At 71.1% G+C, this 54544-nt stretch carries 59 protein-coding genes and 1 pseudogene (2 of these 60 only partly in view); 40 read left to right on the forward strand and 20 right to left on the reverse strand.

Going from position 1 to position 54544, the window contains the following annotated elements; translation table 11 throughout:
- The 3 genes from ACIA73_RS18665 to ACIA73_RS18675 form a co-directional block, all read left to right on the forward strand.
- A protein-coding gene (locus tag ACIA73_RS18665) for a substrate-binding domain-containing protein (protein WP_399439640.1) crosses the window boundary here: on the forward strand, positions 1-916 show its 3' portion. The gene continues 173 nt to the left of window position 1, outside the view; 916 of the gene's 1089 nt are visible here — the last part of the coding sequence; the start codon falls outside the window, past its left edge; it ends in the stop codon at positions 914-916.
- Between the two features lie 1318 nt (positions 917-2234).
- Positions 2235-3134 carry an SIS domain-containing protein gene (locus tag ACIA73_RS18670; protein ID WP_399439642.1) on the forward strand — a complete coding sequence of 300 codons (900 nt, stop codon included), beginning with the start codon at positions 2235-2237 and terminating at the stop codon, positions 3132-3134.
- 73 nt (positions 3135-3207) lie between these two features.
- Positions 3208-3696 (forward strand): glutathione peroxidase, encoded by a 489-nt coding sequence (locus ACIA73_RS18675; RefSeq protein WP_399439643.1) that lies wholly within the window; start codon positions 3208-3210, stop codon positions 3694-3696.
- Positions 3697-3872: 176 nt separating this feature from the next.
- On the opposite strand, the gene ACIA73_RS18680 is transcribed toward ACIA73_RS18675, so the two are convergent.
- A complete protein-coding gene (locus ACIA73_RS18680; protein WP_399439645.1) occupies positions 3873-5102 on the reverse strand; it encodes an acyl-CoA dehydrogenase family protein in 1230 nt (409 codons plus the stop codon).
- Between the two features lie 145 nt (positions 5103-5247).
- On the opposite strand from ACIA73_RS18680, the gene ACIA73_RS18685 reads away from it, so the two are divergent.
- The gene (locus ACIA73_RS18685; RefSeq protein ID WP_399439646.1) at positions 5248-5934 is read left to right on the forward strand and encodes a TetR family transcriptional regulator; all 687 of its coding nucleotides are present in this window, start codon (positions 5248-5250) and stop codon (positions 5932-5934) included.
- Between the two features lie 134 nt (positions 5935-6068).
- Here the strand turns inward: ACIA73_RS18685 and def are convergent, their stop codons facing one another.
- Positions 6069-6620, reverse strand: coding sequence for a peptide deformylase (gene def, locus ACIA73_RS18690; RefSeq protein WP_399439647.1), 552 nt, complete (start codon positions 6618-6620; stop codon positions 6069-6071).
- A gap of 171 nt (positions 6621-6791) precedes the next feature.
- Here def and ACIA73_RS18695 point away from each other — a divergent pair, with 171 nt between their 5' ends.
- From ACIA73_RS18695 to ACIA73_RS18715, 5 genes are all read left to right on the forward strand, one after another.
- Positions 6792-8030 carry a MurT ligase domain-containing protein gene (locus ACIA73_RS18695; protein ID WP_399439648.1) on the forward strand — a complete coding sequence of 413 codons (1239 nt, stop codon included), beginning with the start codon at positions 6792-6794 and terminating at the stop codon, positions 8028-8030.
- 26 nt (positions 8031-8056) lie between these two features.
- Positions 8057-8785, forward strand: a complete 729-nt coding sequence (locus ACIA73_RS18700; protein WP_399439649.1) for a type 1 glutamine amidotransferase — start codon at positions 8057-8059, stop codon at positions 8783-8785.
- Positions 8786-9016: 231 nt separating this feature from the next.
- On the forward strand, positions 9017-10042 hold the full coding sequence (locus ACIA73_RS18705; protein WP_399439650.1) for a 6-phosphofructokinase: 1026 nt from the start codon (positions 9017-9019) through the stop codon (positions 10040-10042).
- 108 nt (positions 10043-10150) lie between these two features.
- Positions 10151-11116 (forward strand): cytochrome c oxidase assembly protein, encoded by a 966-nt coding sequence (locus ACIA73_RS18710; RefSeq protein WP_399439651.1) that lies wholly within the window; start codon positions 10151-10153, stop codon positions 11114-11116.
- 101 nt (positions 11117-11217) lie between these two features.
- Positions 11218-11382, forward strand: coding sequence for a hypothetical protein (locus ACIA73_RS18715; protein WP_399439652.1), 165 nt, complete (start codon positions 11218-11220; stop codon positions 11380-11382).
- 43 nt (positions 11383-11425) lie between these two features.
- Here the strand turns inward: ACIA73_RS18715 and ACIA73_RS18720 are convergent, their stop codons facing one another.
- Positions 11426-11818, reverse strand: a complete 393-nt coding sequence (locus tag ACIA73_RS18720; protein WP_399439653.1) for an SSI family serine proteinase inhibitor — start codon at positions 11816-11818, stop codon at positions 11426-11428.
- Between the two features lie 183 nt (positions 11819-12001).
- Here ACIA73_RS18720 and ACIA73_RS18725 point away from each other — a divergent pair, with 183 nt between their 5' ends.
- From ACIA73_RS18725 to ACIA73_RS18740, 4 genes are all read left to right on the forward strand, one after another.
- Entirely contained in the window at positions 12002-13000 is a 999-nt protein-coding gene (locus ACIA73_RS18725; protein WP_399439654.1) for a YdcF family protein, read from the forward strand.
- A 47-nt stretch (positions 13001-13047) separates the two neighbouring features.
- Positions 13048-13839: a maleylpyruvate isomerase family mycothiol-dependent enzyme gene (locus ACIA73_RS18730; protein ID WP_399439655.1), complete on the forward strand. Its 792-nt coding sequence runs from the start codon at positions 13048-13050 to the stop codon at positions 13837-13839.
- Between the two features lie 191 nt (positions 13840-14030).
- A complete protein-coding gene (locus tag ACIA73_RS18735; RefSeq protein WP_399439656.1) occupies positions 14031-14741 on the forward strand; it encodes a lysophospholipid acyltransferase family protein in 711 nt (236 codons plus the stop codon).
- Between the two features lie 64 nt (positions 14742-14805).
- On the forward strand, positions 14806-15864 hold the full coding sequence (locus ACIA73_RS18740; RefSeq protein WP_399439657.1) for an NAD-dependent epimerase/dehydratase family protein: 1059 nt from the start codon (positions 14806-14808) through the stop codon (positions 15862-15864).
- 128 nt (positions 15865-15992) lie between these two features.
- Here ACIA73_RS18740 and ACIA73_RS18745 read toward each other — a convergent pair whose 3' ends face one another.
- Positions 15993-17600, reverse strand: a complete 1608-nt coding sequence (locus tag ACIA73_RS18745) for an alpha/beta hydrolase (RefSeq protein WP_399439658.1) — start codon at positions 17598-17600, stop codon at positions 15993-15995.
- Positions 17601-17824: 224 nt separating this feature from the next.
- On the opposite strand from ACIA73_RS18745, the gene ACIA73_RS18750 reads away from it, so the two are divergent.
- Positions 17825-18106, forward strand: a complete 282-nt coding sequence (locus ACIA73_RS18750; protein ID WP_399439659.1) for a DUF4190 domain-containing protein — start codon at positions 17825-17827, stop codon at positions 18104-18106.
- Positions 18107-18157: 51 nt separating this feature from the next.
- Here the strand turns inward: ACIA73_RS18750 and ACIA73_RS18755 are convergent, their stop codons facing one another.
- The 7 genes from ACIA73_RS18755 to ACIA73_RS18785 all read right to left on the reverse strand — a co-directional run bounded on the left by ACIA73_RS18755 (position 18158) and on the right by ACIA73_RS18785 (position 23473).
- Positions 18158-18928, reverse strand: coding sequence for an urease accessory protein UreD (locus ACIA73_RS18755; RefSeq protein ID WP_399439660.1), 771 nt, complete (start codon positions 18926-18928; stop codon positions 18158-18160).
- Positions 18925-19605, reverse strand: coding sequence for an urease accessory protein UreG (ureG, locus tag ACIA73_RS18760; protein ID WP_399439662.1), 681 nt, complete (start codon positions 19603-19605; stop codon positions 18925-18927). The genes ACIA73_RS18755 and ureG overlap by 4 nt, the downstream gene beginning before the upstream one ends.
- Positions 19606-19705: 100 nt before the next feature.
- Entirely contained in the window at positions 19706-20356 is a 651-nt protein-coding gene (locus ACIA73_RS18765) for an urease accessory protein UreF (protein ID WP_399439800.1), read from the reverse strand.
- A 245-nt stretch (positions 20357-20601) separates the two neighbouring features.
- Entirely contained in the window at positions 20602-22365 is a 1764-nt protein-coding gene (locus ACIA73_RS18770; RefSeq protein ID WP_399439663.1) for an urease subunit alpha, read from the reverse strand.
- On the reverse strand, positions 22358-22669 hold the full coding sequence (locus ACIA73_RS18775) for an urease subunit beta (RefSeq protein WP_399439801.1): 312 nt from the start codon (positions 22667-22669) through the stop codon (positions 22358-22360). Before ACIA73_RS18775 ends, ACIA73_RS18770 begins: the two co-directional genes overlap by 8 nt.
- 17 nt (positions 22670-22686) lie before the next feature.
- The gene (locus ACIA73_RS18780) at positions 22687-22989 is read right to left on the reverse strand and encodes an urease subunit gamma (RefSeq protein WP_399439664.1); all 303 of its coding nucleotides are present in this window, start codon (positions 22987-22989) and stop codon (positions 22687-22689) included.
- 205 nt (positions 22990-23194) lie between these two features.
- The gene (locus ACIA73_RS18785; RefSeq protein WP_399439666.1) at positions 23195-23473 is read right to left on the reverse strand and encodes a type II toxin-antitoxin system Phd/YefM family antitoxin; all 279 of its coding nucleotides are present in this window, start codon (positions 23471-23473) and stop codon (positions 23195-23197) included.
- Positions 23474-23558: 85 nt separating this feature from the next.
- Between ACIA73_RS18785 and ACIA73_RS18790 the strand changes: the two genes are divergently transcribed.
- The 3 genes from ACIA73_RS18790 to ACIA73_RS18800 all read left to right on the forward strand — a co-directional run bounded on the left by ACIA73_RS18790 (position 23559) and on the right by ACIA73_RS18800 (position 25353).
- Positions 23559-24191 (forward strand): ATP-dependent Clp protease proteolytic subunit, encoded by a 633-nt coding sequence (locus tag ACIA73_RS18790; RefSeq protein WP_399439667.1) that lies wholly within the window; start codon positions 23559-23561, stop codon positions 24189-24191.
- A gap of 8 nt (positions 24192-24199) precedes the next feature.
- Complete coding sequence (locus ACIA73_RS18795) at positions 24200-24505, forward strand: hypothetical protein (protein WP_399439802.1); 306 nt, start codon at positions 24200-24202, stop codon at positions 24503-24505.
- A gap of 368 nt (positions 24506-24873) precedes the next feature.
- Positions 24874-25353, forward strand: a complete 480-nt coding sequence (locus tag ACIA73_RS18800; protein ID WP_399439668.1) for a C40 family peptidase — start codon at positions 24874-24876, stop codon at positions 25351-25353.
- Between the two features lie 22 nt (positions 25354-25375).
- Here ACIA73_RS18800 and ACIA73_RS18805 read toward each other — a convergent pair whose 3' ends face one another.
- Complete coding sequence (locus ACIA73_RS18805; protein ID WP_399439669.1) at positions 25376-25807, reverse strand: ATP-binding protein; 432 nt, start codon at positions 25805-25807, stop codon at positions 25376-25378.
- Positions 25808-26060: 253 nt separating this feature from the next.
- Between ACIA73_RS18805 and ACIA73_RS18810 the strand changes: the two genes are divergently transcribed.
- Positions 26061-26909: a helix-turn-helix domain-containing protein gene (locus ACIA73_RS18810; protein ID WP_399439670.1), complete on the forward strand. Its 849-nt coding sequence runs from the start codon at positions 26061-26063 to the stop codon at positions 26907-26909.
- Positions 26910-26996: 87 nt separating this feature from the next.
- Positions 26997-27221 (forward strand): DUF397 domain-containing protein, encoded by a 225-nt coding sequence (locus tag ACIA73_RS18815; protein WP_399439671.1) that lies wholly within the window; start codon positions 26997-26999, stop codon positions 27219-27221.
- Positions 27222-27247: 26 nt separating this feature from the next.
- On the opposite strand, the gene ACIA73_RS18820 is transcribed toward ACIA73_RS18815, so the two are convergent.
- Positions 27248-28396 (reverse strand): 8-amino-7-oxononanoate synthase, encoded by a 1149-nt coding sequence (locus ACIA73_RS18820; protein WP_399439672.1) that lies wholly within the window; start codon positions 28394-28396, stop codon positions 27248-27250.
- Between the two features lie 141 nt (positions 28397-28537).
- On the opposite strand from ACIA73_RS18820, the gene bioB reads away from it, so the two are divergent.
- The 5 genes from bioB to ACIA73_RS18845 all read left to right on the forward strand — a co-directional run bounded on the left by bioB (position 28538) and on the right by ACIA73_RS18845 (position 33017).
- The gene (bioB, locus tag ACIA73_RS18825) at positions 28538-29692 is read left to right on the forward strand and encodes a biotin synthase BioB (protein ID WP_399439673.1); all 1155 of its coding nucleotides are present in this window, start codon (positions 28538-28540) and stop codon (positions 29690-29692) included.
- Entirely contained in the window at positions 29685-30977 is a 1293-nt protein-coding gene (locus ACIA73_RS18830) for an adenosylmethionine--8-amino-7-oxononanoate transaminase (protein WP_399439674.1), read from the forward strand. Before bioB ends, ACIA73_RS18830 begins: the two co-directional genes overlap by 8 nt.
- Positions 30978-31069: 92 nt before the next feature.
- The gene (gene bioD / locus ACIA73_RS18835) at positions 31070-31786 is read left to right on the forward strand and encodes a dethiobiotin synthase (protein WP_399439675.1); all 717 of its coding nucleotides are present in this window, start codon (positions 31070-31072) and stop codon (positions 31784-31786) included.
- A gap of 58 nt (positions 31787-31844) precedes the next feature.
- A complete protein-coding gene (locus ACIA73_RS18840; RefSeq protein ID WP_399439676.1) occupies positions 31845-32189 on the forward strand; it encodes a VOC family protein in 345 nt (114 codons plus the stop codon).
- Between the two features lie 189 nt (positions 32190-32378).
- The gene (locus tag ACIA73_RS18845) at positions 32379-33017 is read left to right on the forward strand and encodes a class I SAM-dependent methyltransferase (protein ID WP_399439677.1); all 639 of its coding nucleotides are present in this window, start codon (positions 32379-32381) and stop codon (positions 33015-33017) included.
- Positions 33018-33131: 114 nt separating this feature from the next.
- On the opposite strand, the gene ACIA73_RS18850 is transcribed toward ACIA73_RS18845, so the two are convergent.
- On the reverse strand, positions 33132-33503 hold the full coding sequence (locus ACIA73_RS18850) for a fic family toxin-antitoxin system, toxin component (protein ID WP_399439678.1): 372 nt from the start codon (positions 33501-33503) through the stop codon (positions 33132-33134).
- Positions 33500-33724 (reverse strand): antitoxin, encoded by a 225-nt coding sequence (locus tag ACIA73_RS18855; RefSeq protein WP_399439679.1) that lies wholly within the window; start codon positions 33722-33724, stop codon positions 33500-33502. The genes ACIA73_RS18850 and ACIA73_RS18855 overlap by 4 nt, the downstream gene beginning before the upstream one ends.
- Before the next feature lie 193 nt (positions 33725-33917).
- On the opposite strand from ACIA73_RS18855, the gene ACIA73_RS18860 reads away from it, so the two are divergent.
- The 10 genes from ACIA73_RS18860 to ACIA73_RS18905 all read left to right on the forward strand — a co-directional run bounded on the left by ACIA73_RS18860 (position 33918) and on the right by ACIA73_RS18905 (position 43619).
- On the forward strand, positions 33918-34748 hold the full coding sequence (locus ACIA73_RS18860; protein ID WP_399439680.1) for an ABC transporter ATP-binding protein: 831 nt from the start codon (positions 33918-33920) through the stop codon (positions 34746-34748).
- 76 nt (positions 34749-34824) lie between these two features.
- Entirely contained in the window at positions 34825-35085 is a 261-nt protein-coding gene (locus tag ACIA73_RS18865; protein WP_399439681.1) for a hypothetical protein, read from the forward strand.
- Between the two features lie 204 nt (positions 35086-35289).
- Entirely contained in the window at positions 35290-36168 is an 879-nt protein-coding gene (locus ACIA73_RS18870) for a TIGR03621 family F420-dependent LLM class oxidoreductase (protein WP_399439682.1), read from the forward strand.
- Between the two features lie 77 nt (positions 36169-36245).
- A complete protein-coding gene (locus tag ACIA73_RS18875; protein WP_399439683.1) occupies positions 36246-36719 on the forward strand; it encodes a GNAT family N-acetyltransferase in 474 nt (157 codons plus the stop codon).
- A gap of 181 nt (positions 36720-36900) precedes the next feature.
- On the forward strand, positions 36901-38262 hold the full coding sequence (locus ACIA73_RS18880; RefSeq protein WP_399439684.1) for a hemolysin family protein: 1362 nt from the start codon (positions 36901-36903) through the stop codon (positions 38260-38262).
- Positions 38259-39278 (forward strand): hemolysin family protein, encoded by a 1020-nt coding sequence (locus ACIA73_RS18885; protein ID WP_399439685.1) that lies wholly within the window; start codon positions 38259-38261, stop codon positions 39276-39278. The genes ACIA73_RS18880 and ACIA73_RS18885 overlap by 4 nt, the downstream gene beginning before the upstream one ends.
- 159 nt (positions 39279-39437) lie before the next feature.
- A complete protein-coding gene (locus ACIA73_RS18890; RefSeq protein WP_399439687.1) occupies positions 39438-40217 on the forward strand; it encodes an SGNH/GDSL hydrolase family protein in 780 nt (259 codons plus the stop codon).
- Positions 40218-40324: 107 nt separating this feature from the next.
- Positions 40325-41758, forward strand: a complete 1434-nt coding sequence (purB, locus tag ACIA73_RS18895) for an adenylosuccinate lyase (RefSeq protein ID WP_399439688.1) — start codon at positions 40325-40327, stop codon at positions 41756-41758.
- 25 nt (positions 41759-41783) lie between these two features.
- Positions 41784-42323 carry a G/U mismatch-specific DNA glycosylase gene (gene mug, locus ACIA73_RS18900; protein ID WP_399439689.1) on the forward strand — a complete coding sequence of 180 codons (540 nt, stop codon included), beginning with the start codon at positions 41784-41786 and terminating at the stop codon, positions 42321-42323.
- A gap of 129 nt (positions 42324-42452) precedes the next feature.
- Positions 42453-43619: an ROK family protein gene (locus tag ACIA73_RS18905; RefSeq protein ID WP_399439690.1), complete on the forward strand. Its 1167-nt coding sequence runs from the start codon at positions 42453-42455 to the stop codon at positions 43617-43619.
- Between the two features lie 112 nt (positions 43620-43731).
- Here ACIA73_RS18905 and ACIA73_RS18910 read toward each other — a convergent pair whose 3' ends face one another.
- Positions 43732-44496 carry a GntR family transcriptional regulator gene (locus ACIA73_RS18910; protein ID WP_399439691.1) on the reverse strand — a complete coding sequence of 255 codons (765 nt, stop codon included), beginning with the start codon at positions 44494-44496 and terminating at the stop codon, positions 43732-43734.
- Positions 44497-44757: 261 nt separating this feature from the next.
- Positions 44758-45651 (reverse strand): RNA polymerase sigma-70 factor, encoded by an 894-nt coding sequence (locus ACIA73_RS18915; RefSeq protein ID WP_399439692.1) that lies wholly within the window; start codon positions 45649-45651, stop codon positions 44758-44760.
- 168 nt (positions 45652-45819) lie between these two features.
- On the opposite strand from ACIA73_RS18915, the gene ACIA73_RS18920 reads away from it, so the two are divergent.
- Complete coding sequence (locus tag ACIA73_RS18920) at positions 45820-46650, forward strand: alpha/beta fold hydrolase (protein WP_399439693.1); 831 nt, start codon at positions 45820-45822, stop codon at positions 46648-46650.
- Positions 46651-46800: 150 nt separating this feature from the next.
- Here the strand turns inward: ACIA73_RS18920 and ACIA73_RS18925 are convergent.
- Positions 46801-47604, reverse strand: a pseudogene (locus ACIA73_RS18925) (EamA family transporter); the annotation flags it as partial.
- 46 nt (positions 47605-47650) lie between these two features.
- Between ACIA73_RS18925 and ACIA73_RS18930 the strand changes: the two are divergent.
- A complete protein-coding gene (locus tag ACIA73_RS18930; protein WP_399439694.1) occupies positions 47651-47923 on the forward strand; it encodes a hypothetical protein in 273 nt (90 codons plus the stop codon).
- A 176-nt stretch (positions 47924-48099) separates the two neighbouring features.
- Positions 48100-49539 (forward strand): GNAT family N-acetyltransferase, encoded by a 1440-nt coding sequence (locus ACIA73_RS18935; protein ID WP_399439695.1) that lies wholly within the window; start codon positions 48100-48102, stop codon positions 49537-49539.
- On the opposite strand, the gene ACIA73_RS18940 is transcribed toward ACIA73_RS18935, so the two are convergent.
- Positions 49478-50824, reverse strand: a complete 1347-nt coding sequence (locus ACIA73_RS18940; protein ID WP_399439696.1) for a trans-sulfuration enzyme family protein — start codon at positions 50822-50824, stop codon at positions 49478-49480. The two genes, ACIA73_RS18935 and ACIA73_RS18940, sit on opposite strands and share 62 nt — an antisense overlap.
- Before the next feature lie 60 nt (positions 50825-50884).
- Here ACIA73_RS18940 and ACIA73_RS18945 point away from each other — a divergent pair, with 60 nt between their 5' ends.
- From ACIA73_RS18945 to ACIA73_RS18955, 3 genes are all read left to right on the forward strand, one after another.
- Positions 50885-51367 carry an Lrp/AsnC family transcriptional regulator gene (locus ACIA73_RS18945; protein ID WP_399439697.1) on the forward strand — a complete coding sequence of 161 codons (483 nt, stop codon included), beginning with the start codon at positions 50885-50887 and terminating at the stop codon, positions 51365-51367.
- 102 nt (positions 51368-51469) lie between these two features.
- Complete coding sequence (locus tag ACIA73_RS18950; RefSeq protein WP_399439698.1) at positions 51470-53152, forward strand: DUF885 domain-containing protein; 1683 nt, start codon at positions 51470-51472, stop codon at positions 53150-53152.
- A 93-nt stretch (positions 53153-53245) separates the two neighbouring features.
- The gene (locus ACIA73_RS18955) at positions 53246-54127 is read left to right on the forward strand and encodes an ATP-grasp domain-containing protein (protein ID WP_399439699.1); all 882 of its coding nucleotides are present in this window, start codon (positions 53246-53248) and stop codon (positions 54125-54127) included.
- On the opposite strand, the gene ACIA73_RS18960 is transcribed toward ACIA73_RS18955, so the two are convergent.
- Positions 54106-54544, reverse strand: partial view of a DUF1772 domain-containing protein gene (locus tag ACIA73_RS18960; protein WP_399439700.1) — the 3' portion only. 227 nt of this gene lie beyond the right edge of the window; the window shows 439 of its 666 coding nt (coding positions 228-666); the start codon falls outside the window, past its right edge; its stop codon occupies positions 54106-54108. The two genes, ACIA73_RS18955 and ACIA73_RS18960, sit on opposite strands and share 22 nt — an antisense overlap.

A 54544-nucleotide genomic window follows, 5' to 3' on the forward strand; every position in this document is an offset into this window, starting at 1 on the left:
AGTGGTCGAACGGCGGCAGGGCGCGGGCACGTTCGCCCTCGGCCGGACCCCCGGAGTGCCGAACCACCGGCGCGTCGTCGGCGTCCTCGTCCCGGACACCACGTTCTACTACCCCCGCGTCATCCAGGGCATCCAGGAGGTGCTGGCCGAGGCGGGGGCCCAGTTCGTGCTGGCCTGTTCGCACTACGACCGGCAGGCCGAGGACGCGGCGATCGCCGAACTGCTGCTGTCCGGTGTGGACGGGCTGCTCCTGGTTCCGGGCCTGCACGTGGAGGGTGATCCGGCCCGCCGTGCCGAGGAGTTGCTGGCGCTGCCCGTCCCCGCGGTCCTGGTGGAGCGCCGGCTCACCGCGGCCGGGCCGGGCGACCCCACCGAGCACGTCTGCACGGACCACGAGGGCGGGGCGTACGACGCGGTCCGTCATCTGCGCACCCTCGGCCACTCCCGCCTCGGTCTGGTCGTCCGTACGGATGCGGCGACGGCGGCCCCCATCCGTGCCGGGTTCGCCCGCGCCGTAACGGATTTCGGCCTGGCGGAGCCGGTGTACGACGCGGCCAGGATGGATGAGTGGAATCCGTCCCGGGCGGACTCCGCGGTGGCGGCGCTCGTCGCCGCAGGCGTCACCGGCGCCCTGTGCTTCGGTGACCGGGAGGCCGCCCTGGTCCAGTCGGCGGCCCGGCGGGCGGGGTTGCGGGTGCCGGACGACCTGGCGCTGGTCAGCTACGACAACGAGTTCGCGGACGTCGCGGAGATTCCGCTCACCGCCGTCTCACCGCCCAAGTTCCAGGTGGGCCGGCTGGCCGCGCAGATCCTGCTGCGGCGTCTGGCGGAGGGCGAGGCGTCACCGCTGCACCAGGTGCAGTTGCGGCCGAATCTGGTGGTGCGGGCGTCGTGCGGGGCGGGTCCCGGGAACTGAGGCGCGGTGCGGTTGCGGTGGCGGCTTCGGCGGCGGCGATTCTCCGTGCCACAGTCCGGTGGGTGACCCTTTGGCCCAGCACCCTCAGTTCCGCCTGCGCGTCCTGCCCACCGCACAGCCCCAGCGCCACCACCGCCGCCTCGGCCACTTCGGGGGCTGCCGCACGACCACTGGGCATCGGATCCAGGGACGTCCCGGTGAGGCGGGACAGGGCTGTCACCGAACTTCGCGTGGGCGCCAGCAGCGACAGCAGCCAGCAAAGCCCCCGCAGCGCCTGCGCGTTGTACGGGTCGGGGCGGTGGGCCAGGTCGATGTCCCCGTACCGGTGGCTGCGCAGCGGGACCGTGCGGGGCAGGCCGGTGAGCGCGAACCAGGCGAGGATCCGCCTGCGTACGGCTTCCGGGCCCGCTCCTTCGAGCAGCGCGCGACCGGCGGTGGCCCAGCGCTTGGAGGGGGTACGGGCGCTGAACGGAGCAGCGTGGGCGAGCAGTCGGTACCAGGGCTCGCCACCCGCCGCCGCGTCGCTGAGTGCCTGGTCGGCCCAGGGTTCACCCGGATTGAGCGGCGGGCCCGGAAAGGCGGCCGACGTCTCGCGCAGCGCGGGCTCGGCGTGGCCGGCCAGTGCGGTGCGCCGGAAAACGGCCAGGACTTCGGGGCCCGGCACCCGTCCGGCCATCAGCTCGGCGGCGGCCAGCTCCCAGTCCCGGTTGCCGGAACCGATCACGAACTGGCCCCCGATCCCGGCGAGTCGGGCCTGCCGCTCGGCAGCGAGCAGATCACCGTCGAGCCCCAGCACCACCCCACTCGCGACCACCAGCAGCTCCGCACGCAGATAACGGGGGTCGCGCCCGAACTCCTCGAAGACGTACGGCCCTTCGTCCCGAACGGTCGTCAGCCACCGCGCCCATATCCGTCCGAGCGCCAGCCGGTCCGCGTCGGGGAGGGAGCGCAGCCACGCCATGTTCTCCGCCCCCGGCCCGGTCATGGCCCCATTGCGGCAGGCGGCTCGCATCACGGAGTGCGCGAGTCCCCGCAGATCACCGCGCGCGGCCAGCACCCGGTACTCGGCGGCCTGCTCCACCAGCACCCGCGGGTCCCGCAGCCCTCTGCTCACTCCCGTCGTCTCGCTCATGATCCGAGCCTAGGAGCCACCACTGACAACGCGTCCGGCTCGCTCCGAGCGCTCTCTCCTCAGGTCACCGATTACTCCCGCATTGCTCCTGCATTGCTCATTGCGGGATGTCCCTCTCCTGGCAAGAATCGGGTCACCCCTCACCCAGCCACCGCCGCGCACCCCACCACTCCCTGGAGCCCCACCATGACCGCCGCAGCCCATGTCACCGCCGAGATCGCCTCGCAGCCCGCCTGCTGGGCCCGCGCCGCCGAACTGGCCGCCACCGTCGGACACGACCTGCCGCAGCCCGGCGAACGGGTCGCCGTCGTCGGCTGCGGGACCTCCTTCTACATGGCCCGCGCCTACGCCGCCCTGCGCGAGCGCGCGGGCCAGGGCGAGACCGACGCCTACGCCGCCTCGGAGGCGGCCCTCGGCCGCCCGTACGACCGCGTGGTCGCCCTCACCCGCTCCGGCACCACGACCGAGGTGCTGGTGCTCCTGGCGGAGGTCTCCGGCCGCATCCCGGCCCTTGTACTGACGGGGGTCCCCGGAGGGCCGGTCGCGGATCACGCGGACGCCCTGGTCGACCTGTCCTTCGCCGACGAGAGATCCGTCGTCCAGACCCGGTTCGCCACCACCGCGCTCCAACTCCTGCGGGCCGGTCTCGGGTTCGACCTCGCCGCCTCGATCGCGGACGGTGAGCTCTCGGTGGAGGAGCCGCTCCCCCGCCTGTGGCTCGACCGCAGCCAGTTCACCTTCCTCGGCCGTGGCTGGACGGTCGGCCTGGCCGACGAGGCGGCGCTCAAGCTGCGCGAGGCGGCCCGGGCGTGGACCGAGTCGTACGCCGCGATGGAGTACCGGCACGGCCCGATCAGCATCAGCGACGAGCACAGCCTGGTCTGGTCGTTCGGCGAGCCGCCGGCCGGCCTTGAGGACGAAGTGTCCTTCACCGGAGCCCTGTTCAGCGCGGATCTGCTGGACCCGGTGGCGTCCCTGGTGCGTGCCCAGCGGCTCGCCGTGGAACTGGCCGCCCGCCGGGGCATGAATCCCGACCGTCCGCGCAACCTCTCCCGCTCGGTGATCCTCACCGGGGCAGCCGCCTGATTGTCGGCGGCGCGCGTTAGCCTGCGGATTCGGGACATTCGATGCTCCCGAGGAATTGAGGAGGACACAGCGCATGAGCCTGTACGACATCCCGCTGCGCACCCTGGACGGCGACCCGACCAGCCTGGCCGCACACAAGGGCAAGGCGGTCCTGATCGTCAATGTCGCGTCCAAGTGCGGCCTGACGCCCCAGTACACCGGCCTGGAGCAGCTCCAGAAGACCTACGCGGACCGGGGCTTCACCGTGCTCGGTGTCCCGTGCAACCAGTTCGCGGGCCAGGAGCCGGGCAGCGCGGAGGAGATCGCTGAGTTCTGCTCGGCGAGCTACGGAGTGTCCTTCCCCCTCCTGGAAAAGAGCGAGGTGAACGGCGACCACCGCCACCCCCTCTACGCCGAGCTCACCCAGTTCGCGGACGCGGAGGGCGAGGCCGGCGACGTGCAGTGGAACTTCGAGAAGTTCCTCACCGACCCCCAGGGTGAGGTGGTGGCCCGCTTCCGCCCCCGCACCGAGCCGACCGACACGGTGGTCGTCGCGGCGATCGAAGCCAACCTGCCGGGCTGACCTGCCGGGGCCTGTGCGGGGCCTGTCGGGGCGTTCACCCGGCGCACGCTCGACGGAGGCGGCCCTCTCCGGGTGGGGAGGGCCGCCTCCGTGAAGTCGCCGCAGGAGCGTTACCCCGGGCGGCGGGCGGGCGGGTACGCCCGCTACTACATCTGTGTCCGCGCCCGCGCCTACGTCTAGCGGATGGGCATTCCCGACAGGGTGCGGGCGATCACCAGGCGCTGGATCTCGCTGGTGCCTTCGAAGATGGTGTAGATGGCGCTGTCGCGGTGCATCCGCTCCACGGGGTACTCGCGGGTGTAACCGTTGCCGCCGAGGATCTGGACGGCCTGGGCGGTGACCTTCTTGGAGACCTCGCTGGCGTAGAGCTTGGACATGGAGCCCTCGGCCGCGGTGAACGGCTTGCCGGAGACGGCCATCCAGGAGGCGCGCCAGACCAGGAGACGGGCGGCGTCGATCTGGGTGCGCATGTCGGCGAGCTGGAAGGCGATGCCCTGGTTGTCGATGATCGGGCGGCCGAACTGTTCGCGGGTCTTCGCATAGTCGAGGGCGACCTCGTAGGCGGCCCTGGCGGTGCCGACGGCCATCGCGCCGACTGCCGGGCGGGAGGCCTCGAAGGTGGCCATGGCGGCGTTCTTCACGCGCTCGCCGCCGCCCTTGGCCGCACGCTCGCGGGCCCTGGCGAGGCGCTCGTCGAGCTTCTCCTTGCCGCCCAGGAGGCAGGAGCCGGGGACGCGGGCGTCCTCCAGGACGACCTCCGCCGTGTGCGAGGCGCGGATGCCGTGCTTCTTGAACTTCTGGCCCTGGGAGAGGCCGGGGGTGTTCGGCGGCACGATGAAGGAGGCGTGGCCCTTGGAACCGAGGGAGGGGTCCACACAGGCGACGACGACGTGGACGTTGGCGATGCCGCCGTTGGTCGCCCAGGTCTTGGTGCCGTTGAGGACCCACTCGTCCTTGGCCTCGTCGTACACGGCCCTGGTGCGCATCGAGGCGACGTCGGAGCCGGCGTCGGGCTCGGAGGAGCAGAAGGCGGCGACCTTCACATCATTGGCGTCGCCGTACATCTGGGGTATCCAGGTGCCGATCTGCTCCTCGGTGCCGTTGGCCAGGACGCCGACGGCGGCCAGGCCGGTCCCGACGATGGACAGTCCGATACCCGCATCACCCCAGAACAGTTCCTCCATAGCCATGGGGATGCCGAGCCCCGTAGGGTCGAAGTACTGCTGCGCGTAGAAGTCGAGCGAGTAGATGCCCAGTTTGGCGGCCTCCTGGATCACCGGCCAGGGCGTTTCCTCACGCTCGTCCCATTCCGCGGCGGCCGGGCGCATCACATCCGCGGCGAAACCGTGGATCCAGTCGCGGACCTGCTTCTGGTCATCGTTGAGATCGAGCGTGAACTCGGCCATGTCCCCTCCAGCGCGTGCACGTTACTTGCGGTAACCCCGAGTGTGTTACCGATGAGTAGCCCCTGTCAACAGCTGCCTGTCAGTGGGCAGTGTTACGTTGCGCGGGCGTCACGGAACGGATTCGCTTGGGCGGGGAGTGCACACGATGGACACCACACAGCAGGTCGCGCGGCAGGCCGGACAGCCGGGTGGGCAGGGCACCGGGCAGCGCTCGACCACCGAGAACCGGCGTCGCGAACTGCTCGAAGCGGCGGACCGGGTGGTGCTCCGGGACGGCCCGCAGGCGTCCATGAACGCGATAGCGGCCGAGGCGGGCATCACCAAGCCGATCCTCTACCGCCACTTCGGCGACAAGGGCGGCCTGTACCGCGCACTCGCCAAGCGCCACACCGACGCCCTGCTCTCCGCCCTGCGCGCGGCCCTGGACGCCCCGGCCGAGCGCCGCGAGCGGGTGGAGCGCACGCTCGACACCTACCTGGCCGCGATCGAGGCCCGCCCGCAGGTCTACCGCTTCCTGATGCATCCGGCGGAGGACACCGCCGCCCCGCAGCCCGAGCAGGGCTTCGACGTCGGCCGGCATTCGGCGCCGCTGCTGCGGCGGATGGGCGAGGAGCTGGCGGAGGTCATCGCCGAGCGCGTCGACCTCGGCCCGAACAGCGAGCAGCTGGCCCGCGTCTGGGGCCACGGAATCGTCGGCATGATGCACGCGGCCGGTGACTGGTGGCTGGGTGAACGCCCGTGCTCCCGCGCCGAGTTGGTCGCCAGCCTGGCCGACCTGTTGTGGGGCCGCCTCGCCGCAGCCGGCGACCGCCCGGGCGGCCCCGGCTTCTGAGCCCCCGCGTCTACGGGGGCGGGGCACGCCGACGGAGCACGGCGGCCCGACGGAGGGGTACGCCCGGTCAGGACACCGACCCGCGACGACCACCGCGACGTACCGCGGAAGACCTGGACGTACCGCCAAAAACCCTAGGAGGCGTCCGTACGCCCCCACGCCGTCTTCCGCGCCTGGCGTCGCACCTTCGCCCTGCGCCAACCGCTGAGCCGGTCCGGGTAGAGCGTCCCGTCGAGGTGGTCGCACTCGTGCTGGAGGCAGCGGGCGAAGAAGCCGGTGCCCGCGACGCGTACCGGTTCGCCGGTCATCGTGAAGCCCTCGACCACCGCGTGGTCGAAGCGCTCGGTGCCCGCTTCCAGGCCGGGCAGCGAGAGGCAGCCCTCGGGGCCCCGGATCACCGGACCGTCTGCCTCCACCAGGCGCGGATTGACCAGGTGGCCGAGGTGGCGGACCTCGTCGTCGTCGGGGCAGTCGTAGACGAAGACCCGCAGCGACTCGCCGGCCTGGTTGGCGGCGAGGCCGACGCCCTCGGCCGCGTACATCGTCGCGAACAGGTCCTCGACGAGGCGGGCGAGGTCCGGGCCGAAGTCGGTCACGGGCTCGCAGGGGGCGTGCAGTACGGGGTCGCCGAGCAGCCTCATGGCGCGTACGGTGCCGGAACTGCCGGGAATGGGGCGGTGTCGCATGGGCGTAAGCGTACGTTCCGCGCCGTGTCACGTACCGTCGAGGCCCTCCGGGCTCTCCCCCACCGGTGCCGCGGTTCGGGCACCCGGCGGGACATCGATAGGCTGAGCCCGGACTGTTGACCGGTGGACCTGGGGCAAGTGCGGCGCCGGATGCAAGGAGGACAAGTGACGATGGCAGGCAACACGGAGCCGTTGTCGCCGCGGGCCAAGCTGGCCGTGACGGCAGGCAAGGCCGCGGCGGCGGTGTCCCGTGCCGCGGGACGCGGTAGCGGTTCGGTGATCGGTGGAAAGGTCGCGCTCAAGCTCGACCCGGATCTGCTGGGACGGCTCGCACAGCATCTGGACGTGGTGCTTGTCTCGGCGACCAACGGCAAGACGACGACGACCCGGCTGATCGCGGAGGCCCTGCGGGCCAGCGGTCCGGTCGTCTCCAACGCGCTCGGCGCCAATATGCCGGCGGGCATCACGTCCGCGCTGGCGGGCGGCTCGGACGCGAAGTACGGCGTGATCGAGGTCGACGAGAAGTACCTCGCCGGGGTGGCCCGCGATGTGACGCCCAAGGCGATCGCACTGCTCAACCTCTCCCGCGACCAGCTCGACCGGGCCGCCGAGACCCGGATGCTGGCCGAGAAGTGGCGCGAGGGCCTGGCCGGTTCCAAGGCCGTGGTGATCGCGAACGCGGACGACCCGCTGATCGTGTGGGCGGCCTCGTCCTCGCCGAACGTGGTGTGGGTGGCCGCCGGGCAGGAGTGGAAGGACGACGCCTGGTCGTGCCCCTCCTGCGGCGGTGTGATGCAGCGTCCCGGCGACGACTGGTTCTGCGGCGACTGCGGCTTCCGCCGTCCGACGCCGAGCTGGGTGCTCTCCGGCGACCACGTCCTGGACCCGCACGGCAGCGCGTGGCCGATCCACCTCCAGCTGCCGGGCCGCGCCAACAAGGCGAACGCGGCCACCTCGGCCGCCGTCGCCGCGACCTTCGGCGTACCGCCGCAGGTGGCGCTGGAGCGGATGTACCAGGTGCAGGCGGTGGCCGGACGATACGACATCGTCCAGTTCGAGAACCGTGAGCTGCGGCTGCTGCTCGCGAAGAACCCGGCCGGCTGGCTGGAGACCTTCTCGCTGATCAACCCGCCGCCGACGCCGGTGGTCCTGGCCGTCAACGCCCGTGGCGCCGACGGCACCGACACCTCCTGGCTGTGGGACGTCGACTACACCCGGCTCGCCGGTCACCCGATCTTCGTGCTCGGCGACCGCAAGCTGGACCTGGCGGTACGACTTGAGGTCGCGGGCCTGGACTTCCGGGTCTGCGAGAACCTGGACGAGGCCGTCCGGATGGCACCTCCCGGGCTGATCGAGACGATCGCCAACTACACCGCATTCCAGGACCTCCGCCGCCGCGTCGGCAACTGACGGAAATCGCAGAGGACATGACTCGAATGAACGACAGCAGTCTGCGGCTCGTCTGGATCTACCCGGACCTGCTCAGCACGTACGGCGACCAGGGCAACGCCCTCGTCGTCGAGCGCCGGGCCCGTCAGCGCGGTCTCGATGTGCAGCGCGTGGACGTACGCAGCGACCAGCCCATCCCCACCTCCGGCGACATCTATCTGATCGGCGGCGGTGAGGACCGCCCGCAGCGGCTGGCCGCCGAGCGGCTGCGCAAGGACGGCGGGCTGAGCCGGGCCGTCTCCAACGGGGCGATCGTCTTCTCCGTGTGCGCCGGCTACCAGATCCTGGGCCACGAGTTCATCAACGACCTCGGCCAGCGCGAGCAGGGTCTCGGTCTGCTCGACGTGATCTCCACCCGTGGCGAGGGCGAGCGCTGCGTGGGCGACGTACTCGCCGACATCGACGCCCCGTTGAACCTCCCGCAGCTCACCGGCTTCGAGAACCACCAGGGCATCACCCACCTCGGCCCCACCGCCCGCCCCCTCGCCCGGGTCCGCCTCGGCAAGGGCAACGGCACCGGCGACGGCACCGAGGGCGCGTACAACGACACCGTCTTCGGTACGTACATGCACGGCCCGGTCCTCGCCCGCAACCCGCTGATCGCGGACCTGCTGCTGAAGCTGGCCCTCGATGTGAACGCCCTGCCGCCCACCGACGACCGCTGGTACGAGGCGCTGCGCGCCGAGCGCATCAGCAGCGCCACACAGCCCGCCTGACCCGCGGACCGCGCGGAACGCGTGCCCCGGGCAGAACACGTGGCCCACGGCAGAGCACGCGGAAAAGGTGGCTCACATGGGCCCGGGTGAGCTCATGCGGTGAAATCGCCGCGAAAGTCCACCGGTTGGACGTCCGGTTCGGTCCCGTCATCCCTCGCTTGTAGGGTGACGGGACCCCGCCCGGACGACGTGGTCCGGTCATTCGGCCCACGTTGCAAAGGTTTTCGCGCCATGCGCATTGGTGTCCTCACCTCCGGCGGCGACTGCCCCGGCCTGAACGCCGTCATCCGTTCCGTCGTCCACCGCGCCGTCGCCGACCACGGCGACGAAGTCATCGGCTTCCACGACGGCTGGCGCGGTCTCCTCGAATGCGACTACCGCCCGCTCGAACTCGACGATGTCAACGGCATCCTGGCGCGCGGCGGCACCATCCTCGGTTCCTCCCGGGTCCAGCCCGCCCATCTGCGCGGCGGCGTCGAGACCGCCCGCGGCCATGTCGCCGACCTCGGCCTCGACGCGATCATCCCGATCGGTGGCGAAGGCACCCTCAAGGCCGCCCACCTCCTCTCCGAGGCGGGGCTGCCCATCGTCGGCGTACCCAAGACCATTGACAACGACATCGCGTCCACCGACGTCACCTTCGGTTTCGACACCGCGGTGGGCGTTGCCACCGAGGCGCTCGACCGGCTGAAGACCACCGCCGAGTCGCACCAGCGGGTGCTGATCGTGGAGGTCATGGGCCGCCACACCGGGTGGATCGCGCTGCACTCCGGCATGGCGGCCGGTGCGCACGCCATCGTCGTCCCGGAGCGGCCCTTCGACATCGGGGAGCTGACCGAGCTGGTCGGCAAGCGGTTCTCGGCGGGCAAGCGGTTCGCGATCGTGGTGGTCGCGGAGGGGGCGAAGCCGCGTGCGGGGTCGATGGAGTTCGACATCGGCAAGAAGGACCAGTACGGGCACGAGCGTTTCGCCGGGGTCGCCAACCAGCTGGCGATCGAGCTGGAGGAGCGCCTGGGCAAGGAGGCCCGCCCGGTGATCCTCGGGCACGTCCAGCGCGGCGGCACGCCGACCGCGTACGACCGCGTCCTCGCGACCCGCTTCGGCTGGCACGCGGTGGAGGCGGCGCACCGCGGTGAGTTCGGCATGATGACGGCGCTGCGCGGCACGAACATCGAGATGGTGCCGCTGACCGGTGCCGTCGAGGAGCTGAAGACGGTGCCCGCGGAGCGGTACGCGGAAGCGGAGTGCGTGCTGTAGCCCACAGGCTCCCAGAGCTGCCCCCGGTCGCCGACGCGGCCGGGGGCAGTTCTACTCTGGACCGGACAACCAGCACGAAACAGGCGGCACGAAAACAGGAGTCACCGGATGGATCACAGCGGGCACGGCATGAACATGGATCTGCCGCCGTTCACGCTGGGACGGGGTTTGGAGCTGTCCCCCGATCCCTTCTTCCTGATCGGCTGCCTGGCGGCGCTCGCCCTGTACGGGTGGGGTGTGGTGCGGCTGAAGCGACGCGGTGACGACTGGCCGATCGGCCGGACGGTCTTCTTCGTCGTCGGCGTACTGACCGTGATGCTGGTGATGTGCACCAAGCTCAACGACTACGGCATGGTCATGTTCAGCGTGCACATGGTGCAGCACATGATCGTCAGCATGCTGTCGCCGATCCTGCTGCTGCTCGGCGCACCGATCACCCTGGCGCTGCGCGCACTGCCGGTGTCGGGACGCGGACGCAAGGGCCGCAAGGGTCCGCGTGAGCTGCTGCTCGCCCTGCTGCACAGCCGGTACATGAAGATCATCACGCACCCGGCGTTCACCATCCCGCTGTTCATCGCGAGCCTGTACGGCTTCTACTTCACGCCGCTCTTCGACATGCTGATGGGCAACACGGTCGGCCACGTGGTGATGATGGTGCACTTCCTCGCCGTCGGCCTGGTCTTCTTCTGGCCGATCATGGGCGTCGACCCGGGGCCGCACCGGCCCGGTTATGTGATGCGGATGCTGGAGCTGTTCGCCGGAATGCCGTTCCACGCGTTCTTCGGCATCGCCCTGATGATGGCGACCCAGCCGATGGTCGAGGCGTACAAGAACCCGCCCGCCTCGCTGGGCATCGACGCGCTCGCCGATCAGAACGCGGCGGGCGGCATCGCCTGGGCGTTCAGCGAGATCCCCTCCGTGCTGGTACTGATCGCGCTGGTCTTCCAGTGGTACCGCTCCGAGCAGCGGGTGGCCCGTCGCTCGGACCGGGCGGCGGACCGGGACGGCGACAAGGAGCTCGCGGAGTACAACGCGTACCTGGCCTCGCTGCAGGCGCGCGGCGGTCAGTCGTAGCGGCGGAGCCGGCCGTACACCTGGATGCGGAACCGGCCGCACGCTAGCGGTGGCCGCCCCCGCCGGGTGACGATGTCCTCCACTCGAAGGAGGCGGCGCCGATGCCCGGTTCACCGAAATCGATGGGGGCACTGACCGTCGGAACGCTGGTGGTCGTCACGGCGTACACGGCGGCGATGGGCAGCAACGGCTGGCTGTGGTTCGGCTGGGTGGTGCTGTTGCTGGCGACGGTGGGAACGGCGGCGACGACGACGCGCGGGCGCTGAGGGCCTGCGGCGCGGGGCGGCCACGCGCCGTGCCGCCCACGGGTCAGAAGCGGAAGACGTCCCCGGTCGCCGCGTCGAGCATGCACGCGTTGCCGAAGGTCTTCTTCCAGTGGACGGTACGTCCGTGCCAGGTGCCGTCCGCCGTCGCGGTCACCGGGTCGTACTGCTTGGTGCAGGTCCGCGGCTCACTCCGCAGCGCGTCGAAGTCGCCGCGCGCCCAGGTCAGGTCGTTGCAGGCGGCCAGTGCCTCGGGGTGGCCGCCGCCCGCCTCCGGCGAGCAGTTCAGGTTGACGCCCCGGATCCAGGTGTGCTCGGCGCCCGAGACCGTGAGCAGCAGACTGTGCCCGGGGTCGGGGTGGCCGTCGGCGACCGCGGTGGCCGCGGGGGCGAGGGCGAGCAGGGCGGTGACCGCGAGGGCGGCGGTGCGGATGCGCATGGGACCTCCGGGGAGACAAGGGTCTGGCAGGGGAAGAGGCCAGCGCACCCGCCTCGCCCCGGCCCCGCAACCGGCCACGCCGTGCGGGCTGTGCGGCTCGCCCGTCCGGGGCGCCCGATTGCCCCACTTGGCCTTCACCCGGAGGCGGTTGGGGGGCCATCCGGAGTGACGTAACGTACCCACATGATCGTTTTTGCGCCGGCCGGAGTCTTCCTCCTGGCCCTCGTCGTCAGCATGTTGCGCGACCGCCGACGCTTCCGTAACGGCATCTATCTGGTCTTCGCGCTCTTCTTCGCCCTGATAGGGGTGATGATCAAGGCGAGCCAGACACATCACCGGCTGGCGGCGGCCCTCGCGCTCTTCCTCCTGCTGCTGGCGCTGCTGTCCGCGTTCACCCTGGCGGTGTTCCTGGTCAGGAACGGGCTGACGATGGTGCGCAGGGAGGGCCGCAGCCCGGCCAATCTGCTGTCCCTGCTGGCAGGCCTGGGCATCTTCGGTCTCGCGGCGATGCTGCTGACGACCCTCTCCACGGGCTGGCGGGCGCTGGGCACGGTGACCGTGGTGGCGACACTGGTCGTCGGGTACATCTCCTTCCTCTTCACCTGCTTCCTGCTGTACTCGCTGCTGTACGGCTGGCTCCGCCCCCGGCGCGATGTCGACTTCGTGGTGGTCCTGGGCTCCGGGCTGATCCGCAACAAGGTGCCGCCGCTGCTGGCGAGCAGGCTGGACAAGGGCCTCAAGGTGTACGGCGCCCAGGTCGCCGCGGGCCGGGAACCGCTGTTCGTCACCTCCGGCGGGCAGGGTCCGGACGAGGACCGCCCCGAGGGGCAGGCCATGGCCGAGTACCTGATCGACAAGGGCGTCGCGGCGGACCGGATCCTGATCGAGGGCGAGTCGCGCACCACCGAGGAGAACCTCACCTTCAGCGGCGCCCTGATGCGCGAGCGGGACCCCGGCTACCGCTGTGTGGTCGTCACCAACAACTTCCATGCCTTCCGCGCCGCCCTGGTGGCCCGCAGGACCCATGTCCACGGGCAGGTCGTCGGCTCCCCCACGGCGCGCTACTTCTGGCCGAGCGCGATCATCCGGGAGTTCGCCGCGATCTTCATGGAGCACAAGGTCGTCAACTTCTCCGTGTGCGCCGTCCTGGTCCTGATGGGCTCCCTCACCGGCCTGGCCTGAGCCTGCCCGGCCGCCCCCCGGCCGCCCGCTCCCCTACCGTGGGCCGCATGACGACCGCACCCGTGGACCACACCGCCGAAATCGTCACCCAGAGCACACTGCTGAGGGCCCACCTCGACGGCGCGGACCTCACGGCCCCGGTGGCCGCGTGCCCCGGCTGGGACGTGGCCAGGCTGGTGCGCCACGTGGGCAGCGCGCACCGCTGGGTCGAGGAGATCGTGAGGAGCCGGGCCACCGGTCCCGTCGAGGAGGACATCAACGACCCGGACGCCCACACCGCGCTGTCCGGATCCGCGCTCGCCGACTGGCTGGGGCAGGGGGCCGAGGCGCTCGGGGCGGCCCTGCGGGAGGCGGGGCCGGACGCCCCGGTGTGGACGGTGGCGCCCGGCGGCACCGCCCGCTTCTGGGCGCGCAGGATGACGTACGAGACGGCCGTCCACCGCTACGACGTGGCGGCGGCGCTCGGCGTCCCGTACGTCCTGGACCCGGCGGTGGCCCGCGGCGGGCTGGACGAGTGGACGGAGTTCAGCGTCCTGCCGCAGGTCTTCGACTTCCCCGGGGCTCTGCACGCCCTGCTGGGCCCCGGCCGCTCGCTCCGCCTGCGTACCGTCGAAAGAGACGCGGGGTGGGTCGTGGATCTCGGCGGTGCCCTGCCGGACCGGCGCCCGGCCGTCCCCGGTGAGCAGGCCACGGTCACGGTGAGCGGCACGGCGGCGGACCTGCTGCTGCTGATGTACGGGCGGTTGACGCCCCAGTCGCCGGAGATCGAGGCCGAAGGGGACGGGGACCTCCTCAACTCCTGGCTGCACGAGGTGAGTTCCTGGCTCCGGATCGCGTAGGGAGCCGCGGCGCACCCGCAGGTGCCCAAGTGAGCGCGAGCTCATCGGGGTATCGGTGCCGAGTCATCATCAATACGGTCCGGGGTAGTTACACGGGTCAAGGCCCGCGCATACACTGAGCGGCCCCGAATCAAGCCCTGACCAGCAGAAAGGCAGCCCACAAGGCAGTCCGTCCCCTAGGGAGCAGCCGGGTGTTCTACTACGTGCTCAAGTACGTATTCATCGGACCGTTGTTGAGAATCTTGTTCCGCCCCAGGATCGAGGGCCTGTCGTACGTCCCCGCTGACGGCGCCGCCATCGTCGCGGGCAATCACCTCTCCTTCTCCGACCATTTCCTGATGCCCGCCGTGCTGAAGCGGCGGATCACCTTCCTGGCGAAGGCCGAGTACTTCACGGGACCCGGGGTGAAGGGGCGGCTGACGGCCGCGTTCTTCCGCAGTGCCGGGCAGATCCCGGTGGACCGGTCGGGGAAGGAGGCCGGGAAGGCGGCCGTGCGGGAGGGGCTCGGGGTGCTGGGCAAGGACGAGTTGCTCGGCATCTATCCGGAGGGCACCCGCTCGCACGACGGCCGGCTGTACAAGGGGAAGGTCGGGGTCGCGGTGATGGCGATAACCGCCGGGGTGCCGGTGGTGCCGTGCGCGATGGTGGGGACGTTCGAGATCCAGCCGCCGGGACGGAAGATCCCGAAGATCAAGCGGGTGACCATCCGCTTCGGGGAGCCGCTGGACTTCTCCCGGTTCGCCGGGATGGAGAACGAGAAGGCCGCGCTCCGGGCCGTCACCGACGAGATCATGTACGCGATCCTCGGGCTGTCCGGGCAGGAGTACGTCGACCGGTACGCCGCCGAGGTGAAGGCCGAACAGGCCGCACAGGGAAGGAAGTTCCCCAGGCTGCGACGCTGAGGGCGGAATCGCTCTCGGCGAAAGAACGCCGATGGGGCGACCGTCCGCCCGTAGCGTGCTCGGTATGACGCAGACAGGCGGAGGCGGAACGTCCAGGGGCAGCGCCCTGGTCATCGGGGCGACGGGACAGATCGGCCGGGCGGCGGTGCGTGCGCTGGCCGCCGACGGCTGGGAGGTACGGGCGGGCTCGCGCGGCGGCGGCCGGGACGCGAGCTGGCCCGAGGAGGTCCACGGGGTACGGGTGGACCGGGAGGACGACGCCTCCCTCGCGGCGGCGGTCGGCGACGGGGTGGACGTACTGGTCGACATCGTCGCCTTCACCGAGGCGCACGCCCGGCAGCTGACGGCGCTGAGCGACCGGATCGGCTCGGCCGTGGTGATCTCCAGTGTCGCGGTGTACGCCGATGACGAGGGCCGCAGCTTCGACACCCAGGAGCGCCCGGACGGCTTCCCGCGCTTCCCTGTGCCGATGCCGGAGACCCAGGTGACGGTGGCCGCCGGGGACGAGACGTACGGCACCAGGAAGGTCGCGATCGAGCAGGCACTGCTGGGCGCGGAGGACCTGCCGACGACGCTGCTGCGGGCGGGGGCCGTGCACGGTCCCGGCTGCCGCACCCCGCGCGAGCTGTACTTCGTGAAGCGGGTGCTGGACGGGCGGCCGGTGCGCGTCCTCGCGTACGGCGGCGAGAGCCGTTTCCACCCCGTGCACGTCGAGAATCTCGCGGAGCTCATCCGGCTGGCGGCGGCGAAGCCCGGTGACCGGGTGCTCAACGGGGCCGACCCCGAAGCGCCGACGGTCGCGGAGATCGGTGCGGCGATCGACCGGACGATGGGCGCCGGGAGCGAGCTGGTCACGCTGGAGGGGCCGCCGCCGAAGAGCAAGGTCGGCGAGACTCCGTGGAGCGCGGGGCATCCCGTGGTGTGCGACATGGGCGCTGCGGAACGGGAGTTGGGGTACCGGCCGGTGGTCGGGTACGAGGAGTCGCTGCCGGCGACGGTGGAGTGGCTGGTGGGGCAGTTGAAGGAGAGCGGCTGGGAGGAGGCGTTCCCGAAGATGGCGGCGCGGGGGGACATTTTCGACTACGCGGCCGAGGACGCCTGGCTGGCGGCGCGCGGCGCGTAGGGCTTCGGGCGCAGGGGCCTCGGGCGGCAGGGCCTCGGACGCCAAGGCCTCGGACGCCAGGGCTTCGGCAGCAGGAAGGGGCGGCCGGTGGGAGAGCACCGGCCGCCCCTTCGTTCACTGCGCCGTGGTTACGGCTTCGGCGCGGCGTGCGGCGCGCACGTCACGTCACGGCTGTCGAGCTTGCCGCTCACCAGGTAGGACTGGACCCGGCTGTCGAGGCACGGGTTGCCCAGGTTGGTGATGCCGTGCGAACCGGCGTCGCGCTCGGTGATCAGGCGCGAGCCCTTGAGCCGCTTGTGCAGCTCCACGGCGCCCGCGTACGGGGTGGCCGCGTCGCGGGTGGACTGGGCGATCAGGACCGGCGGCAGCCCCTTGCCGGGCTTGATGTCCAGGGCGTGCTGCTGCTTGACGCCCCAGGTGGCGCAAGGCAGGTTCATCCAGGCGTTGGACCAGGTGAGGAACGGGTACTTCTCGTGGAGCTTGGAGTTGTCCCGGTTCCACTTGTTCCAGCTGGTCGGCCACTTGGCGTCCGCGCACTCCACCGCCGTGTAGACGGCGTTGCCGTTCTCCGAGGCGATGTTGCCCGCGGTGTTGGCCATATCGGGACCGGCGGCCTCCACGAGAGCCGCGGTGTCACCCGCGAGGTACTTGCTCCAGATCGAGGCGACGGGCGCCCAGCTGGAGTCGTAGTACGGAGCGCTCTGGAAGAAGACGATCAGCTCGGCCGGGCCGACGACGCCGCCGACGGGGCTCTTCTTGGCCGAGGCGCGCAGCTTCTCCCACTGCTTCTGGACCTTCTCGACGGTGTTGCCGATGTGATAGGTCGCGTCGTTCGCGGCGACCCACTTCATCCAGTCCTTCCAACGGCCCTCGAAGGCGATGTCCTGGTCGAGGTTGACCTCGTACCAGATCTTCTTCGTGGACGGGTTGACGACGCTGTCGAGCACCATCCGGCGCACATGCGTCGGGAAGAGCTCGCTGTAGACGGCACCCAGGTAGGTGCCGTACGAGACGCCCACGTAGTTGAGCTTGCGGTCACCGAGTGCGGCCCGGATGACGTCCAGGTCGCGTGCGGTGTTGGGGGTCGTCATGTGCGGCAGCATCCAGCCGCTGCGCTCCTTGCAGCCCGCCGCGTACTCGGCGGCCAGCTTGCGCTGCGCCTGCTTGTCGGCCTCGCTGTCGGGCACCGGGTCGAGCTTCGGGGCCTTGACGAACTCCTGCGGGTCGACACAGGAGATCGGCGTCGACCTGCCGACTCCCCGCGGGTCGAAGCCGACCAGGTCGTACGCCTTGGCGGCGCCCGCCCAGATCTGGTTCTTGGTGACCACCCGGCGCGGGAACTTCAGTCCCGAGCCGCCGGGGCCGCCCGGGTTGTAGACCAGGGAGCCCTGCCGGTCCTGCGGGGAGCCGGTGTTGCCGATTCTGTCGACGGCGAGGGTGATCTGCTTGCCGTACGGCTTGCTGTAGTCCAGCGGCACGGTGACATAACCGCACTTGATGGGCTTCTCCAGGCCCCAGTCCGCCGGGCAGTCCTTCCAGGAGATGCCGGTGCGAGCCGCCTTCTGCGCGGCCACCTTCACGCCGTACGCCTCTGCGCCGCCGCTCTGATGGCGGCTGCTGGCGTTTCGCTGACCCTGCGCGTCGTCGGCCGTCGCTGCGGGTGCTGCCATCGCACCTGCTATGAGCGTGCCCGCGAGCAGGGTGCCGGCCGAGCCGAGCACTGCGGTGCGTCGCAAGTGGTACCTCCCCCTGTGAGTTGACCCGCGCCCTCGATGGGCGTCCGGCGCATCCTTTCGCCAGGTGGGCCACCGGGAACAGACCGTACTGGTGTTTCTTTACCGAACCAATAACCGGTACAAGGTGTCCCGGTCAGCGGTACCGGAAGTAACTGCCATGCATGAACCTGCCATCACGGGTTATCCGGAAAACTCCAACACCCCTTCACACAACGGGAGTTCAGATGACCGGCATCGGCACCAGCGGTACCCGTGGACGCAGCGCGTCGGGCACGAACGGTCTGGCGATCGCGGGCCTCGTCTGCGGCATCATCGGCCTGATTTTCTTCAACATCATTCTGGGCCCGCTGGCGATCATCTTCGGCATCATCGCCTACAAGCAGACCGGCGGCTCGGGCATGTCGAAGGCAGCGATCGGCCTGGGCATAGCCGACCTGGTGATCTTCGGCATCCTGATCGCGGTGGCCGCCTCCTCCGGTGGCTTCACCTGGTACGTGGGTGGCTGACCCGCCGGGGAGGGCCGGAACCACCGTCGACGCGTCCCGCCGGGCCGCAGCTCATGCGACCCGGGCGGCCACCTGGCCCCGCACTGCGGCCAGCGCTTCGTCCAGCACCCTGCGCAGCTCCCGGGCGTCCGGCGCGACAGCCGTGACGAGCAGTCCGGGCCCGGCGAGGGGAGTCAGCACCGCGGTCTCGCCGAGCAGGCGGGGCCGCGGCGCCGTGTCCGCCAACTTTCCGTCCACCACCAGGAGTTGACCGACCGCACGATGGCCGCCGAGTACGGCGGGGCCGTCCCAGCCGCCGGGTGCGCCGGGGCCGTAGAACAGTTCCTGGTCGAACAGCGGGCGGCCGGCGCGGCGGACGGTGAGCCGGGTGAGGAGGGTGCCGGTGGACTCGCCGTGCCTGCCGAGAACCTGCTCCTCGCGGAGCACCAGACGGGCGGTGGGAGCGAGTTCGACGCGGGTGCGCATGCGCAGATCACTGCCGTGGCAGGAGATGAGCTGTTCCGGCAGCCAGTTCAGCTCGGCGTGCTGACCAACCGTCAGGCGTACTTCGTACTGCGCGCGTTCGGGGATCCGACTGGGCAGCGCGACGGTGGCGCCGGACGCGTCGACGGTCAGCGCGGCACCGTCGAGGACCTCCGCCTCGATGGCAAGGCGGTCGCCGCCGAGCGGTGCGCTCATCGCGCCGACGACGGTGACCCTGCTGGCGTCGGGTCCGCCGTCCACACTTCTGGTACGCCGCAGGGCCAGCGGCCCGTCGCTCTCCAGCACCGGCAGCCGGCCGCCGGGGGCGGCGACCATCCTGGCGGTGGCGCGGATGCTCACGCCGCGCGCCAGGCGGCCAGCTGGGCACGGAGCCAGTCCGCGACCGGTCCAACGCCCTGACCCGTCGTCAAGGACTGGAAGATGACCGGGAGTTCGGCCCGTTGCTCCTTCGCGTCGCGGGCCATCCGCTCCAGGTCGGAGCCGACGTGCGGGGCGAGGTCGGTCTTGTTGATCACGAGGAGGTCGGCGGTGGTGACGCCGGGGCCGCCCTTGCGCGGGATGTCGTCGCCGCCCGCCACATCGATGACGAAGACCTGGGCGTCGACCAGCCCCCTGGAGAAGGTGGCGGTGAGGTTGTCGCCGCCGGACTCGACCAGGATCAGATCGAGCGGCCCGACCGCGTCCTCCAGGTCCTCCACCGCTTCGAGGTTGGCGGAGATGTCGTCGCGGATGGCGGTGTGCGGGCAGGCGCCGGTCTCCACCGCCTGGATCCGCTCGGGCGGCAGTACGGCGCTGCGCAGCAGGAACTCGGCGTCCTCGCGGGTGTAGATGTCATTGGTGACGACGGCGATCGAGAAGGTGTCGCGCAGTTCCCGGCAGAGGGCGGCGACGGTAGCGGTCTTGCCGGAGCCGACCGGCCCGCCGAGGCCGATGCGCAGGGCGCGCCGGGTGCCGTCGGGACGGGCCGCGTCGGCGCTGACGGCGGAGGCGGCGGAGTGGTCGTGGTCAAGGTGCATGGTGCGGCTCCTCGGTGGGTGCGGGGGGGGCTGGGTGCTAGGTGTGCGCGTGGCGGGTGTGTGCGGGGGCGCGCGTGTGTGCGGGGTGGTGTGTGCGGGGCTACGAGGCGAACAGCCGTACCGGCCACGCCGCGTGCGCCTGAGCCGTGATGTCGAGCAGGGGTGCGGACGCGGCGGGCAGGTCGTCGATGTCGCCCCGCAGGGCCGCTTCGGCCGCCCGCCGCGCGACCCGGTCCATCTCCGGTGCGAGCCGCGCGAGAACCGCGGTCGCCTCGAACGGGTCCAGGCTCAGCAGCCGTACCACCGCGGTCGCCGCCCCGCTGACGCTCTCGTACGCCGCACAGTGCGCGGCATCCTCCGGCCCGAGCCCGGCCGAGCGCGCGGCGAGGCCGAGCACCACGGGCTGGTGCGCCCCGCGCGGCCTGGCTGCGGCGAGGGAGTCGAGCGCGGTGGACGGCCAGGTGGCGCGGGCGGCCCGCATCATCTGTCGGCCGAGCTTGCGGGCGGTGGCCCGCAGGGCGGGCGAGGGGGTGCGGGCGTCGGCGGCCTCGTCGAGTGCGAGGGGGTCGAGACCGTGGGCGGCCGCTGCGGCCAGTGAGGCGGAGGTGAGCCCGCTGGTGTGCAGCCGCCCCCGGCAGAACTCCGCGAGGTCCCGGTGGTCCCGGATGCGCCCGGCCTTGACCGCCGCCTCGGCCCCGCCGGAGTGCGCGTGCCCCCCGGCGGGGAAGCGCCCGTCGGCCAGTACGAGCAGCGCGGCCCGCGCACCGGCGGAGCGGTAGGAGGGCCCCGGCTCCGGGCCTGTCGGCCGCCCGGGGGCCGCCGACAGGCCGCCGGTGCCTCTCGGCCGCCCGGACCCGGGCCCACTGGGCAACGGTCTGCCGACCCCCGGACGTACCGGCGCGGGACCGGAGGGCGACGCGGCGTCCGCGGCACGGTCGGCCCCGGCCCCCACGGTCTCGGCCCCTGCCTCGGAAAACAGATCCATCTCCCCCACTCTCAGAAGAGGAAGTAGCGCTGGGCCATGGGCAGTTCGGCCGCCGGTGCCGGGTCCACCGCATCGCCGTCGATGGTCACCGTGAAGGTGTCGGCGTCCACCTCGACCCTCGGCATCGCGTCGTTCTCCCGCATGTCGGCCTTGGTCACGCCCCGGGTGCTGGTGATCGGCACGAACTGCTTGCCCAGGCCCAGGCGTTCCGCGAGGCCGTCCTCGATGGCCGCCTCGGCCACGAAGTTGAAGGAGTTCGCGGCCGGAGCCCGGCCGATCGCCCCGAACATCGGGCGCGGCAGCACCGGCTGCGGGGTCGGGATCGACGCGTTGGCGTCGCCCATCTGCGCGTACGCGATCTGCCCGCCCTTGATCACCATCAACGGCTTCACCCCGAAGAAGGCGGGCTCCCACAGCACCAGGTCGGCCAGCTTTCCGCTCTCCACGGAGCCGATCTCGCGGTCGAGGCCCTGGGCGACTGCCGGGTTGATCGTGTACTTGGCGACATAGCGACGTGCCCTGTGGTTGTCCGCACGCCCGTCGCCGGGCAGCGCGCCGCGCCGCTTCTTCATCACATGGGCGGTCTGCCAGGTCCGCAGGATCACCTCGCCGACCCGCCCCATGGCCTGCGAGTCGGAGGAGATGATCGAGATCGCGCCGAGGTCGTGAAGGATGTCCTCGGCCGCGATGGTGGACGGGCGGATACGGGACTCGGCGAAGGCGAGGTCCTCCGGCACCGCCGGGTTGAGGTGGTGGCAGACCATCAGCATGTCGAGGTGTTCGTCGAGGGTGTTGACGGTGTGCGGCCGGGTCGGATTGGTCGAGCTGGGCAGGACGTACGGTTCGGAGACGACGGTGATGATGTCGGGCGCGTGCCCGCCTCCCGCCCCCTCGGTGTGGTACGCGTGAATGGTGCGGCCCGCGATGGCGGCGAGGGTGTCACCGACGAACCCGGCCTCGTTCAACGTGTCGGTGTGGATGGCCAGTTGGGCGCCCGTCTCCTCACAGACGCTGAGGCAGGCGTCGATGACCGCGGGGGTCGCCCCCCAGTCCTCGTGGATCTTGAAGCCGAGCGCGCCGCCCCGCAACTGCGCGTGCATGGCGTCCCGGGACATGGTGTTGCCCTTGCCGAGCAGCCCGATGTTCACCGGGTAGTGCTCCAGCGCCGCGAACATCCGGGCGAGGTGCCAGCTGCCGGGCGTCACCGTGGTCGCCTTGGAGCCCTCGGCGGGCCCGGTGCCGCCGCCGACGAGGGTGGTGATGCCGGAGGAGAGGGCCTGGTCGACGACGGTCGGCGAGATGAAGTGGACATGGGCGTCGATAGCGCCGGCGGTGACGATCCGGCCGTTGCCCGCGATGATCTCGGTCTCGGGGCCGATCACCAGATCGGGGTGGACCCCGTCCATGGTGTCCGGGTTCCCCGCCTTGCCGATCCCGGTGATCCGGCCGTCCCTGATGCCGACGTCGGCCTTGACGACGCCCCAGTGGTCGAGGATCACCACACCCGTGATGACGGTGTCGGGCGCGCCTTCGGCCCGGGTCGTGCGGGCCTGGCCCATCGACTCGCGGATGACCTTCCCGCCGCCGAACACGGCCTCGTCGCCGGCGAGTCCGGGCCCGCCGGATCGGTCCTCCTCGATCTCCACCAGCAGGTCGGTGTCCGCGAGCCGTATACGGTCGCCCGTGGTGGGGCCGAACAGATCGGCGTAAACCGCCCGGGAGATCCCGGGGTGCGCGGACGTGCGCGCTGCGTCGGGGCGTACGGACTCAGGCATCGAGGGCACCTCCGGTCTCCCCGCGCAGTCCGGCGATCACACGCCGGCCCGCGACGGGAACGAGTTCGACGTCGACGGGGATGCCGGGCTCGAAGCGCACGGCGGTACCCGCGGCGATGTTCAGCCGCAGACCGCGGGCGGCGGCGCGGTCGAAGTCGAGACCGGGGTTGGCCTCGGCGAAGTGGTAGTGGGAGCCGACCTGGACGGGCCGGTCGGCGGCGTTGAGAACGGTGAGACGGGTGACCGGGCGGCCCACGTTGATCAGGACCGGCACGTCGGCGAAGAGGATCTCGCCGGGAATCACCGGCTTCGGTGCGGGGGTCACTGGATCGGCTCGTGCACGGTGACGAGCTTGGTGCCGTCCGGGAAGGTGGCCTCGACCTGGACGTCGTGGATCATCTCGGGGATGCCGTCCATGACCTCGTCGCGGTGCAGCACCTTGCGTCCGGAGGACATCAGCTGGGCGACGGTGTTGCCGTCGCGGGCGCCTTCGAGGATGTGGGAGGTGATCAGCGCGACCGCCTCGGGATGATTGAGCCTCACCCCTCGCGCCCTGCGCTTCTCGGCCACGTCCGCGGCCACGTGGATGAGCAGTCGCTCCTGCTCGTGCGGGGTCAGCTGCACGCTTCCCACCTCCTGGTTGTCAAACACCTGCGCATGAACGGGGCAGGGGCGACCAGAAGATGTACATGGCACCCGCCTCGGCGCAGCGGGACCATATCCGACTTCAACACTCTGTTGAGACGCCAATCCGGGCCACCCGGCCAGGAATTGCACGTTAGAGCCCTAGTTTTTCCAACGCGTTAACTGACGCTTTGCCAGCTCATGATCAACGGCGTTCCTGGCCCCGGTGTTCGGCCGCGATCCCGAACCGGCCGCGTTCGCCCGCAGCGGACGCCGCCGAGCCGAACGACGAGACGGAACTGATCACCTGCTCCTCGGCGACCTCCTGCTCGTTCTCCAGTCGCTCCAGGTCAGCGGCGGAAACAAGGGCGATCAGCGGCTTCCCGTGACGTGTCACGACGACCCGCTCGCCGCCGTACACGACGCGATTGATCAGGTCCGCGAGCTCTGCTCGGGCTTGCGTCACCGGAATCTCGTAGGTCATGCTCCCCATCGTACTGAAAGTACGTCCTGTACATTTTTTACAGAGACGGCAGCACCCACGCCTGTGCTGCCCAAGGGAGCGCGCCATGATCCAGCCGTCCGCCCGTTACGTCCTGCCCAGCTTCACCGAGCGCACCAGCACCGGGACCCGCACCCTCGACCCCTACTCGAAGATGCTGGGCGAGCGGATCGTCTTCCTCGGCACCCCGGTCGACGACGCCGCCGCGAGCGATATCGCCGCCCAGTTCATGTACCTGGAGCACGACGCCCCCGACCAGGACATCTCGCTCTACATCAACTCCCCCGGCGGCTCGTACACCGCGATGACGGCGATCTACGACACCCTCCAATTCGTCACCTGCGACGTGGAGACCATCTGTCTCGGCCAGGCGATGGACAGCGCCGCCGTACTGCTGGCGGCCGGCACCCCCGGCAAGCGGCTCGCGCTGCCCGGCGCCCGGGTCACCCTCAGTCAGCCCTCGCTGGACGAGCCCCAGCAGGGCCAGCCGTCCGACCTGGAAATTCACGCGAAGGAGTTGCTGCGGCTGCGCGCGATGACCGCCGGGATGCTGGCCCGGCACACCGGGAAGTCCACCGAGGAGGTCGAGGCGGACTTCGACCGCACCAAGGTGCTCGACGCCCCGGCGGCCCTGGCCTACGGAGTGGTGGACCGCATCGTCGAGAGCCGCCGGGCCATTACCTCCCCCACCGTGCGGTGAACGGCCGGATGCTGCCGGAGCTGCCGCCGTTGCCCGCGCTGACCCGGGCCGAATGCGACTTCCTGGACAGCTACTTGGAGGTGGTCGACCTGCTGGGCCGGATCAACCCGGCCCGCACGACCGACACCTACGGCGCGCTGCGGGCGGCCCAGGCCCTGGTCGGCCGGGCCACAGCACTGCGCGAGGCACTCACCCTGATGCACGACCGGGGCGAGAGCGGCATCCACCCGGTGACGCTGACGAGCGCCCTGCGGCTCCTGGACGGGGAGCGGCGGGCGGCGCGGCTCACCGTGCCACCGGCGCAGGCGAGTTGACAGCCGGGAACCGGTCGGGGCTGGACGGGCGTGCGCGAGTACCGGAGCGCCTCCCCCATTCGGCCCATTCGCGTCTGCGCGGTTCGTACTGATCGAGTTGCGCAGGACAGCCGGAGCACAAGCGGAATCATCCGCTTCGCCGCTGGTGCGGGCATCGTCGGGTGGCGACGCACATGATCGGATCCCGCCTTGTCCACCCGAACGGGCCAGTGGTGAGGAGCCTCACAAACCCCCCTTTCCGCTCGGAAACCAGACGTCCGCCGGGTCAAGATCCGTGGGACGACAAGCCCCCGCCGTCGTGGCGGGGCGGCCCCTGCGGACGTCGCACCTGACGCCCGCGGGGGCGTCTGGTCGACGAAGGGTTGCGCATGACTGCGCACACAGGCACACAGGTCCCGTCGCTGATCGCCAGGGCTTCGACCGCATCGGCCCTCACTCTCGCCGTGGTCGGCGGCAGCATGCTGGTACCGGGCGCCGCCAACGAGGCCCAGGCGGCGACCCACGCGACGAAGGCGTTGCAGATCGCCGCCTCCAAGCGGGGCGCCCCTTACAAGTACGGAGCCGTCGGCCCCTACCGTTTCGACTGCTCGGGGCTGACTCTCTACTCGTACAAGCGGGCCGGCAAGAGCCTGCCGCGCTCGGCGCAGGCGCAGTACAACAAGACCCGGCACATCTCCGCCTCCCAGCGGCAGCGCGGGGACCTGGTGTTCTTCCACAGGGGCCGCGGCGTCTACCACGTCGGCATCTACGCCGGCGCGGGCAAGATCTGGCACTCGCCGAAGCGCAACACGGTGGTGCGACTGGAGCGGATCTGGTCGAAGAGCGTCTGGTACGGCAGGGTGCGGTAGCCCGCCCCTCTCCGTCCCGCCGCTATCTCTGTACGGGTACGTGCCACGGCAGGGCGATCCAGACCGTTTTGCCACCCTCCTCGGTGGGGGTGACCGACAGCCGCCCGCCGCACTCCGCGGTAAGCGAACGGATGATCACCATGCCCCGGCCGTTGTCCTGCTGAACTGCGGCGGGCAGGCGTTGGGGCCAGCGTGGGTGGCTGTCGGTGACGCCGATGCGCAACTGCTCGTCCCGCTCCAGCTGGACGTCCACGGTGAAGTTGGGCGACTGGCCGAAAGTGTGCTGGACGGCATTGGTGGCGAGTTCCGAGACAATCAGCCGGATGATGTCGGTCGTTTCGGATTCCTTCGGAAGTCCCCATTCGGCCAGCACTCCGGCGACGTACTTCCTGGCTGTGGGCACCGAGGCGGGATCACTCGGCAGGGTGACGGATACTTCCTGGTGGTCTGCCATGGCGACGCTGTCCCTTTCCCACCGGGGCTGGACTCGGAATCCTGCGCGGATCCGTGCGGGGGCGGCCCCGGTGCTCTTCTCTTCCGCCCGTGTTCCGCGCCAGAGTGTCACTCATGGTGCCGTCGTCGTAGGCGTTCCTCCCAGACATACATATATCTGCCACTCAAAGTAGTGAACTCTGCTACGCGAGACCGGATTTGACCGGCAGACTGACCCCGGCGGGGAGGCCATGCATCGCCGAAAGGAGTCGGGAATGCGGCACGGTCCCGCGGTACGCCGACGCAAACTCGGGGAAGAACTGCGCAGGTTGCGCGACAGGGCAGGGCTCACCAGCCCGGAGGCCGCGCGCCTCGTCGGCTGGCACCAGTCGAAGGTGAGCCGGATCGAGACGGGGCGCAGTGGCGCCAGGCCCCAGGACGTGGCACTGCTGCTGGAGGTTTACGGCGTTCGCGAGCCGCAACTCCGCCAGTTGCTTGAGGCGTTGGCCGAGAACTGCGGTGAGTCGGGGAGCAGGTGGTGGCACGCCTACCGGGGCCTGTTGCCGCCCCAGTACCGGGACTTCATCAGCCTGGAGTCCCAGGCGTGCGCGGCCCGCACTCTCGAAACCACCGTGATGCCCGGGCTGTTGCAGACGCCCGAGTACGCCAGGGCGGTGACCCGGGTGATGCTGCCGGCGCTGTCGGAGCAGAAGCTGGACACCCTGGTGGAAGTGCGTCTGGCCCGGCAGGAGGTACTGCGAGCCGATTCTCCGCTCGCCCTCAGCGTGGTGCTGGACGAGGCGGTACTGCGCAGGGCGGTGGGAGGCGAGCGGGTGATGAAGGAGCAGCTGCGCCATCTGCTGGAGATGGCCGATTTGCCGCATATTCGGTTGCAGGTGTTGCCTTTGGGGGCGGGAGCGCACGCGGGTCTCACCGGTGCTTTCGTTATCTTCTCCTTTCCGAACATTGCCGATCTGGATGTGGTTGTTATCGACCACTTGGCGAGTAGCCTCTATCTGGAACGGAAAGAAGACCTCACGGAATACACCGCCGCATTCCAGCGGATCCAGGCCCAGGCCCTGCCGCACAAGGATTCGCTGGATGTGATCGCCGGCATCCGCTAGAACACCGCTCACCCCCGCCGGGTCCGTGGTCCGCAACGGCACAGTGCCCCACAACCCCATATCGGTGACGACGCAACGGGAGGCTCCATGTCCCCCCACCTCCGAGTCGTACGTTCCAGTCTTCTTCTGCCGGGCGCAGCGTGGCGCCGCAGCAGTCGGAGTACGGGTATGAACAACTGCGTCGAGACGGCAGTACTCCGCCCCGACCGGACCGCGGTCCGTGACTCCAAGCGGGCGGCCGGTGCCGCCCTGCTCTTCTCGGCCGACGCGTGGTCGCGCTTCGTCGACGCGGTCCGCCAGGACTCGTTATGACCGGCCGGGGCTGAACCGGCGCGGCATCAGCACGGGGGTGCGGTACGGACGATGGCGTCCACCGCACCCTCGATCTGTGCGGCGGTGAGGTCGGCCCTGGCCGTCAGCCGCAGCCGGGAGATGCCGTCGGGCACGGACGGCGGCCGGAAACATCCGACCGCGAGTCCCTCGCCCCGGCAGTCGGCCGCCCATCGCACGGCCGCTTCGGCGGACGGGGCGCGCACCGACACCACGGCCGCGTCCGGGCATACGGCGGCAAGGCCGGCCGCGGTCAGCTTCCGGTGCAGGGAGGCCGATACGTGGCGGGCGCGCGCGGCGCGCTCCGGTTCGCGGCGCAGCAGCCGCAGGCTCGCGAGGGCGGCTCCCGCGGCGGCCGGGGCGAGCCCGGTGTCGAAGATGAAGGTCCGGGCGGCGTTGACCAGGTGCGCGATGACGGCTGCCGGGCCGAGCACCGCACCGCCCTGGCTGCCCAGGGACTTGGACAGGGTGACGGTGGCGACGACGTCCGGGGCGCCCGCGAGGCCGACGGCGTGCAGGGCGCCACGTCCGCCGTCACCGAGTACGCCGAGGCCGTGGGCGTCGTCGACGAGCAGGGCGGCACCGAACTCCCTCACCACCGCCGCGTGTTCGAGAAGCGGGGCCGCGTCACCGTCCACCGAGAAGACCGAATCGGTGACCAGGAGTGCCCGCCCCCGGTGCCCGTCCAGGGCCTTGCGTACGGCGGCGGGGTCGGCGTGCGGCACCACCGCGGTCTCGGCGCGGGAGAGCCGGCAGCCGTCGACCAGGGAGGCGTGGTTTCCCGCGTCGGAGGCGATCAGCGAGCCGCGGGCGGTCAGCGCGGTGAGTGCGGCCAGGTTGGCGGCGTAACCGGAGGAAAGCACCAGGGCCGCCTCGAAGCCGGTGAACTCGGCCAGCTCCCGCTCCAGTTCGGTGTGCAGCTCGGTGGTGCCGGTGACGAGCCGGGAGCCGGTGGCGCCCGCACCCCAGCGCCGGGCGGCCGCGGCGGCGGCGTCGGTGACCTCAAGGTGGCGGGTGAGACCGAGGTAGTCGTTGCTCGCGAGGTCCAGGAGGGGGCTGTCGGCGGAGCGGGGACGCAGTGTGCGGACGAGGCCCGCTCCGGCCCGCCGGGCAGCCTCCTCCTCGATCCAGCCGAAGGGGCCGATACGTACGTCCATGGGTGATCCCTTTGTAGGCAGCCCACAGACACTAGCCGGACTGCACCCCCGTCAGGGTGTGGCAATACCCACACCTCGAACCCGCGCTCTTGTCCGGATCCTCCTTGGCCAGGGGCGGGGGCATGAGCCAGGATCATGCCCATGGACCTGCTGAACACACTGGTGGAGAAGGGGCTGCGGCGCGAGCTGCCGACCCGCGAAGAAGCGCTCGCCGTACTGGCGACCTCCGACGACGAGCTGCTCGATGTGGTGGCCGCTGCGGGCAAGGTGCGCCGTCAGTGGTTCGGGCGGCGGGTGAAGCTGAACTACCTGGTCAACCTCAAGTCGGGGCTGTGCCCCGAGGACTGCTCGTACTGCTCGCAGCGGCTCGGTTCCAAGGCCGAGATCCTCAAGTACACCTGGCTGAAGGCGGACGAGGCGTCGAAGGCGGCGGCGGCCGGGGTCGCGGGCGGCGCGAAGCGGGTCTGCCTGGTGGCGAGCGGGCGCGGGCCGACCGACAAGGACGTGGACCGGGTCTCCAGGACCATCGAGGCGATCAAGGAAGGCAATGAGGGCGTCGAGGTCTGCGCGTGCCTCGGTCTGTTGTCGGACGGCCAGGCGGAGCGGCTGCGGGCCGCGGGCGCCGACGCGTACAACCACAACCTGAACACCTCGGAGGCGACGTACGGGGCGATCACCTCCACCCACACCTATGCGGACCGGGTGGAGACCGTCCAGCAGGCGCAGGCGGCGGGCCTGTCGGCGTGCTCCGGTCTGATCGCCGGCATGGGCGAGTCGGACGCGGACCTGGTCGACGTCGTCTTCTCGCTGCGCGAGCTGGACCCGGACTCGGTGCCGGTCAACTTCCTCATCCCGTTCGAGGGGACGCCGCTCGCCAAGGAGTGGAACCTGACCCCGCAGCGGGCGCTGCGCATCCTGGCGATGGTGCGGTTCGTCTGCCCGGACGTGGAGGTACGTCTCGCGGGCGGCCGCGAGGTGCACTTGCGGACGATGCAGCCGCTGGCCCTGCACCTGGTCAACTCCATCTTCCTGGGCGACTACTTGACCAGTGAGGGCCAGGCCGGGCAGGCCGACCTGGACATGATCGCGGACGCCGGTTTCGAGGTGGAGGGCACCGGCACAAGCACGCTGCCCGAGCACCGGAGCGGCGGCGCCTGCGGCTCCGTGTGCGGGAGCGACGCGACCCCCTGCGAGTCGCCCGCCGAGGATGACGCGCCGTCAATTTCCGGTGCTCGCACGGATCTTGTGTCGGTACGCCGCCGGGGCGCGGGCACGGACCTGGCTCCCAATGCCTGATCTGCCCCTCTCCTCCGCCGAGTTGCTCCGCCTGGACCGGGAGCACGTCTGGCACCCGTACGGCCCGATGCCGGGACGCGCCGAACCGCTGATCGTGGAGTCGGCCTCCGGAGTACGGCTGCGGCTGGCGCAACCGGCTCACGGGCAGTCCGAGTTGATCGACGGCATGTCGTCGTGGTGGTCGGCGGTGCACGGCTACAACCACCCCGTGCTCAACGAGGCGGCGCAGGACCAGCTGTCGCGGATGAGCCATGTGATGTTCGGCGGGCTCACCCATGAGCCCGCCGTACGGCTGGCCGCCCGCCTGGTGGAGATCACCCCGGAGCCGCTGCGGCACGTCTTCCTCGCCGACTCGGGGTCGGTGTCGGTCGAGGTCGCGGTGAAGATGTGCCTCCAGTACTGGCGGTCCGTCGGCCGCCCGGCCAAGCAACGGCTGATGACCTGGCGGGGCGGCTATCACGGGGACACCTGGCAGCCGATGTCGGTGTGCGACCCCGAGGGCGGAATGCACGAGCTGTGGCAGGGGGCGCTGCCGCGCCAGCTGTTCGCGGACGCCCCGCCCGCGGCGTACGACGAGAACTACGCGACGCGGTTGCGCGACCTGATCGGCGCGCACGCACATGAGCTGGCGGCGGTGATCGTCGAGCCGGTGGTGCAGGGCGCGGGCGGGATGCGGTTCCACGACCCGGCGTACCTGCGGGTGCTGCGGGAGGCCTGCGACGCGCACGAGGTGCTGCTGGTACTCGATGAGATCGCCACCGGTTTCGGCCGGACGGGGACGCTCTTCGCGGCGGACCAGGCGTCCGTCTCACCCGATGTGATGTGCCTGGGCAAGGCGCTGACCGGCGGATATCTCACGATGGCGGCGACCTTGTGCACGGCACGGGTGGCGGACGGCATCTCGCAGGGCGACGTGCCGGTGCTGGCCCACGGGCCCACCTTCATGGGCAATCCGCTGGCGGCCGCGGTCGCCTGCGCCTCGATCGATCTGCTGCTCGGCCAGGACTGGCAGCAGGAGGTGAAGCGGCTGGAGACGGGGCTGCGGAACGGCCTCGCGGAGGCCGCCGAGGTGCCGGGCGTCCGGGAGGTACGGGTACTGGGCGGCATCGGCGTCGTACAGCTGGAGAAGCCGGTGGACATGGCCGTCGCCACGGAGGCGGCGGTGCGGGAGGGGGTCTGGTTGCGGCCGTTCCGGGACCTGATCTACACGATGCCGCCGTATGTCACCGGGGACGCGGATCTGGCCCGGATCTGCCGGGCGGTCACGGCGGCGGCGGCCGCCTAGCGCCTTCCCGTATGTCGCGTCACTGTCCCCGCGCTTTCCGGCGCTTCCCCACTGGCACCCCTCGGAGCCGGCCCCTCGGAGAAGGAACCCCCATGTCTGTCCTCGTCATCAGCGGCACCAACACCGAGATCGGCAAGACCGTCGTCACCGCCTCGATCGCCGCCCTCGCCCGGGCCCGAGGCAGGAGCGTCGTGGTGCTCAAGCCCGCGCAGACGGGGGTCGGGCCCGGCGAGGAGGGGGACGCACAGGCCGCGGTGCGGCTGGCCGGGGACGGGGTGGCGGCCGTTGAACTCGCCCGTTTCCCCGAGCCGTTGGCGCCGGCGACGGCAGCACGCCGGGCGGGGATGACACCGGTGACGCCCAAGGACGTGGCGGATGCGGCGGCGAAGCTGGCCACCGAGTACGACCTGGTGCTCGTGGAGGGTGCGGGGGGCCTGCTCGTACGGCTGGACTCCGCGGGCGGGACCCTGGCGGACGCGGCGCGGTTGCTGGACGCGCCCGTGCTGGTGGTGGCCGCGCCCGCGCTCGGCACGCTCAACTCGGTGCAGCTGACCGGGGAGGCACTGCGGGCGCGGGGGCTGACCACACAGGGGGTGGTGATCGGCTGCTGGCCGGACGCACCGGGGCTGGCCGAGCGGTGCAACGTCGTTGAGCTGGCGGACATGGCGGGAGCGCCGCTGCTGGGCGCGGTGCCGGAGGGGGCCGGCGGGCTGGACTCCGTACGGTTCCGGGAGCGGGCACGGGGGTGGCTGGCGCCGGAGCTGGGCGGGAGCTGGGACGCCGGGGTGTTCGCCGCGAGCGTCGGATGATCAACAGGTATTTCGTGGTCTTCGCCGCGCGCGCCGGGTGATCCGTAGGGTGGCCGGTATGCGAGCAAAAATTGACGAGATTGTTTTCGACTGCGCCGACCCGGCAGCCCTGGTGCGCTTCTGGGCGTCCCTGATGGGCGGCGAGCCGGTGGACCGGAGCCCCGACTGGTCGTACATCGACGTTCCCGCCTTCACCCGGCTCGCCTTCCAGCGCGTACCGGAGGGCAAGTCCGTCAAGAACCGGCTGCACATCGACCTGGTGGCCCCGGACATTCCCGCCTACAGCGCGGAGGCGGTGGCGCTCGGGGCGAAGCTGTCCGGCGGGATCGTGACGCAGGAACCGGGTTCGTTCCAGGTGCTGCTGGATCCGGAGGGCAACGAGTTCTGCTTCGTCTCCGGGTGAGGTTGCGGGTGGGATCGCGGTGTACGTCTGGCTGACCGTGTGCCGCAACGGGCACACTTGCGGTATCCGTCCCTTCTGCGGAGGAGGACCGCGATGGCGGTACGACCGGGGTCAGACAGCGACAGTGGACACGGCAGGGGCCGTACCGAGGGGCGGGCTCGGCGCAGGGGCAGAATCCCGCACGATGCCGTGCACCACCCGCTGTTCGCCCGGGCCTATGCCCGGCTCAGCGTCTCGGCGGACCGGCACGGCAAAGTCGCCGCCCACCGCGATGAACTGCTGCACGGGCTCAGTGGGCGGGTGCTGGAGATCGGTGCGGGCAACGGGCTGAACTTCGCCCACTATCCGGCGGCGGTCTCCGAGGTGGTCGCCATCGAACCGGAGCGCTCGCTGCGGGAATTGGCGCTGCGCGCGGCGGTGCGGGCCGAGGTGCCGGTGGACGTGGTGCCGGGCGCGGCGGAGGCGCTGCCGGTCAAGAGCGAGGCGTACGACGCGGTGGTGTTCTCGCTGGTGCTGTGCAGCGTACGGAATGTGGAGCGGGCCCTCGCGGAGGCGAGGCGGGTGCTGCGGCCCGGCGGTGAACTGCGGTTCTTCGAGCACGGGCGGGGCGAGGGGCGCTGGATGGTGGCGTCCCAGCGGGCCGTGGACCGGACGGTGTGGCCGCTGCTGTTCGGCAACTGTCACACCTCGCGGGATCCGCTCGCCTCGATCGGGGCGGCCGGGTTCGAGATCGGCGACCACCGGCGGCTGATGGTGCCGGAGGGCCGGCTGCGGGCGCCTTCGTCGCCCTGCGTGCTGGGCGTGGCACGGCGGCCGGAGGAGACGTAGCAAGACGCGGCGAGACGCAGCGAGACGCGGCGGCGCCGCCGGTCACTCGCACCGTTCGCCGGCTCTTGCTCCTGGCTCCTGCTCCTGCTCCTGCTCCTGCTTACTGCTCCGGCTTCACTCGCTCCACTGGCGCAGCTCGTCGGCGATGGCCCGTACGTCGGCCTTGCCGTCCTTGACCAGTCGCGCCAGGTCCCGCACCTGCTCGGGCGAGGTGCTCACCTTCAGCCCGCAGGCCATCAGATAGCCGTAGGCCACCGAGCTGGCGTAGAGGGCGTTGGTGCGCTCCAGCGCCGGTACGTGCAGCAGGAGCTGGAGGAGTGAGGCGGCGCGGGCGTACGGGTCGCTGTAGACCGGGACGCCGAATATCTCCGCCTCGTGGCGGGCGACGGCGGCGACCAGCGCACCCCAGTCGACGACCTGCGGGTCGCCGGGGGTGCGGTGTTCGGCGACCATCAGGAGCCAGGCGAGATCGATCTTCAGTGTCACTTGCGTGGCTTCTCCGTGCCGAACTCCTCGGCGAACACCGCCTCGTACTGCTCCATGAAGTCGGAGGCGGCGTCGACGAAGGTCCGGCCGACCTCCCCCGCGTCCTGCTTGACGAGTTCCTCGATGTACCGGTTCACGCTCATGCCGCGCTGGAGGGCGCGCTGCCGTGCCGCCTCGGCGGTGGACTCGTCCACGCGGACGTTCAACTGGGTCTTGGCCACACTTCACGCTAGCGGTGAGCTGCTAGCGCACACAAGACCGAGCGGGGGTCGCGCCCCTGTGTCCCTTACACCGACCCGGAATTCCGGACCCGCGGTGGATTCTCCGCGTCCCGGAACACCTCTACTCTCCTGTTCTGCAAAGGAGTTGACCGAGCTGGCAAGCAGTGCACGGCCCCGACCCGGGAGGCTGCCCGTGTCCACATCCGCCACCCCGTTCGCCCACGGCCTGGAGTCCGGCCGACCGGTCGCCGCCCGTGCCCGCGCGCTGACCAAGGCGTACGGCAGCGGCGAGACCAGCGTGCTCGCCCTGGACGCCGTCGATGTCGACATCGCGCGTGGCAGGTTCACTGCGGTCATGGGCCCTTCCGGGTCCGGGAAATCGACGTTGATGCACTGCCTGGCCGGGCTCGACACGGTCTCCGCGGGGCAGGTCTGGCTGGGTGACACCGAGATCACCGGGCTGCGCGAGCGGGAGCTGACGCGGTTGCGGCGGGACCGGATCGGCTTCATGTTCCAGTCGTTCAACCTGCTGCCGACACTGTCCGCCGCCGAGAACATCACGCTCCCGATGGACATCGCCGGGCGCAGGCCCGACCAGGAGTGGCTGGACCAGGTGATCGACACGCTGGGACTGCGCGACCGGCTGAAGCACCGGCCCTCCCAGCTCTCCGGCGGTCAGCAGCAACGGGTCGCCTGCGCACGCGCGTTGGCGTCCCGGCCGGAGCTGATCTTCGCCGACGAGCCGACCGGGAACCTCGACTCACGGGCCGGCGCCGAGGTGCTCTCCTTCCTGCGGCAGGCGGTGGACGCGCTGGCGCAGACGGTGGTGATGGTGAGCCACGACCCGGGCGCCGCCGCCCATGCGGACCTGGTGCTGTTCCTCGGGGACGGCCGGATCGTGGACAGCTTGCCGGACCCGACGGCGGAGGCGGTGCTGGAGCGGATGAAGCAGTTCGACGGCGTCTCGCGGCTCCGCAAGGACCACACCCAGGAGATCCGCAGGGGCCACAACCAGCAGCACTGACATCAGGCAGCGGACCCTCGCGGCGCTCACCCGTCAGGACACCCCGAGCGCGGGCGGAATGCAGGGCGGTCTCTTGATGGGCCTTGGCACGGCGGAGAAGTACTTCCCGGGCGGGCAGGAGTCCGCGCTGCACGTCAACGCGGCCCAGGGCGCTGACGCACCGGCGCTGCGCAAGGCGCTGGGAGCCGCCCTCGCGCCGTATCCGCAGGTGACCTTCCAGGACCGGGCGGACTGCAAGGAAGTGGTGCGCGGCCAGGTCTCGTACTGCTGTACCCGGTTTACGGGCTGCTCGGGCTGCTCGGGCTGCTCGGGCTGCTCGGGCTGCTCGGGCTGCTAATGAGCCAAGTCCTGGCTCTCCGGGGGATGACGGTGATCGCGGTGCCGTGGTCGACTGTGCTCGCGGTCGTGGTCGGCTCCGTGGTGGTCGGTCTGGTGGTGGCGGTGCTTCCGGCGCTGCGGGCCTCGCGGACGAATGTGCTGACGGCGATCGCGCACGACTGGCGCGACACCCGAACCGTCTTCTGCACGAGTGGAGTTGTTCATGGTCAGGCCGTTTCGCTTCTCGGTGAACATGCTGACGCCCGCCGACGGCAAGGAGTGGGCCCGCAGGTGCCGGCGGGCGGAGGAACTGGGTTACGACGTGATCCAGGTGCCCGACCATCTCGGGATGATGGCGCCGTTCCCGGCGATGGTCGCGGCGGCCGCCGCGACCGAGCGTCCCCGCATCGGCGCCTTTGTCCTCAACGCCGGGTTCTGGAACCCCGCCCTGCTCGCCCGTGAGATCGCCACCACGGACGCCCTGATCGGCGGGCGCCTGGAGGTGGGCCTGGGAACGGGCTATGTGAGGGAGGAGCACGAGCGGGCCGGTCTGGAATTCCTCCCGCCGGGGGGCAGGGTCGATCATCTGGTACGTACGGTCGAGGAGCTGGACCGCCTGCTGCGGGACGGGGACCACCTGCCGAGGCCGGCGCAGAGCCCCCGGCCGCCCTTCCTGATCGGCGGGAACGGTGATCGCGTGCTGAGGCTGGCGGCCCTGCGGGCGGAGGTCGTGGCTTTCGCCGGCGGGTACGCGACCAAGGAGGGCCTGCGGCTCCACACGGCACAGGAACTGGAACAGCGGGTGGACGTCTTCCGCGGGTTCGCGTCCGGGCGCGGCGAGGAACCCGAGCTCAATCTGCTGGTCCAGCAGGTCGTGATCACCGAGGACCGGCACGCCGCGGTGCAGGAATTCCTCCCCCACGTACCGCACTTGACCGAGCAGCAGGCGCTGGACCTGCCAGTCCTCGCCATCGGCACCGTGCAGGAGATCGCGGAGCAGTTCCGGGCCGCACGCCGGCGGTACGGCTTCTCCTACTTCTCCGTCCTCGACACACACCTGGAGGCCCTCGCCCCGGTGATGAGGGAACTCCGCGACAGCTGAGAAATCCGGGCTTCGCCTGCCGTCCGCATCGTGAAACCGGCTCGACGGTGCCGCCGGGCCGGTGATGGGATTCCGCCATGAACGATCTCGGAAGCAGCCGTCTCAGGAGCGCCACCCCCGCCGACCTCGACGCCGTCCTCGCCTTCTGGAAGACGGCGGCGGAGGGCACCAGCATCAGCGACGACCGGGACGGCGTCGAGCGGCTGATCCACCGTGACCCCGAGGCTTTGATTCTGGCCGTGCGCGACGGGGCATGCGGCACCGGCCGCGGGGCAGACGGCACCGAGAGCGAACTCGTCGGCACCGTCATCGCCGGTTTCGACGGCTGGCGCTGCTCGCTCTACCGGCTGGCCGTCCACCCGGACCACCGCCGCCAGGGCATCTCGCGCGCGCTACTCGCCGCCGCCGAGGAGCGTTTCGTACGGCTCGGCGGGCGGCGGGGAGACGCGATGGTGCTGAACGACAACGCACGCGCCCATTCGGCATGGGGGTCCGCCGGGTATGCGCCGCAGCCCTGGTGGACCCGCTGGGTCAAGCCGCTCACCGACTGACCGGCTGCTTTGCCGGTCCTTTACCATGGAGCTTCGCTTCCCCGATGTGCCGACAAAACGACGGACATCTTGACTTGGAAAGGTGTGAGCGTCCGCCCATGGGCGAGCCTCCCAGTAGTAGACACAGCCGACATCGCGCGATCCTCCCGACCCTGGCCGATCATGGGACGGAGGTGAACCGATGACCGAAGTGCTTCTGCTGCTCGTGGCGATCCTGCTCTCGCTGATCTGCGGCGCCTTCGTCGCGGCGGAGTTCTCGCTGACGACGATCGAGCGCGGCGACCTCGAACGGGCCGTCGAGCGGGGTGAGCGGGGCGCGGACAGTGCCCTGAAGGCCGTACGCAGCCTGACCTTCCAGCTCTCCGGCGCCCAGCTCGGCATCACCGTCACCAACCTCCTCGTCGGCATGCTCTCCGAGCCGTCGATCTCCAAGCTGCTCAAGGGCCCGGTCGAGGCGACCGGTCTGTCCCCCGCGGTGGCCTCCTCCCTCGCCCTGGTACTCGGTACGGCGCTGTCGACCGTGGTGCTGATGGTGGTCGGTGAGCTGGTCCCCAAGAACTGGGCGATCTCCTCCCCGCTGGCCGTCGCCAAGGTCGTGGCGACCCCGCAGCGCTGGTTCACGGCGGCCTTCAAGCCGCTGATCAGCCACCTCAACAACACGGCCAACCGGATCCTGCGCCGCTTCGGCATGGAACCTGCCGAGGAGCTGGCGTCCGCGCGCAGCCCCAAGGAACTGGTCGCCCTGGCCAGGCACTCCGCCAAGGAGGGCGCCCTGGAGGCGGACACCGCCGAACTGTTCGTCCGTACGCTCAACCTGGCCGAGCTCACCGCGGAGAACGTGATGACCCCGCGCGTCCAGGTCACCGCGCTCGACGTACAGGCCACCGCCGAGGACGTCGCCAACGCGACCCGGGCGACCGGCCTCTCCCGCTTCCCCGTGTACCGGGGCAGCCTGGACTCGGTCGTCGGCCTGGTCCACATCAAGGACGTACTGGCGGTCCCGGCCGAGCGCCGGCCCCGCCACCCGGTGACCGAGCTGATCCGCGAGCCGCTGCTCGTACCGGAGACGCTGACCGTGGACAGGCTGCTGGACCGGCTGTCCGGCAAGCGCACCATGGCCGTCGTCATCGACGAGTACGGCGGCACGGCCGGTGTGGTCACCCTTGAGGACATCGTCGAGGAGGTCGTCGGCGAGGTGCGCGACGAGCACGACCCGCACGAGACCCCCGACCTCGCCCGCTCGGGCGAGGACACCGACGGCCGCGACCTGTGGTCGGCGGACGGTGCGGCCAGGACCGACCAGCTGGAGCGGATCGGCCTGCGGGTCCCCGACGGCCCGTACGAGACCCTGGCCGGTCTGATCGCGAACGAACTGGGACGGATCCCCGAAGTGGGCGACTGCGTGGAGCTGTCGGGCTGGAAACTGGACGTGGTGGACGCGAGTGGCCGCAGGGCGGCGCGGGTGCTGATGCACGCGCCGCTGAAGGCCGCCGTACCGGCCGAGGCCGCTCGGCCCGGCCGTGACGTGGAGGCGGGCCGATGATCGCCGTACAGCTTCTGATCGGTCTGCTCACGCTGTTCGTGAACGCCTTCTTCGTCGGCGCCGAGTTCGCTCTGATCTCGGTGCGCCGCAGTCAGATCGAGCCGGAGGCGGAGGCCGGGAACCGCAGGGCGCGCAGCGTCATCTGGGGTCTGGAGCACGTCTCCGCGCTGCTGGCCGCAGCCCAGCTGGGCATCACGCTGTGCACCCTGGTGCTCGGCATCGTCGCCGAGCCCGCCATCGCGCACCTGCTGGAGCCGTTGTTCCACGCGGTGGGTGTGCCGGACGCGCTGACGCACCCGATCTCGTTCGTGATCGCGCTGGCCCTGGCGACGTATCTGCACATGCTGCTCGGCGAGATGGTGCCGAAGAACATCGCGCTGGCCGAACCGGCCAGAACCGCACTGCTCCTCGGCCCGCCGCTGGTGGCGCTCGCCAAGGCGCTGCGCCCGGTGATCTTCACCATCAACTCCTTCGCCAACATGCTGCTCAAGCTGCTGCGGGTGGAGACCAAGGACGAGGTGTCCGCGACGTTCTCGGACGACGAGCTGGCCCGTCTGGTGAAGGACGCCGGTGACGCGGGGCTGATCGACGACCGGGCCGCCGAGCGGCTGCGGGACGCCCTGGAGCTGGGCAGGCGCCCGGTCCGGGACGTGGTGATGCCGGTCGAGCGGGTGGTGTACGCCCGGGTCGGGACCACTCCGGAGGAGCTGGAGCAGCTGGCCGCCCAGTCCGGGTTCTCCCGCTTCCCGGTGCTCGACTCGACCCGGCGCATCCTGGGCTACCTCCATGTGAAGGACGCCCTGGACGCGATGCCGCGCGATCTGCCGTTCCCGGTCTCCGCGATGCGGCCGATCGCCCGGGTGCGTGCCGGGACTCCGCTGGACGACGTACTGACGGCGATGCGCCGCAGCCGTACGCACCTGGCGGCGGTGGCCGACGAGGACGGCCGGCCCGCGGGTCTGGTCACCATGGAGGACGTACTGCGGGAGCTGGTGGGCCCGCCGCAGCAGGCCTGATCCTGCTCGCACGTACGCGGCCGGTGTTCTCCCCCGCCGGGGAGGGCACCGGCCGCTTTCGTACGCGCCGGCCGCTTTCGTACGGGGGACGCCCGCCCCTTCGTACCGGAGCCGCCCGCCCTCGTACCGGAGGGTGCCACCGGGTACGATCACTCCGCCATGGAGATGAATGCCTCGTACACCAGCCTTGTCGCGGTCGGCGACTCCTTCACCGAGGGAATGTCCGACGCCCTGCCCGACGGTTCCTACCGGGGCTGGGCCGATCTGCTCGCCGCCCGCCTCGCGGAACGAACCCCCGGATTCCGGTACGCGAACCTCGCCGTGCGGGGCAAGCTCATCGGCCAGATCGTCGACGAGCAGGTGCCTCTCGCCGCCGCCATGCAGGCGGATGTGGTGACCCTGGTCGGCGGCCTCAACGACACCCTGCGCCCCAAGGTCGACATGGGCAGGGTGCGCGACAAACTGACCGAGGCGGTCGAGCAACTGGCTCCTTCCTGCAAGCAGTTGGTGCTGATGCGCAGCCCCGGCCGGAACGGTCCGGTGATGAAGCGCTTCCGTCCGCGCATGGAGGAGCTGTTCGCCGTCGTCGACGAGCTGGCGGCCAAGCACGACGCGGTGGTCGTCGACCTGTACGGCGCGGCAGCCCTGGGCGACCAGCGGATGTGGTCCGTCGACCGGCTGCACCTGACGCCCGAGGGGCACCGACGGGTGGCCGAGGCGGTCTGGCAGTCGCTGGGCATGGACGCCGTGGACGACTGGCTGACGCCACTGCCGGCCGCTGCCCCGCTGGGCTGGACCGCCCGCCGTACCGGTGACCTGCGGTTCGCCCGCGAGCACCTGGTGCCATGGGTCGGCAGGCGGATCACCGGCAAGTCCTCGGGCGACGGCCGACCGGCGAAGCGCCCCGAACTGCTGCCCTTCGAAGCGCCGCGCGACTGAGCACCCCCGGCACCCTCGCGAGCCGCCTCCCCACCAGCCCCCTCGTAGCAACCTACGAACCGGGCCGCGTCTCTGGCCTGCACAAACCGCCAGTAGAATCTGTTTACGTGACTGCCAAGCCCCGCATCCCCAATGTCCTGGCCGGCCGCTACGCCTCCGCGGAGCTCGCCGTCCTGTGGTCCCCCGAGCAGAAGGTCAAGCTGGAGCGCCAGCTGTGGCTGGCCGTGCTGCGTGCCCAGAAGGACCTCGGCATCGAGGTGCCCGAGGCCGCTCTCGCCGACTACGAGCGAGTGATCGACCAGGTCGACCTGGCGTCGATCGCCGAGCGCGAGAAGGTCACCCGGCACGACGTGAAGGCCCGGATCGAGGAGTTCAACGCCCTCGCCGGTCATGAGCAGGTCCACAAGGGAATGACCTCCCGCGACCTCACCGAGAACGTCGAGCAGCTCCAGATCCGCCTCTCGCTGGAGCTGATGCGCGATCGCACCGTCTCCGTCCTGGCGCGGCTGGGCAAGCTGTCGGGCGAATACGCCGAGCTGGTCATGGCGGGCCGTTCGCACAACGTCGCCGCCCAGGCCACGACCCTCGGCAAGCGCTTCGCCTCCGCCGCCGACGAGCTCCTGGTGGCGTACCACCGCCTGGAGGACCTGCTGGCGCGCTACCCGCTGCGTGGCATCAAGGGCCCGGTCGGCACCGCCCAGGACATGCTGGACCTGCTCGGCGGCGACGCCGCGAAGCTGGCCGATCTGGAGCAGCGCATCGCGGGCCACCTCGGTTTCGCGCACGCCTTCACCTCGGTCGGCCAGGTCTACCCGCGCTCGCTGGACTACGAGGTCGTCACCGCACTCGTCCAGCTGGCCGGCGCCCCCTCCTCGGTCGCCAAGACGATCCGCCTCATGGCGGGCCACGAGCTGGTCACCGAGGGCTTCAAGCCCGGCCAGGTCGGCTCCTCGGCAATGCCGCACAAGATGAACACCCGCTCCTGCGAGCGCGTCAACGGCCTGATGGTCATCCTGCGCGGTTACGCGTCGATGACCGGCGAGCTGGCCGGCGACCAGTGGAACGAGGGCGACGTCTCCTGCTCCGTGGTCCGCCGCGTGGCGCTCCCGGACGCGTTCTTCGCGTTCGACGGTCTCCTCGAAACCTTCCTGACCGTCCTCGACGAGTTCGGCGCCTTCCCGGCCGTCGTGGCCCGCGAGCTGGACCGCTACCTCCCGTTCCTCGCCACCACGAAGGTTCTGATGGCGGCGGTACGGGCGGGTGTCGGCCGGGAGGCCGCGCACGAGGTCATCAAGGAGCACGCGGTCGCCTCCGCGCTGGCCATGCGTGAGCAGGGCGCCGAGCGCAACGAGCTGCTCGACAAGCTCGCGGCGGACGACCGGATGCCGCTGGACCGCGCGCAGCTCGACGAGCTGATGGCGGACAAGCTGTCGTTCACGGGTGCGGCGGGCCAGCAGGTGACCGCGATCCTCGCCCAGATCGAGGAGATCACCAAGCAGCACCCCGAGGCCGCCGGCTACACCCCGGGCTCGATCCTCTGATCCGCCCCGCCTGTACGGTTTCGGGATGACCCCCGAGGAACTCCTGGCCGCCCGCGACCGCGTCATTCCCGACGTGGTCGCGGGCGGTCTGCGTGTGCTGTTCTGCGGCATCAACCCGGGCCTGATGTCCGCCGCCACCGGCCACCACTTCGCCCGCCCGGGAAACCGCTTCTGGCCGGTCCTGCACCGGTCCGGCTTCACTCCGCGGCAGTTGCGGCCGGAGGAACAGGACGAGCTGCTGTCGTACGGCCTGGGCATCACCAATGTGGTGGCCAGGGCCAGCGCCCGCGCCGACGAGCTGAGCGCCGAGGAGTTCCAGGAGGGCGGCCGCCTTCTCACCGAGCGGGTGCAACGGCTGCGTCCGCAATGGCTGGCGGTGGTCGGCGTGACGGCGTACCGCACGGCCTTCGGTGAGCGGAAGGCCCGGATCGGACCGCAGGAGCGGATGATCGGCGACACCCGGATCTGGGCCCTGCCCAACCCCAGTGGGCTCAATGCGCACTGGACGCTGGAGACCATGGCCGAGGAGTACGGGCGGGTCAGGGCGGCGTCCGAAAAGCGGTGAAGCGGACACCGGTGACGGTTCGCGCCGAGGGACGCAACGATCCGGTTCCGCTTTGCCCCTGGCGGCTCGCGGTGGCGTGTCCCGGGCGAGTACGATCCGGCAAACACGCGTACGACCTGGGAGGACACCGTGGGGCGGCTGACCGGCGGGGACCCCTCTTTGCTGCGAAGGATCAATTCCGCGGTGGTGCTGCACGCCCTGCGCGGTGCGGGCGTGGCGGACTCCCCCACACTGACCGATCTGACCCGGATCACCGGGCTGTCCCGGCCCACCGTCGAAGGTGTGGTCGAGGGGCTCATCGAGGTGGGTCTGGTGGTGGAGAGCGCGGCCGAGGAAGGTGGCGCGAAGCGTCAGGGGCGGCCGGCCAGGCGGTTCCGGTTCCGGGCCGAGGCCGGACATCTGCTGGGTATCGAGATCGGTCCGCACCGGATTTCGGCGCTGCTGTCCGGTCTTGACGGCCGGATCGTCGGGGCCGGGTCCCGCGAGGTCTCGGAGAGCGCGGACGCGGACGACCGGCTGGAGCGGGTGCGCCAGGTGGTCGCCGATCTGCTGCGCCGGGCCGGGATCCCCCGCAGTTCGCTGCGGGCCGTCGGCGTCGGCAGCCCGGGCATCGTCGAGGCCGACGGCACCGTTCGGCTCGGTACGGCGCTGCCCGGCTGGACGGGACTTCCGCTGGGCGAACGGCTGCGCCGGTCGTTCCGCTGCCCGGTGCTGGTGGAGAACGACGCCAACACCGCCGCGGTGGCCGAGCACTGGAAGGGCGTCGGCACCGACACCGACGACCTGGTCTTCGTACTGGCCGGGCTGAGCCCGGGTGCCGGTTCACTGATCGGCGGGCGGCTGCACCGGGGTTACGGCGGTGCGGCGGGCGAGATCGGCGCGCTGCACCTGCTGGGGCGCGAGGCCAGGCCGGAGAAGCTGCTGTCGACCACCGACGAGCCGCTGCACCCGCTGGACGAGCAGGCGGTGGCCGTGGTGTTCGCTGAGGCCAAGCGCGGCGACGTCCAGGCGCAGGCAGCGGTGGAACGGTTCATTCAGCGGCTGGTGCACGATGTCGCGGCCCTCGCTCTGGCCCTCGACCCCGAACTGGTCGTGATCGGAGGCTGGGCGGCCGGCATCGACGGCGTACTGGATCCGCTGCGCGGCGAGCTGGAGCGGTACTGTCTGCGGCCGCCCCGGGTGGCGCTGTCGCTGCTCGGCGAGGCATCGGTGGCGACGGGCGCACTGCGGCTCGCGCTGGACCATGTCGAGGAGCAGCTCTTCGCGGTGGAGACGACGGTGACGGCACGGCGCTGAGTGCCTGTGTCTGCCAGGTGGCGGGTCCGGGAAGTCCGAGGCCAGGCACGGGAAGCGGCCCGGCGCCGAGGGGAATCCCCCGGCGCCGGGCCGTCTTCACGAGGAGCGGGTGTTACGAGGCCTGGGCGGTCGGCCCGTGGTGGCTTATCTCCAGGTCGCCCGAGTCGCCGAAGGTCAGCCGGCAGGTGTCCGCGCGGTAGGTCGCCACGGAGACGGCGGCGGTACGGCCCGCGGTGAAGTAACGGGTCGTGACGACCAGCACGGGGGCGCCGGGCAGCCGGTCGAGCTCCTTGGCGTCGTCGGCCCGGGCCGAGCCCAGCTCGACGGCGCGGTCCTGGCCCTCCAGGCCGAGGCGCTGCAACTCGCGCAGCACGCTGCGGGCGCGGGCCGGGCCCGACGGGGCGTCTATGGCCGGGAGTTCGGGCACCGAGGCGGCCGGTACGTACAGCAGCTCGGCGGCGACCGGCTGGCCGTGCGTCAGACGGATGCGGCGCACTGTGTGCAGCTCGTCCTGGAATCCGGTGCCAAGCATCCGGGTCACCGCGGCCGGGGCGATGCCCGTGGCGCAGTCGACGGGCTGCCAGGAGTCTCCTGGGGTGCCGGGCCAGTTGTGCTGCGAGGTGCCGACGTCGACGCCCATCCGGGGCGGGGCTACCGTGGTGCCCACGCCGCGGCGGCGCTGCAGACGTCCCTCCAGCTCCAGCTGTTCGAGAGCCTGGCGGAGGGTGGCACGGGCGACGCCGAAGCGGGCCGCCAGTTCACGCTCGTTGGGCAGGATCTCGCCGACCGAGAAGTCGGAGTCGAGCGCCTCACTGAGCACGGTCTTCAGGTGCCAGTACTTCGGCTCCGGCACCGTTTCGAGCTGCGTGGTCCCCACCCTGATCCTCCGCAATCGCCGCGTCCTTTGCGGCTTTCCGTGTTCCGCGCCCTTGTTTATTAAAGGTTCCTTCACTAACTCTGCGACCATAGGACGATGGTTCTGGTTGGTCAAGACCAATCCGCTTTCCGTTACGGAGGTTAGGGAACCCGCGGAGCGAAACGCGCGTATGTCACGAAGCGTTCACAGAAACGCAAACCGCCCCGCATCCGACCTGCGGATACGGGGCAGTTGAGGGGCCCGGAGCGGGTCCGGGCGCCGCTACTTCGGCGCGAGATCGGAAATTTTGTCCGGGTTGCGCACGATGTAGACGCACTGAATGAGTCCGTCCGCAATGTCCAGCTGGAAGACCGAGTCCGGCCGCCCCTCCGAGAGAATCACCATCGCGGGCCCGCCGTTGAGCTCGGTGAACCGGATCTCCATACCGGGGATGGCCTTCTGCGCGACGCCCAGCAGGAAGCGCGCCACCTTGTCCGCGCTCTCCACGATCCGCAGCGGCACCTTCGCCCTGCCGCCACTGTCGCCGATCAGCCGCGCCTCGGGTGCCAGCAGCGAGAGCAGATCGGCCAGGTCACCGCCGGTGGCCGCGGCGAGGAACCGTTCCGTCATCTCGCGCCGCTCGGCCGGGTCCACGTCGTACCTCGGCTTGCGCTCCTCGACGTGCTTGCGCGCCCGGCCGGCCAGCTGACGTACCGCCGCCTCCGACTTGTCGAGTGCCGTGGCGATCTCCCCGTACGGGAAGCCGAAGGCCTCGCGCAGGACGAAGACCGCGCGCTCCAGCGGGGAGAGCGATTCCAGTACGACCAGGACGGCCAGCGAGACCGAGTCGGCGAGCACCGCCTGCTCGGCGGTGTCCGGGACGCTCATCCCGAACTCCGTCGCGATCGGTTCGGGCAGCCATGGCCCGACGTAGGCCTCCTTGCGCGACTGGACGTGCCGCAGCCGGTCGATGGCGAGCCGGGTGGTGATGCGCACCAGAAAGGCGCGGGGGGCGCGTACGTCCTCGCGGTCCTCGGCCGACCAGCGCAGCCAGGCCTCCTGGACGACGTCCTCGGCGTCGGCCACCCGGCCGAGCATGCGGTAGGCGACTCCGGTCAGCACGGAGCGGTGTTCCTCGAAGGCGGCGGTCGCATCGGCCAGGGTGTCTGCGGTCACCGAGCCATCCCAGCCGACAGACCCCGCCTTGTCCACCCCCTCCTTCCCGCCCGGCCCGGTGACGGCCCGCGCCCCCTTGAACTCGCCGCTACTGGAGGGTAGTTGTTACTGACAGACTGTCTAAAGCCATTGTCCGGGCCGGAACCCAGGGACCCAGGGAGCAACCCCATGACCGCCAGCATCGAGTTCACCGTCCAGGCCCCGGGCGGGCCGCGCACCGCGTCCGTCGCGTACGAGCGGGTGGGCCGGGGCGAGCCACTGCTGCTGCTGCACGGCATCGGCCACCACTGGCAGGCGTGGGAGCCGGTGCTCTCCGCGCTGTCCGCCGAGCGGGACGTGATCGCGGTCGACCTGCCCGGTTTCGGCGCTTCGCCCGCCCTCCCCGGCGGCGTGCCGTACGACCTGGACTCGGTGGTTCCGGTCCTGGGCGCCTTCTGTGCGGCGCTGGGCATCGACCGGCCGCACGTCGCGGGGAACTCGCTCGGCGGGCTGCTCGCGCTGGGCATGGGACGGGAGAAGCTGGCGCGTTCGGTGACGGCGCTGTCGCCGGCCGGGTTCTGGACACCGGCCGAGCGGCGGTACGCCTTCGGCACGCTGCGCGGGATGCGCCTTGCGGCGAAGGCGATGCCGCTGCCACTGGTGGAGCGGCTTTCGCGGACCGCGGCCGGGCGGTTCACGCTGACCAGCACCATCTACGCCAAGCCGGCCCGGCGTTCACCGGAGGCCGTGGTCGCGGAGACCCTCGCGCTGCGGGAGGCCGTCGGGTTCGAGCCGACACTGACCGCCGGGCTCACCGTCCAGTTCCAGGACGACCTCTCCGGCCTTCCGGTGACGGTGGCCTGGGGCACCGGCGACCGGCTGCTGATGCGCCGCCAGGGGGTCCGCGCGAAGAACATCATGCCGGATGCCCGGCTGGTCAGGCTGCCCGGTTGCGGGCATGTGCCCATGAATGACGATCCGGCGCTGGTCGCCCGGGTCATTCTGGACAACAGCCGCTGAGAGCTGGGCCCTCGGGTGTCGCTCTGTCGATGCGTACGGCGCTTCCGGAGTTCTCTCGTGCGCGGACGCCCGCCTGAACACCCCTGATCCGAGGACCACTCCCAGCGCGACCAGAGCGCTGCCCGCCCCCTGTCCGATGCCGTACGTCCCGGTGCCGATCAGGGGTGCGGTCAGGGCCGCCGAGACGGGGATCAGGCCGGAGAAGAGGGTGGCCCGTTCGGCGCCGATCCGCTGTACTCCCTGGTACCAGCAGACGAAGCCGACCACGGTGACCACCACCGCCTGCCACAGCAGCGCCGCCCCTTCCTCCGGGGTGGGCGTGCGCAGCCAGCCGGAACCGTCGTGCAGCAGGCCGATCGCCGCGGACTCGACAGCGGCGACGGCACAGGACGCGGCGGACAACAGCTTGGGTCCGAGCGGACGCAGCAGGGGTACGGCGATCACGGCGAAGCCCACCTCCCCGCCGAGCGCCGCGACGGACCAGGCGATTCCGACCGCGTCGGTGCGCCCCCAGCCCTGGACGGTGAAGGCGCCGACGGCGACGAGCAGGGCGCCGTACAGGACAATCCTGGTGGGCTTGCGGCCGTCGAGCAGGGGCATCAGGACGGCGACCACGATGGGGGCGCAGCCGACCAGGACTCCGGGGACCGCGGGTTCGGCGGTGCGTTCCGCGGCGAGCACCGCAAGGTTGAAGCCGACCATGCCGACGGCCGCGAGGAGTGCGAGCCGCAGCCACAGACGCGGGGTGAGCGCGCGCAGGCGGGCCGGTGCACCGCGGGCGACGAGCGGGAGGAGAACCAGGGCGGCGAGGCCGTAGCGGACGGCCTGGCCGCCCGCGTACGGGTAGGCGCCGAGGACGCTGTTGGCGGTGAAGGATCCGCCGACGAGGAAGCAGGCGAGGGCGGCGAGGAGCATGCCGTGAACGGCGGCGCTCCCGTGAGGTGTTCGGGTCATGGTCCGACGCTAGGGACTGGAGCGGTCCGGTTTAAGGTCCACTTCCATGACGTCATCGGGGACCAATCCTGCTTCGGATGTGCCGACGCTGCCGGGGCGGTACGGGCCGGAGGCGGAGTTCCTGGAGCGGGCGGAACGGGCGGGGGTGGCGGTGCGGGGGTTGTCGTCGTACGGGATGGGGGGTGGGGGTGGGTGTGGGGGTGGCGACGAGGGTGGAGACGGGGACGGAGCGGTGCGGCTGGTGTTGGGGTACGCGCATCTGTCGGTGGCGGACATCGGGTACGGGGTGGGGCTGCTGGCGGGGTCGGCGGGGCGGTGATGCAGCAAGAGAACCCGTACCCTGGGCCCTGACCTGGTCGAACGCGGAGCGCCGCACTACCGGTCAGCTCCCGGCCCATTGCGCCGAATATCGCAGCGAATCAACCAGAAGCACACTTAACCCGCCAGTCACAGAACGTTCGTGATCACGCAACACGGTTCGGCCACAGTGTTCCCATGACCGACACGACTGGCCTCAGGAACTCCACGAAGAAGCCCGCCCGACGCCACCACTGGCGCCGCGACCTGGTGGAACTCGCCGCACTGTTCACCGCGGTGGCGGTCGCCGACTCGATCGCCAACATGATCGTGCACGGTCCCGACGGGCCCGTACTGCTCATCGCCTCCGCGGTGGCACTGGCAGCCACCGCAGGCTTCCACACCTGGTGGGCCCGACGGCACAGCCACGCACCTCCGCCGCCGACAGCCGTGCCGGCCCCGGCCGGGGCATCGGCACCGGCCGCGACGTCGGCCTCCCCGGATTCGGACCCGACCGCATCCCCCGCTGAGGTCAGGGAGACCTCGTTGTGGCGGATGCGGACCACTGTGCAGGACCAGCCGGGTTCGCTGGCCGCACTGTGCACCGTCCTCGCCGGGCTGCGGGTCGACATCCTGACCCTGCAGACGCACCCGCTGGGTGACGGCACCGTGGACGAGTTCCTGCTCCGTACGCCCGCCGACGTCCAGGCCCGGGACCTGTCCCGGGAGATCGCCTCGGTCGGGGCCCGGGACACCTGGCTGGAGCGGGCGGACACGCACGATCTGGTGGACGGCCCGACCCGGGTGCTCGGACTGGCCACCAGGACCGCACTCGACGCGGCCGAACTGCCGCTCGCCCTGAGGCAGTTGCTTGGCCGGTGCACCATCCACTCGCTCCCCGCGACCACGCTCACCGGGCGGCCGACGGGAGAGACCGCACCGGTGGAGGGAGTGCTGGAGGGCACGGTGATGCGACTGCGGGACCAGTCCGGTGGTGCGATCACGGTGGAGCGGCCGTACCTCCCCTTCACCCCGACCGAGTTCGCGCGGGCACGGGCGCTGGTCGAACTGGACGCCCGGCTCGGCCCCCGGGTGCCGCGCAGTCAGGACGTCCTCACCCTGCCCGAGGGCAATGCGATCACCGTTCGCAGGGCCGGGCCCGACGACCTCGAAGCAGCACTCGCCATGCACGAGCGCTGCTCCGAGCGGACCCTCAACCTGCGGTACCACGGCCCGGTCGGCGACGCCGACCGATACCTCCGCCACCTGCTGAGCCCGCGCTACGGGCGCACCCTCGCCGTACAGACCGCGTCCGGCCGGCTGGTGGCCCTCGGACACCTGCTCTGGGACGGTGACGAGACGGAGGTCGCGCTGCTCGTCGAGGATGCCTGGCAGCGGCGGGGCGTGGGCTCCGAACTGCTCGCGCGGCTGGTGGCGCTGGCCGGCGAAGCGGACTGCGCGAGCGTGTACGCCGTCACCCAGGCGTCCAACACCGGGATGGTCGCCGCGATGCGTGGGCTGGAGCTTCCCCTCGACTACCAGATAGAGGAGGGGACGCTGGTGGTCACCGCCCGTCTCAGCGGCCGACCGGCTCCGGTACGGCCCGCGGCGTACGGCCGGCAGTCGGAGCGGGGCTGACCGCTGCGGTGAGGGTGTCGGCGGTGGTGGGGGTGTCGGCGGTGGTGGGGGTGGTGGGGGTGGTGGGGGTGGTGGGGGTGGCCCCCCGGCCGGTCACCGCGGTCGCTTCGGTCGCCGCGAGTGCCTGGCTCAGGTCGTTCCACAGGTCCTCGACATCCTCCAGACCGACCGACATCCGCAGCAGCCGGTCACTGACGCCCGCCTTCAGCCGGTCGCCCTCGGGCACGATCCGGTGGCTGATGGAGGCCGGGTGCTGGATGAGGGTGTCGACGCTGCCGAGGCTGACGGCCGGCGTGATCAGCCGTACGCCCGCGATGACCGCGTGCGGGTCGCCGTGCACCTCGAAGGCGACCATCGCCCCGCCGATCCGGGGGTGGTGGACGCGGGAGACACGCGGATCGGCGGTCAGCCGCCGTACGATCTCCGCCGCGCTCGCGGACGCCGCCCGCATCCGTACCGGCAGCGTGGACAGTCCGCGCAGCAGCAGATAGCCGGACAGCGGGTGCAGTACGCCGCCGGTCGCGAACCGCACCTGCCGCAGTTGCCGGGCGAACTCCTCGTCGCAGGCCACCACACCGGCGAGCACATCTCCGTGGCCGCCCAGGTACTTGGTGGCGCTGTGCAGCACCAGCCGGGCACCGTGTTCGGCCGGGCGCTGGAGCACCGGGGTCGCGAAGGTGCTGTCGACGAGCAGCGGCACCGAGCCGCAGGCCTCGGCGACGGCGGCGATGTCGACCTCGGCGAGGGTCGGGTTGGCCGGGGTCTCCACCATGACCAGGCCGGTGTCGGGGCGTATCGCTCCGGCGATGGACGCCGGGTCGGAGCGGTCCACCCAGGTCACCTCGGTGCCGAGCAGACCGGCGGTGAGCAGGTGGTCGCTGCATCCGTACAGCGGGCGCACGGCCACCACATGGCGCAGGCCCTGGGACGCACGGACGAGCAGCACCGCGGTGAGCGCCGCCATGCCGCTGGCGAACGCGACCGCCGCCTGGGTCCCTTCGAGGGTGGCCAGGGCGTCCTCGAAGCGGGCGGTGGTCGGGTTGTCGAGTCTGGCGTAGACCGGCGGGCCGTCCAGCCGGGCGCCGGTGGCCGCGAATTCGTCGAGACGGGCGGCCTCGGCGCGACTGTCGTGCGACGGGTAGGTGGTCGACAGGTCGAGCGGTACGGCGTGGACGCCGAGAGCGGCGAGGTCTTCGCGGCCGGCGTGCACGGCGTGGGTGGCGAGGGCCCGGGGAGCGGAGGGCGCGGGGTGTGCGGCAACCGCGGGCGAGGCTTCAGCAGTCATGACAAGCAGTCTGAACAAGTGGCGGCCTGGAGCGGGAAATCCCCGTGCTACGTTCGGCAGATGGCTGAATCCGTCGCACTGGACACGGTTGACCTGCATATTCTGCGGCTGTTGCAGAACGACGCCCGGACCACCTACCGGGAGCTCGCCGCCGAGGTGGGTGTCGCGCCCTCCACCTGTCTGGACCGGGTGAGCAGGCTGCGCCGCTCCGGGGTGATCCTCGGGCATCAGCTGCGGCTCGATCCGGCGCGGCTCGGGCGTGGGCTTGAGGCACTGCTGCTGGTGCAGGTGCGGCCGCACCGGCGGGAGCTGATCGGCCCGTTCGTGGAGCGGATCCGGGCACTGCCGGAATCGCGGGCCCTGTTCCATCTGACGGGTCCGGACGACTATCTGGTGCAGGTGGCGGTGGCGGACACCGCCGACCTCCAGCGCCTGGTGCTGGACGAGTTCACCTCGCGGCGGGAGGTGGCCAGGGTGGAGACGCGGCTGATATTCCAGCAGTGGGACTGCGGGCCGCTGCTGCCGCCGACGCCGGGGGCCTGAGGCCGGCCGGGAGGTCCGCGACCAGCGGTGTCGTCCGGCTGTCAGGGCTCTGGCCACGGAACGCTGATGACGCGGGCCCCTTTCCCGTACGAGGATGTGCGCATGGCAGACATCAGCATTCCCATGCCCCGCCAGGTCGCCGACGCCTATGTCGACGCCCTGGTCACCCTCGATCCCATTCTCGGCACCCAGCTGGGTGTGAAGGAGAGCGCCCGATCGCTCCCCGACTACTCCCCCGAGGGGCGCCAGGCCCTCGCCGAGCTGGCCCGCCACACTCTCGCCGTCCTTGACGAGTCGGAGCGGCAGCCCGGCGCCGACAGTGAGGCCGAGCGGCGTTGCGGGCGGCTGCTGCGCGAGCGGCTGACCGCCGAGCTGGCGGTGCACGCGGCGCAGGAGGATCTGCGCGCGGTCAGCAATATCCACTCCCCCGCGCACAGCGTGCGGGAGATCTTCACGCTCGCAGCGACCGAGACCGAGGAGGACTGGGCCGATCTCGCGGCGCGGCTGCGCGCCGTCCCGGCGGCACTGGAGGGCTATCGCCAGTCGCTCGAACTCGGCCTGGAAAGAGGCCTGTTGGGCAGCCCGCGGCCGACCGCGACGTTCATCGACCAGCTCACCGAGTGGGCGGGTGACGGGCGCGGCTGGTTCGAGGAGCTGGTGGCCCCGGGCCCGGACGTACTGCGCGCGGAGCTGGACGGAGCGGCCGGTACGGCGACCGCGTCCGTGGTGGTGCTGCGCGACTGGATGCGGGAGGTGTACGCCCCGACGCTCAAGGACGCGCCCGACGCCGTGGGGCGGGAGCGGTACGCCCTGTGGTCGCGGGCGTTCAACGGCACGGACTTCGATCTGGACGAGGCGTACGCGTACGGCTGGGCCGAGTACCACCGGCTGCTCGCCGAGATGAAGGTGGAGGCGGAGAAGATCCTGCCGGGTGCGGAGACTCCGTGGGCCGCGCTGGCCCACCTGGATGTACACGGCAAGCACATCGAGGGTGTCGAGGAGGTCCGGGTCTGGCTCCAGTCCGTGATGGACGAGGCCGTGGAGGCACTGGACGGCACCCACTTCGAACTCGCGGACCGGGTCCGCAAGGTGGAGTCCAGGATCGCCCCGCCCGGCGGCGCGGCCGCCCCGTACTACACGCCCCCGTCCGAGGACTTCTCCCGCCCCGGCATCACCTGGCTGCCGACGATGGGCGAGACTCGCTTCCCGGTGTACGACCTGGTGTCGACCTGGTACCACGAGGGCGTCCCCGGTCACCACCTCCAGCTCGCCCAGTGGACGCACGTCGCCGACCAGCTGTCGCGCTACCAGGCGTCGGTGGGCGGGGTCAGCGCCAACGCGGAGGGCTGGGCGCTGTACGCGGAGCGCCTGATGGACGAGCTCGGGTTCCTGCCGGACGCGGAGCGCAGGCTCGGTTACCTGGACGCGCAGATGATGCGCTCGACGCGGATCATCGTCGACATCGGCATGCACCTGGGTCTGGAGATCCCGGCCGACTCCCCCTTCCACCCGGGCGAGCGGTGGACGGTGGAGCTGGCGCAGGAGTTCTTCGGTCTGCACAGCGGCCGTCCGGCGGACTTCGTGGAGAGCGAGATCACCCGCTACCTGTCGATGCCCGCCCAGGCGATCGGCTACAAGCTGGGCGAGCGCGCCTGGCTGCTCGGCCGGGAGAACGCCCGCAGGGCGCACGGCGATTCCTTCGATCTGAAGGCGTGGCACATGGCGGCGCTGTCGCAGGGTTCGCTGGGTCTGGACGACCTGGTGGACGAGCTGTCGAAGCTCTGACACCGGGACACGCGTCAGGGGGGCGACGGCCGGGGGCGAATCCTGGCCGCCGCCCCCGTCCCCTCACGTGAACGGCTGATGAACCGGGATGCGATGAACGCGAGTTGGCTCTTCTGCTCGGATCCACTGGGGCCGCGCCGCCCCGATCCGGCGTTCGCCGGTGAGGCTGCCGCGGTGCGCCGCTCCGGTGCGGCCGTCGCTCTGCTCGATCACGACGCCCTGCTCGCCGGGGACGTCCCCGCCGCACTGGCCCGGGTGCCGGACGGCTCAGGACCGTACTGGTACCGGGGCTGGATGATTCCCGCGCTCCGTTACGAGGCCTTGGCGCGCGGCCTGGGTGAGCGCGGCTGCACCTTGCTGAGCAGCCCGCAGGCGTACCGCCGGGCACATGAACTCCCCGGCTGGTACGAGGAGTTCGCGCAGCTGACCCCGCGCAGCGTGTGGCGGGAGCTGCCTTGCGGCGCCCCGCCGTCAGCTGCCGAGCTGGCCGGACTCGTCGCCCCGCTCGGTAGCGGTCCCGCCGTGGTGAAGGACTTCGTGAAGTCCCGCAAGCACGAGTGGCACGAGGCGTGCTTCGTACCCGAACTCGGGAACACGGCGGCACTGTCGGCCGTGGTGAACCGCTTCTTCGCCCTCCAGGAGGACAGTCTCGCCGGCGGACTGGTGGTGCGGGAGTTCGAGCACTTCGTACCGGGCGGGGAGGCCCGGGTGTGGTGGGTGGACGGCGAGGCGGCGCTGGTCACCGCCCACCCCGATTCGCCGGACCGGCTGCCCGAACCTGATCTGTCCGCGGTGCGTCCGGCCGTCCGCACGCTCGGGGGCCGCTGGGTGACCACCGATCTGGCGCTGCGTGCGGACGGGGAGTGGCGGGTGGTCGAGGTGGGTGACGGCCAGGTGAGCGGGCTGCCAACGGACGCGGACGCCGACCGGCTCTTCGGGATGCTGTCCGGGGTTCAGCGGGTGGCGCGGCCGTAGAGGAGCACGGCGCGGGCGAGGGCGGTCAGGGCTGCCGTGCACAGCAGGGTGCGGAGGATGTTGGTGGTGACCCAGGTCGACTTGAACTTCTCCACGACGGAGAAGTCCGTGAGCTTGGCCGCGTTGCCGGCCTCGGCCAGCTCGTTGTTCAGCGGGATGTTCACCGAGAACGTGAGGACGACGGCGACCAGATAGAGCGCGGTGGCGGCAGCGGCCCAGTACGCCACCTTGCGGCGGCCCTTGCGGAACTCGACGAACGCACAGGCCACGGCCAGCAGCAGGGCGCCCACGAAGGCCATGCCGAAGAGCCCGTTGCCGTCGATCGCCGCATTGAAGTGCTGCATCGCGGTCACATACGTACGCTCGTCGCCCGCCGCCAGACCCGGCATCACCGAGACGTCGAAGGCGAAGAAGAGT

The sequence above is a fragment of the Streptomyces sp. NPDC051561 genome (genome assembly GCF_044454195.1).
Classification (GTDB): domain Bacteria; phylum Actinomycetota; class Actinomycetes; order Streptomycetales; family Streptomycetaceae; genus Streptomyces.

Excerpts from the sequence above, each read along its gene's own strand:
- ACIA73_RS18670 (WP_399439642.1), top strand. The coding sequence starts at position 2,235 with ATGACCGCCGCAGCCCATGTCACCGCCGAGATCGCCTCGCAGCCCGCC.
- ACIA73_RS18675 (WP_399439643.1), top strand. The coding sequence starts at position 3,208 with ATGAGCCTGTACGACATCCCGCTGCGCACCCTGGACGGCGACCCGACC.
- ACIA73_RS18680 (WP_399439645.1), bottom strand. The coding sequence starts at position 5,102 with ATGGCCGAGTTCACGCTCGATCTCAACGATGACCAGAAGCAGGTCCGC.
- ACIA73_RS18685 (WP_399439646.1), top strand. The coding sequence starts at position 5,248 with ATGGACACCACACAGCAGGTCGCGCGGCAGGCCGGACAGCCGGGTGGG.
- def (WP_399439647.1), bottom strand. The coding sequence starts at position 6,620 with ATGCGACACCGCCCCATTCCCGGCAGTTCCGGCACCGTACGCGCCATG.
- ACIA73_RS18695 (WP_399439648.1), top strand. The coding sequence starts at position 6,792 with ATGGCAGGCAACACGGAGCCGTTGTCGCCGCGGGCCAAGCTGGCCGTG.
- ACIA73_RS18700 (WP_399439649.1), top strand. The coding sequence starts at position 8,057 with ATGAACGACAGCAGTCTGCGGCTCGTCTGGATCTACCCGGACCTGCTC.
- ACIA73_RS18705 (WP_399439650.1), top strand. The coding sequence starts at position 9,017 with ATGCGCATTGGTGTCCTCACCTCCGGCGGCGACTGCCCCGGCCTGAAC.
- ACIA73_RS18710 (WP_399439651.1), top strand. The coding sequence starts at position 10,151 with ATGGATCACAGCGGGCACGGCATGAACATGGATCTGCCGCCGTTCACG.
- ACIA73_RS18715 (WP_399439652.1), top strand. The coding sequence starts at position 11,218 with ATGCCCGGTTCACCGAAATCGATGGGGGCACTGACCGTCGGAACGCTG.
- ACIA73_RS18720 (WP_399439653.1), bottom strand. The coding sequence starts at position 11,818 with ATGCGCATCCGCACCGCCGCCCTCGCGGTCACCGCCCTGCTCGCCCTC.
- ACIA73_RS18725 (WP_399439654.1), top strand. The coding sequence starts at position 12,002 with ATGATCGTTTTTGCGCCGGCCGGAGTCTTCCTCCTGGCCCTCGTCGTC.
- ACIA73_RS18730 (WP_399439655.1), top strand. The coding sequence starts at position 13,048 with ATGACGACCGCACCCGTGGACCACACCGCCGAAATCGTCACCCAGAGC.
- ACIA73_RS18740 (WP_399439657.1), top strand. The coding sequence starts at position 14,806 with ATGACGCAGACAGGCGGAGGCGGAACGTCCAGGGGCAGCGCCCTGGTC.
- ACIA73_RS18750 (WP_399439659.1), top strand. The coding sequence starts at position 17,825 with ATGACCGGCATCGGCACCAGCGGTACCCGTGGACGCAGCGCGTCGGGC.
- ureG (WP_399439662.1), bottom strand. The coding sequence starts at position 19,605 with ATGCACCTTGACCACGACCACTCCGCCGCCTCCGCCGTCAGCGCCGAC.
- ACIA73_RS18770 (WP_399439663.1), bottom strand. The coding sequence starts at position 22,365 with ATGCCTGAGTCCGTACGCCCCGACGCAGCGCGCACGTCCGCGCACCCC.
- ACIA73_RS18785 (WP_399439666.1), bottom strand. The coding sequence starts at position 23,473 with ATGACCTACGAGATTCCGGTGACGCAAGCCCGAGCAGAGCTCGCGGAC.
- ACIA73_RS18790 (WP_399439667.1), top strand. The coding sequence starts at position 23,559 with ATGATCCAGCCGTCCGCCCGTTACGTCCTGCCCAGCTTCACCGAGCGC.
- ACIA73_RS18795 (WP_399439802.1), top strand. The coding sequence starts at position 24,200 with ATGCTGCCGGAGCTGCCGCCGTTGCCCGCGCTGACCCGGGCCGAATGC.
- ACIA73_RS18800 (WP_399439668.1), top strand. The coding sequence starts at position 24,874 with ATGACTGCGCACACAGGCACACAGGTCCCGTCGCTGATCGCCAGGGCT.
- ACIA73_RS18805 (WP_399439669.1), bottom strand. The coding sequence starts at position 25,807 with ATGGCAGACCACCAGGAAGTATCCGTCACCCTGCCGAGTGATCCCGCC.
- ACIA73_RS18810 (WP_399439670.1), top strand. The coding sequence starts at position 26,061 with ATGCGGCACGGTCCCGCGGTACGCCGACGCAAACTCGGGGAAGAACTG.
- ACIA73_RS18815 (WP_399439671.1), top strand. The coding sequence starts at position 26,997 with ATGTCCCCCCACCTCCGAGTCGTACGTTCCAGTCTTCTTCTGCCGGGC.
- ACIA73_RS18820 (WP_399439672.1), bottom strand. The coding sequence starts at position 28,396 with ATGGACGTACGTATCGGCCCCTTCGGCTGGATCGAGGAGGAGGCTGCC.
- bioB (WP_399439673.1), top strand. The coding sequence starts at position 28,538 with ATGGACCTGCTGAACACACTGGTGGAGAAGGGGCTGCGGCGCGAGCTG.
- ACIA73_RS18830 (WP_399439674.1), top strand. The coding sequence starts at position 29,685 with ATGCCTGATCTGCCCCTCTCCTCCGCCGAGTTGCTCCGCCTGGACCGG.
- bioD (WP_399439675.1), top strand. The coding sequence starts at position 31,070 with ATGTCTGTCCTCGTCATCAGCGGCACCAACACCGAGATCGGCAAGACC.
- ACIA73_RS18840 (WP_399439676.1), top strand. The coding sequence starts at position 31,845 with ATGCGAGCAAAAATTGACGAGATTGTTTTCGACTGCGCCGACCCGGCA.
- ACIA73_RS18865 (WP_399439681.1), top strand. The coding sequence starts at position 34,825 with ATGGGCCTTGGCACGGCGGAGAAGTACTTCCCGGGCGGGCAGGAGTCC.
- ACIA73_RS18870 (WP_399439682.1), top strand. The coding sequence starts at position 35,290 with ATGGTCAGGCCGTTTCGCTTCTCGGTGAACATGCTGACGCCCGCCGAC.
- ACIA73_RS18875 (WP_399439683.1), top strand. The coding sequence starts at position 36,246 with ATGAACGATCTCGGAAGCAGCCGTCTCAGGAGCGCCACCCCCGCCGAC.
- ACIA73_RS18880 (WP_399439684.1), top strand. The coding sequence starts at position 36,901 with ATGACCGAAGTGCTTCTGCTGCTCGTGGCGATCCTGCTCTCGCTGATC.
- ACIA73_RS18885 (WP_399439685.1), top strand. The coding sequence starts at position 38,259 with ATGATCGCCGTACAGCTTCTGATCGGTCTGCTCACGCTGTTCGTGAAC.
- ACIA73_RS18890 (WP_399439687.1), top strand. The coding sequence starts at position 39,438 with ATGGAGATGAATGCCTCGTACACCAGCCTTGTCGCGGTCGGCGACTCC.
- mug (WP_399439689.1), top strand. The coding sequence starts at position 41,784 with ATGACCCCCGAGGAACTCCTGGCCGCCCGCGACCGCGTCATTCCCGAC.
- ACIA73_RS18920 (WP_399439693.1), top strand. The coding sequence starts at position 45,820 with ATGACCGCCAGCATCGAGTTCACCGTCCAGGCCCCGGGCGGGCCGCGC.
- ACIA73_RS18930 (WP_399439694.1), top strand. The coding sequence starts at position 47,651 with ATGACGTCATCGGGGACCAATCCTGCTTCGGATGTGCCGACGCTGCCG.
- ACIA73_RS18935 (WP_399439695.1), top strand. The coding sequence starts at position 48,100 with ATGACCGACACGACTGGCCTCAGGAACTCCACGAAGAAGCCCGCCCGA.
- ACIA73_RS18940 (WP_399439696.1), bottom strand. The coding sequence starts at position 50,824 with ATGACTGCTGAAGCCTCGCCCGCGGTTGCCGCACACCCCGCGCCCTCC.
- ACIA73_RS18945 (WP_399439697.1), top strand. The coding sequence starts at position 50,885 with ATGGCTGAATCCGTCGCACTGGACACGGTTGACCTGCATATTCTGCGG.
- ACIA73_RS18950 (WP_399439698.1), top strand. The coding sequence starts at position 51,470 with ATGGCAGACATCAGCATTCCCATGCCCCGCCAGGTCGCCGACGCCTAT.
- ACIA73_RS18955 (WP_399439699.1), top strand. The coding sequence starts at position 53,246 with ATGAACGCGAGTTGGCTCTTCTGCTCGGATCCACTGGGGCCGCGCCGC.